This is a genomic window from Salinispora pacifica CNR114 (assembly GCF_000514775.1).
In the GTDB taxonomy this organism is placed as follows: domain Bacteria; phylum Actinomycetota; class Actinomycetes; order Mycobacteriales; family Micromonosporaceae; genus Micromonospora; species Micromonospora pacifica.
In genome coordinates this window covers 1-57,671 of record NZ_AZWO01000032.1, presented here as the reverse complement: position 1 = coordinate 57,671, position 57,671 = coordinate 1, and the positions used below count along the sequence as shown (strand labels likewise).

Genomic DNA, 57,671 nt, shown 5'->3' with positions numbered 1-57,671 from the left:
GCCGCAATACCTCTGGCATCCTCGGCGGTGGTATTTCCAGCTCCGGCGTGCTCGAAGTAACCGATTCCGGCGTACGCGCAAATGTCACCGCCGCTGGCGGTGGGGTGGCAACTTTGGGGAGTGCCCTGGTTCAGCGAAGCGCCATCTCCGACAATTCGGCCCAGGATGTTGTCGGTGGAATCATCGTGAACGGTGGTTCGGCGGTTGTCGAGGACAGTAGCGTTTCGGGCAACACGGCTACCGGGTCGGTCGGTGGAATCCTTGCCAACGTAGGCACGCAGGTGTACCTCTCCTCGGTTACCCTCGCCGATAACGTCTCGGGCGAGCTGGCTGGCGCTCTGGCCACTGAGACAGGTTCCAGCGTGTCCGTTGTGGACAGCTTCATCGAGGACAACCGGGCGAGCACCATTGGTGGTGGAATCTACAACGCCGACGAGTTGACCCTACTGAACACGAAGATCGTCGGAAATCAGGCTGACCTGGGTGGCGGCATCTACAACGCCGCCACGGGGACGGCCACGCTGTACAACACCAAGGTCATAAAGAACCTCGCGGTCACCGACGGCGGCGGCATCTTCAACGAGGCGGGTGGCACGGTCCTGCTGAACCCCGCCACCGGCACTGTGGTGATCAAGAACCGCCCGAACAACTGCTCCGGCATCGTGCCCAGCTGCGCCGGGTAGCGAATCGCGCACAATCCGATTCACGAGGGTCCCGTTTCGCCGTGTGCCGGCGACGCGGGACCCTCCGCCGTTTCCACCGTGGGTCCGTTCGCTCGGGGCGGCGGCTAGTCGAAGCTGTCCGGAAGCAGGCTCTGGCCCAGATGGATGTTGCGCACCGAATTGATAGCCACGTCGACTACCGACGGGCCGGGTTCGGCAAGCGCACGGGGGAGTACGTCGACCAGCTCCTCCTCGCTGGAGACCCGGTAGCCGTTCGCCCCGAACGACCGGGCATAGGCGGCGGAGTCGAGGAACCCCAGGTCAACACCGTAGTCGCGGCCATATTTGAGCCGCTCCTCGAAGCGGGTCATGTCGTAGGCGTCGTCCCGGAAGATGACATGCGTGAAGGTGAGGCCGAGGCGTACCGCGGTCTCGAGTTCCGCGCTGGAATACAGGAATCCGCCGTCGCCGGAGACCGACACCACCTGTCGTCCTGGCCGTACGAGGCAGGCGGCCATGGCCCAGGGCAGGCCGACGCCAAGGGTCTGTTGGCCATTGGAGAACAGCAGGTGTCTTGGCTCGTGCACGCGGAAGTGCTGCGCCATGTGCAGGTAGAACGAGCCAACGTCGCAGGCCACCGTGGCGTCGTCGGCCAGCAGCTCACGCAGTTTGAGGACGACCGCCGGCGGTTCGAGGCCGCGGGAGTCGTCCGAGGCGGAGCGCGCCTCCAGGTTGATCTCGGAGAGCGCACGCCGTTGGGCGTCCATCAGCTCCCTGAACTCGGGCTCCAGGCGGAGCCCGGCGAGCGGTCCGGCCAGCTGGCGGAGCGTGGCGGCCATGTCGCCCCGCAGTTCGAGCGTCGGTTGGTAGTGGTTGCCGAGTTCCGCGGGGATGGAGTCGATGTGCACGATGGTGCGCGTCGAATCGGTGTTCCATGCGGCGGAGGCGTACTCCACCTCGTCGTAGCCGACGGTCAGCAGCAGGTCCGCGTGCGCCATCACGACGTCGCCGGGCAGGTTGCGGAACACCCCGACTCGCCCGGCCCAGTGGTGGTCGAGTTCGCGGGGCAGCACCCCGGCGGCCTGAAAGGTCTCCACGACCGGAAGCTCTGTCTCGCCGATCAGGGCACGCAGGGCGTGGCTCGTCTCTGGTTCACCGGAGCGCATGCCCGCGAGCACAACCGGCCGCCGCGCCGAGCGGATGAGCCGTACCGCCTCGGCGACCGCCTCGGGCGGCGCCGCGTTCAGCCGGGGCATCGGCGCCGGCCGGTGCAGGGTCTGCGCGGTCGACGCGGCGAGTACGTCCTGGGGGAGCACCACCGCGGCGGCTCCTCGGGGCTCGGTGGTCGCCGTCCGGATGGCCTTGCTCAGCGCCTCGCACACGTTGTCCGGGTCGGAGACCTCGCCGGTGTATCTCGTCACCGTGGCGAGCAGGGCGGCGGAGTGGAATGACTGCTGCGCGCGTTTGAGCCGGTTGGCGCGGGACGCCGCGCCGCAGAGGGCGATGACCGGATCCTGCTCCGTCGACGCCGTCAGCAGGCCGGTGGCGAGGTTGGCGGTGCCGGGCCCGGACGTCACCAGCACGACACCGGGGGTGCCGGTGAGTCGGCCGACCGCCGCGGCCATGAACGCCGCGTTCTGCTCGTGTCGGCACACGATCAGCTGGGGCCCACCGTCCGCCAGCGCGTCGTACATCGCGTCGATCTTGGCTCCGGGGACTCCGAAGACGTACTGCACGCCGTACGCCTGCAACACCTCGACGACGCGCTGGGCAACGCGAGTCGGTTTCGATTCCGTCGTATCCACCGTCGCCCTGCTCCCCTCACCCGCCGTCTCAACGCCCACCCCAGACAAGTGCGTCGGAGACGTACCCGAAGTGAGTGCACCTACGCGGTCCGCGGAGTCAGAACTCCGGTGAACCCGGCAGTCGTACGGTGGCCGTTAGCCCCCGCCCGGGTGCCGAGTCCAGCGCCACGGTGCCGCCGTGCGCTTCGACGATGTCGCGGACGATGGCCAGGCCCAACCCGGTGCCGCCGGGTGCGGCCCGCCCGGGGTCGGCGCGCCAGAACCGGTCGAAGGCGTGCGCGAGCCCCGGGGCGTCGAGCCCGGGCCCCTCGTCGCGCACGACGAGAACGGCGTCCGCGTCGGCGCGGTGGACGCGAACCTCGACCGCCGTGCCGGGTGGGGTGTGCCGAACCGCGTTGCCGACCAGGTTCTGCACCACCTGGCGAAGTGCGGTCGCATCGCCGGTGACGGTGACCTCCTCGTCGGCGGTGAGGGTGAGTCGATGGTGGGCGGCGGTGACCCGGAGGCTGTCCAGCACGTCCGCGCAAACGCGGCCGAGGTCGACCGCGGCGCGCGCCAGCGGCTGGTGCGCGTCCAGCCGGGCCAGGGTGAGTAGCTGCTCGACGAGGGCCCCCATCCGGGTGCTCTCGGTGCGGATCCGGCGCATCGCCTCGTCCACGCCGTCCCAGTCGGTGATGCCGTCGTTGAGGTAGAGGTCAGCCCAGCCGTGTACCGCGCTCAATGGGGTACGCAGCTCGTGCGAGGCGTCGGCGACGAAGGTCCGGGTCAACGCCTCGCTGCGTTCACGTTGGTCGAACGCCTCGTTCAGCGCGGTGGCGACGGTGCCGATCTCGGTGCGCGGGTCGCCCACGGGTACGCGTCGGCGCAGGTCGCCGCGGCCGATCTCCCGGGCGGTGTCCGCCACGGCGCGCAGCGGTCGTAGCCCGGTGGTGAGCACCAGCCGGGCCAGCGCCACCCCCAGGACGACGATGAGTAGCCCAGCGATCCCCTGGACCAGGACCAGCCGGCGCAGCGTCGCCGCGTTGTCCGCCAGGGACACCCCGACGACCAGCCCGGTCACCGAACGGACCTGCCCGTTTATCTCCACTGGGAGGGCCTGCTCGGGAGGTAGCAGCTCGCGGCGCACCCGCAGCGCCGTCTCCGGATCGGCGCCGATGGTCACCGGGCCCGCCGGCAGTTCGTTGACCGGCGGCACCACGGGCGGCCGTGAGTCACCGTGCTGTAGTGGGAGCCGGGCCAGCACCAGGTCGCCCTCGGCGTCGTAGAGGGCCAGGTAGGCGTTGGCGGGTATGAGCTGTTCCATGCCGGCGGTGGGCATGGCCGGCCCGGCGAGGCGGGCGCGTGCCAAACCCCGGTCGAGGACCAGCTCGATGGTGTTGTCGACCCGTTCGTCGAGGAATCGCCGCAACGCCAGGTAGGCGGTGACATCGGCGGCGAGCAGCCCGACCACCAGCAGTGCGACCGTGCCCACCAGCAGCCGGCCGCGGAGGCTCCGCAGGGCCGGCCCCCTCATTCGGGCGGTTCCCGCAGGACGTAGCCGAAGCCGCGCACCGTGTGTAGCAACGGCGGGTCCGAGATGTTGATCTTGCGCCGGAGCTGGCTGACGAACTTCTCCACCACCCCCGGATCGCCGGGGAAGTCGTACTGCCAGACCTGGGCGAGGATCTGCTGCTTGGAAAGAACCCGGCCGGCGTTCTCCAGCAGGTGCCGCAGCAGCCGGAACTCGGTCGGCGACAGCTCGACCGGCGTGCCCGCCCGGGTGACCGTGTGCGCATCCTCATCGAGTTCCAGATCGGCGACGGCGAGCCGGTTGGCCGCACCGGGCCGCCCACCGAGGCGGCGCAGCACCGCGTTCACCCGGGCGACCACCTCCGCCACGCTGAACGGCTTGGTGATGTAGTCGTCGCCGCCGAGGTTCAGCCCGGTGAGTCGGTCCTCCAGCGAGTCCTTCGCGGTCAGGAAGACCACCGCGAGCTCCGGGAGCCCCCGGCGCAGGTCGTGGACCAGGTCGAAGCCGGAGCCGTCGGGCAGCATCACGTCCACGATCGCCAACTCCGGAGCCAGCTCACCGGCGACGGCCAGCGCCTCGGACCGGGAGCCGGCGGACCGGGCGTCGAACCCGGCGACCCGTAACGTGCGTAGCAGCAGCTCGGCCAGCGCCGGCTCGTCGTCCACCACCAGCACGCGGGCCCGCCAGACCGAGCTCAGCTCGGCGGTTGAGCCCGGCCGCGGTTGCCGGGCGGAGCGCCCTGTCGATCCAGCCATGGCGTCAGTATCTCCGGCGCGGGGACCGGGGAACCTGCCAATCGGCTGCCGAACGGCTGACGGTTTGCTGAAGGCCCGACGGACCACCCCGGGTGGAGGCCAGGTCCGGTTCGCCCGATTCGGATCGTCAGCAAACCGGAAGGTACGCCGGAGGGGATCGGCAGGTCGGTGCGGTTGCCTTGGGGCATGAGCCGGACTGATCTGCCGACCAAGGCCCGCCGACCGAGCCGGACCAGGCCCCGCCGTACCGACCGCTCGCTGGCCCGCCGGTTGCGGTTGCCGCTGGTGCTGGTCGTCGTCGCGCTGGTGCTCTCCTACGGCGCCGATCGGTTCCTCGCCGCCGCGGTCGAACGGCGGGTCTCCGCGGCGGTCGGTTGTCGCCTCGACGGCGCCGAGCTGACCACCTCGCTGCCCGGCCCGCTCATCACTCCGCGACTACTCACCGGGGACCTGGGCGACGTGACCGTGCAGGGCTTCATCGACACCGAGGCCGGGTCGACCCACCTCCAGCTCTCCCTGCACGACGTGCACGCCCGGCCGTTCACGGACGAACCAGTTGACGTCGCCGGCGCCGAGGCGACGGTGACCCTGCCGTACGACCAACTGCCCGGCACCGAAGCGGGCCAGCAGCGGTTCGAGAACGCCGGTGACCAACTCGCCGTGGTCCGGCCGGGCGTGGTCCTGGGCGGCGACATCCGCGTACTCATGGATCTCGCGTTGGCCGGCGAGGAACTGGTGCTCACCCCGGCCACGGTGGAGGTGGCCGGGCAGCAGCTGCCAGTGGACCTGGTCGCCCCGCTGCTCGGCGTACGCGACCCGGCGCTCGCGGGGCAGCTGGAGCCGCGCCGCGTCGCCCTGCCGGGCCTCCCGAACGGTCTGACGCCCGACCACGTCGCCGTCGGCCCCGACGGCCTGACCCTGCAGGCCAGCCTCGACACCAACGAGCTCACCGCCGCGGGCGACTGCCGCGCGTGACGCCCCTCGATCCAGTGACCCAGGCCCACCCCACTCCTTTCGGAGGTTTCCTTGCGTACCGCTCTGTACTCGTACGGCCGGCTGGCTGCCCGCCGGCCCTGGCAGCTGCTCACCGCCTGGCTCCTGGTGGCCGCGGCCGTCGTCGGCACCTGGGTGATGGTGGGCACGAGCATCGACGACGGCATCACCATCCCGGGTAGTGACAGCAGCCGCGCGCAGGAGATCCAGAATGCGGTGTTCCCCGCCTCCGCGCTCGGCAACGGCACCCTGGTGTTCCACGACCCGGAGTCCTCGGTCACCGCGCCCGAGGGGCGGGCGGCCATCGAGGCTTCGCTGCTGGCGGTGCGGGATGTGGAAGGGGTGACGCAGGTGGTGCCCCCATTTCCGCAGGAGTCCGGCCAGCCCGCGCCGCGGATCAGCGCCGACGGGCACACCGCGTACGCGCAGGTCTACTTCGACGTGCCACCCGCCGCCCTCAGCGAGCAGGATGCCGACCGCGTGTTGGCCGCCGCCACCCCGGCCGTGGACGCCGGGCTGGAGGTGCTCCCCGGGGGGCAGCTCGCCCAGGCTGCGGCCGGGGATCCGGGGCACCGCAGCGAGTTGATCGGTCTGGCCGTGGCCGCCGTCGTCCTGCTGGTGGCCCTCGGCGCGGCCGCGGCGATGGCCCTACCCCTGCTCTCCGCGCTGGTCGGGCTGGTGCTCGGGCTCGCCGCCATCGGGCTGCTCAGCCAGGTAGGAGCGATCCCGGACATCGCGACGACGGTGGCGAGCATGATCTCGCTCGGCGTCGGTATCGACTACGCGCTCTTCATCGTCGTGCGGTACCGCACGGCCCGGCAGGAGGGGCAATCACACGAGCGGGCGTTGGGGGTCGCGGTGGCCACCGCGGGCGCGGCGGTGCTCTTCGCCGGCGCCACCGTCGCCGTCGGCCTGGGTGGCCTGCTGCTGGCCGGGCTGCCGCTGCTGACCTCGCTGGGCTGGACCGCCGCCGTGGCGGTCGGGCTGTCGGTGGTGGCCGCGGTCGGCGTGCTGCCGGCCGTCCTCGGGGTCGTCGGCTCGCGGCTCGACGTCGGGGCGCTGCCCCGGCGTCGCGCGGAGAAGGCATCGAAGGCGGGCTGGTGGCACCGGATCGGCGAGCGGACGGCCCGGCGGCCGTGGCTGGCGGTGGTCGGCTCGCTAATGGTGCTGGCGGTCTTCATCGCGCCGGTGGCGGCCTTGGAGCTCGGCCAGCAGGACGGCGGCCACGACCCGGTCGGTACGCCCACCCGGCAGAGTTACGACCTGCTGGAGTCGGCGTTCGGCCCGGGCGTGAACGGGCCGTTGCTGGTCGTCGCCGACCTGGGTGACACCGCCCAGACCGACCTGGCCACGGTCCAGCGGCAGGCTCTCGCCCTCAGCGCCGCCCTGGCGGACGTGCCCGGTGTGCAGTCCGTCCAGGGGCCGCGGGTCTCCACCGACGGTAGTGGCGCGCTCTGGCAGGTGGTGCCGACGACCGCGCCCAGCGACCCGGCCACCGGTGACCTCGTCACCCAGCTGCGCGAGGAGATCCTGCCGCCGCTGGCCACCGACGGTACGCAGCTGCACGTCGGCGGCCAGACCGCCGCGAAGATCGACTTCACCGACCAGGTGGCGGAGCGGCTGCCGCTGGTGTTGGCGGTGGTGATCGCGCTGAGCTTCCTGCTGCTGGTCGTCCTGTTCCGCTCCTTCGTGATCCCGCTGACCGCCGCGCTGATGAACCTGCTCTCCGTCGGCGCCGCGTACGGCATCCTCACCTTCGCCTTCGCCGAGGGGCACCTCACGGGGCTGCTCGGGCTGGACGGGCCGGTGCCGATCGAGAGTTACATCCCGCTGATCCTCTTCGCCATCCTGTTCGGGCTGTCGATGGACTACGAGGTCTTCCTGGTCTCGTCGATCGCCGAGCGGTGGCACGCGGTCCGGGACAACCGGCGTGCGGTGGTGACCGGGCTCGGCTCGGCGGGACGGGTCGTCACCGCGGCGGCGTTGATCATGTTCAGCGTCTTCATCAGCTTCGCCGGCCAGGACAATCCGCTGATCAAGATGTTCGGGGTGGGGCTCGGCGTGGCGGTGCTGCTCGACGCGGTGGTCGTCCGTGGGTTCCTGGTGCCGGGGATCATGGTGCTGCTCGGCCGCGCCAACTGGTGGTTCCCCCGCTGGCTGGACCGGCTCGTGCCCCGGGTCGACCTGGAGGCGTCCCCCGTGACTGACGAGACGCCCGACGAGACGCCCGACCGGCTCCCGCCGGCCGACGCCCAGGCCGCCCTCGAGGCAGCCGACCCGGGCGGCGTGCGGTAGGCGAGGTGGAGGGGTGCCGGCGACGCCGCGGCCGGCGGAGCGGCGGGCTCACTGATTGACCCGTACGACTTGTGCGAGTTGTGCGCTAGGGGGTCATGAGTGAGCCCGCCCCGATCCCGCTTCACCTGGGCCATCGCAGCGATGTCTACGACGCGCTCTGAAGTGGCTACCGGGTTGGGCTGCCGGCGGGTCCGGCGGTGTCCATTGGGCGGGATGCGCAAGGATAAGTGTGCCGCTCACCCCTTACCCACGGGAGTCATCTGTGACTACCGACCTGACCGCTCCGGCCCGGATCCGGTCGGATGTGGCGCCGATCCAACGGCGCACCCTGGGCCTGCTGTTCGGCACCCAGATCATCGGTGGCATCGGCGTCACCATCGGGGTCGCGGTCGGGGCGCTGCTCGCCGCCCGGATCGCTGGCACCGCGGTCGCCGGTCTGACCCAGAGCGCCGCCGTGGTGGGCGCCGCGCTGCTCGCCATCCCGATCACCCGGATCACGAACGGGCACGGGCGTCGTCCGGGACTGGTCGTCGCCTACCTGGTCGGCGCGGTCGGCGCGGTGCTGGTGGTGCTCGCCGCGGTCACCCGGATCGTGCCGCTGCTCTTCCTCGGCAATCTGCTGTTCGGCGGCGGCACCGCCGCGAACCTCCAAGCCCGCTACGCCGCGGTGGACCTCGCCGAGCCGGCGCGTCGGGGCCGGCAGCTCGCCCTGATCGTCTGGGCCACCACCATCGGGGCGGTGGCCGCGCCGAACTTCGCGGCGCTCGCCAACGCGGTCACCGGCGGGTGGGGGCTGCCGCCACTGGCCGGCCCGTTCGCCTTCAGCGCCGTCGCCTTCGTGCTGGCCGCCGGCGTACTCTTCGCACTGCTGCGGCCCGACCCGCTGCGCACCGCGCGGCGACTTTCGGCGGCCGAGCCCACGCCGCCCCCGAGCCCGGTGGCCGAGTCCACGCCGCCCCCGAGCCCGGTGGCCGAGCCCACGCCGCCCCCGAGCCCGGTGGCCGAGCCGATGACGCCCCCGCGCCCGGCGGCCCGGCGTGGCGCGGGGATGCGCGCGGCCTGGCGGGTGGTCCGCGACCGCCCGGCGGCCCGGCTCGGCGTCGCGGCGGTGGCGGTGGGGCACGCGGTGATGGTGGCGGTGATGTCGATGACCCCGGTACGGCTCGGCGAGTCGCACGGCGACGCGGACGTCCTACGGGTGGTCGGGATCGTGCTGAGCCTGCACATCGCCGGCATGTACGCGCTGGCCCCGCTGGTGGGCTGGCTCGCCGACCGGCTCGGCCGGCCGGCGGTCATCCTCGGCGGGGTGGGGCTGCTGCTCGCCGCCTGCGCCGTCGCCGGCACCGCCGGCCACCACACGCCGCAGCTCTCGGTGGGTCTGGTCCTGCTCGGGCTGGGCTGGTCCGGCACCATGGTGGGCGGCTCCACCCTGCTGTCGGAGTCGGTGCCGGCGGCGGTACGGCCGAGTGTGCAGGGCTTCTCTGACCTGACCATGGGGCTCGCCGGCGCCAGCGCGGCCGCGGTCAGCGGGTTCGTCATGCGGGCGGCCGGCTATCCGGTGCTCACCCTGCTGGCGGCGATCGTGGTGGTGCCGTTGGTGGCGTTAGCGTTACGTCGGGGGCCCGCCGGGGTGCCCGACCGGGAGGGTGACACGTGCGGCTGACCGACTTTTGGGCGCGGCTGGAGGAGGCGTTCGGGCCGGGCTACGCGGCCAGCATCGCCAGCGACCAGGTCCTGGCACCCCTTGGCGAGCGGACGATCGAGCAGGCGCTCGCGGCGGGGGAGGAGACCCACGTCGTGTGGCGTGCGGTGGTCGCCGCGTACCCGGACCGGGTGCCCGCGCGGCTCCGTTGAGTAGTCATTTCGTTACGTTCGCGGGTCGCGCCGCTGCTCGTACACCTGTTCGGCTATTGTCCACAGCGAGGCGCTCGTCCACAGCTCACGGCATGGTCGCTGGTGTTCTGTCGGACCATGCGCCTAGCGTGTCCGCGTGACGCGAAGCTCAGCGAAGTCGGCGAAGGCAGGGGTAGCGACGATGGCGGCAGTGCCTGATCGGGAGAGGGCACTCGACCTTGCTCTCGCTCAGATCGACAAACAGTTCGGCAAGGGTTCGGTGATGCGACTGGGGGAGCGCCCGGTCGTGCAGACCGCGGTGGTTCCGACCGGGTCCATCGCGTTGGATGTGGCCCTCGGCGTGGGCGGCTTGCCCCGGGGGCGGGTCATCGAGGTCTACGGCCCGGAGAGCAGCGGTAAGACGACGGTGGCGCTGCACGCGGTGGCCAACGCCCAGCGCTCCGGCGGCATCGCCGCCTTCGTTGACGCCGAGCACGCCCTCGACCCGGAGTACGCCCGGGCCCTCGGCGTCGACACCGACGCCCTGCTGGTCTCCCAGCCGGACACCGGCGAGCAGGCCCTGGAGATCGCGGACATGCTGGTCCGCTCCGGTGCGCTCGACATCATCGTCATCGACTCGGTGGCCGCGCTGGTGCCGCGCGCCGAGATCGAGGGTGAGATGGGCGACAGCCACGTGGGTCTCCAGGCCCGGCTGATGAGCCAGGCCCTGCGCAAGATGACCGGTGTGCTCAGTCACACCGGCACGACGGCGGTCTTCATCAACCAGCTCCGCGAAAAGATCGGCGTCATGTTCGGCAGCCCCGAGACCACCACCGGTGGGCGGGCGTTGAAGTTCTACGCCTCGGTCCGGCTCGACGTGCGCCGCATCGAGAGCCTCAAGGACGGCACCGACGTGGTCGGTAACCGCACCCGGGTCAAGGTCGTGAAGAACAAGGTGGCCGCGCCGTTCAAGCAGGCCGAGTTCGACATCATGTACGGCAAGGGGATCTCCCGCGAGGGGTCGCTGATCGACGTCGGCGTCGAGCAGGCGATCATCCGGAAGTCCGGCGCGTGGTACACCTACGAGGGCGACCAGCTCGGCCAGGGCAAGGAGAAGGCCCGCGAGTTCCTTCGGGAGAACCCGGACGTGGCCGCCGAGATCGAGAAGAAGATCCTGGAGAAGCTCGGCGTCGGTGCCGGCGCGGGTGACGCCGCTGGCGGTCCGGAGTTGCCGCCGGTCGACTTCTGAGTAAGGGCCGGTGACGTCACGACGAGCCCGTGCCGGACGGGGGTGGGACGCCAGCCCACCGCGCACGGGTGACGCCGCCCCGGCGGCCCCCCGCCGCGGCCGACGTAACGCCGATGCCGCGACCAGCTCGGCCTCGCCCACAGACGAGGCCGAGCTGGCGCGGGAGTTCTGCCTGCGGCAGCTCGCCGTGCGTCCGCGTACCCGGGCCGAGCTGGCCCGGGCGCTGACCCGGCGAGGCATCTCGGCGGAGGTCGCCACCGCGGTCCTCGACCGCTACGACGATGTCGGCATGATCGATGACGCGGCCTTCGCGCGGGCCTGGGTCTCCAGCCGGCACGCCGGCCGTGGCCTCGCCCGCCGTGCTCTCGCCACCGAGCTGCGTCAACGTGGCGTCGATGGTGACGTGGCGAAGGCCGCGCTCGGCGAGCTGGACGACGAGACCGAGGCGGAGACGGCCCGTGCCCTGGCGGAGCGGAAGCTGCGTGCCACCCGGGGCGAGCCGGACGCGGTGTTTCGGCGACTGGTCGGCATGCTGGCCCGGAAGGGCTACTCGCCGGGGGTGGCGATTCGGGCGGTGAAGGAGGCGCTCGCGGCGCAGAGCGCTGAGGCGGCCGAGTTCGCGGAGCAGATCGACGCTGAGGTGTTCAGCGACGTCGAGGTCGATCCCTGACAAGGGCTTACGTGAACGATTGGTCGCCGTCCCGCCAATCAAAGGTAATTACATCCCTTTTAGATGCTTTTATCCGATCATTGATCAGCGCTGCGTAATGCTGTAAATTCTCTCCGTTCGGATGTATTGATCATGGTTTCCTTGACCGGACCGGCTCCGGGGACCTAGCCTCGCCATAAGGCTCACATTGCCCGACCAGCGCAGGCAAAGCGCACAACATAGATCGTGTAACAGAACCGCATCACTTTGGCCGATTCGTTTGGCCCTGTGTCCGCTCCGGACCCGGCCGGTCCGGAGCTGACGCAACAACTGCAGCTGCCGTCGGCAGTGCCGTCGCGGCACCGCCGACGGGAGGGCTTCCCTTTCGGTCAGCCGCTCCGGTCGGGCGTCCAGAGTCGCGGGAGCGCGCCCACCGCACGTTGCCGGCGGCGCGACGGTCAAGGGGAGGCGCGCGATGGCGAGGCGGCAGGGGTCGACAGGAAGTTCACCATGAACGGGTTCGACGCGATCCTCCTCGTGGCCGTCCTGTTGCTCACCGTCGTCGTGGTCGGTGCGGTGCTGGTGGGCGTCCGGGCCGTCCGCGGCATCGCCGGCACCTCGCGCCCCGAGGACCCGGCCTTTGTCGCGGAGAAAGACCGCCAGGAGCAGTCCCTCGCCGCGCTGCGGTCGGCCGCCGACGAGGCGAACAGCACCATCGATGCGGCGAAGTCCGCCGCCGCCGCGGCCCGCACCGAAGCCGCCGCCGCCCGCGCCGAGGCCAAGGCCGCCCGCGCCGAAGCCCGGCGGGTGCTCGACGGTGCCCGCGCCGAAGCCGACGCCATCCTGGAACGGGTGCACAAGCAGGCCGAGGCCGAAGCCGAACAGCTACGGACCGCCGCCCGGCGCGGCGGAGAACGGGAAGCCGCCGTCCTCGCCGCGACCACCCGGGAACAGGCGGCCGAGGTGGAGCGGCGGGCCGCCCGGATGGACGACCGGGAGCGGCTGCACACCGAGGAGGTCGAGCGGCTCGCCGAGCGGGATCGGCAACTCGGCGCTGCCAACGCCGCTCTGGAGGCCCGGGAGTCGGCGCTCGCCGAGCGGGACCGGGAGCTGGAGCAGGCCGAGCAGCAGCGACGCCGCGAGCTGGAGCGGGTCGCGGGGCTCACCGCGGAGGCGGCCCGCGGCGAACTGGTCGAGGCGATCGAGGCGCAGGCCAAGCGGGAAGCCGCGCTGCTCGTACGGGACATCGAGGCCGAGGCGCGCAGCACGGGCGAGGAGCGCGCGCGGCACATCGTGGTCGACGCGATCCAGCGGGTGGCCAGCGAGCAGACCGCGGAGAGCGTGGTCAGCGTCCTGCACCTGCCCGGTGACGAGATGAAGGGTCGGATCATCGGTCGGGAGGGGCGCAACATCCGCACCTTCGAATCGGTCACCGGAGTCAACCTGATCATCGACGACACGCCGGAGGCGGTGCTGCTCTCCTGCTTCGACCCGGTGCGTCGGGAGGTCGGCCGGCTCACCCTGGAGAAGCTCGTCCTGGACGGGCGGATCCACCCGCACCGGATCGAGGAGGTGTACGACCTGGCCCGGCAGGAGGTGGCGCAGCTCTGCCAGCGCGCCGCCGAGGATGCCCTGGTCGAGGTCGGCATCACCGAGATCCACCCCGAGCTGGTCAGCCTGCTGGGCCGGCTGCGCTACCGCACCTCGTACGGGCAGAACGTGCTCAAGCACCTCGTCGAGAGCGCCCACATCGCCGGGATCATGGCCGCTGAGCTGCGGCTGGACGTGCCGACAATCAAACGGTGCGCGTTCCTGCACGACATCGGCAAGGCGCTCACCCACGAGGTCGAGGGCAGTCACGCCATCGTCGGTGCTGATGTCGCCCGCAAGTACGGCGAGAGCGAGGACGTCGTGCACGCCATCGAGGCGCACCACAATGAGGTGCCGCCGCAGACCGTCGAGGCGGTGCTCACCCAGGCCTCGGATGCCTGCTCCGGGGGGCGGCCGGGGGCCCGCCGGGAGAGCCTGGAGGCGTACGTGCGGCGGCTGGAGCGGATCGAGGAGATCGCGGGGGACAAGCTCGGTGTGGAGCGGGTCTTCGCGATGCAGGCGGGCCGGGAGGTCCGGGTGATGGTTCGGCCGGACGACGTTGACGACATCAGCGCCTCCGTGCTGGCCCGGGACGTGGCCAAGCAGATCGAGGAGGAGCTGACCTATCCGGGGCAGATCCGGGTCACGGTGGTCCGCGAGTCCCGGGTCACCGAGATCGCCCGCTGACTGCGGCGCGCGGGCAGCGCCAGTGTTGTTCGGGTGCGCCACGGTGTGGGGCGGCGGAAGCCGTTCGGGGGCCGAAGCTGGTCTGCGTCGGGTGGAACCGGCAGTGCCCCCTCGGCGATGCGCCGAGGGGGCAAGATCGGGGCTGGTTCACCCGGGTCAAGCCGGGAGCCGTGCCCGATCTGTCGTCCCGGGCCGGTTCGATGAGCTTGTTCAGCCCTGCGGGTTGGTGGCCGTCGTGCCGCCCTCCGGGGCGGAGTCGACGGTGGCGAACAGCCGTGGTCGTTTGGCGGGCCGGGTACCACGGGTACTGGTGCGCCGATCGAGCCAGCCGGCGAGGGCGGTGAGCAGCGAGTTGATCACGATGTAGATGACGGCCACGACCATCGCTGCCGCCAGGATGTTGCCGTAGTTGGCCGCGAGGTCGTTGACGCCGCGCTGCAGCAGCTCCGGGTAGGCCACGATGTAGCCGAGGGCGGTGTCCTTGAGCAGCACCACGAGCTGGCTGACGATGATCGGGAGCATCGCGCGGGCGGCCTGTGGCATCAGGATGAGCCGCATAACCTGGCTCTTGCGCATGCCGATCGCGTACGCGGCCTCGGACTGGCCCCCTGGCAGCGAGCGGATACCGGCCCGGAACGCCTCGGCCAGCACCGACCCGTTGTAGAGGGTCAGGCCGACCACCACGGCCCAGAAGGCCGGCACCGGACCCTGGATGAGGAACGGCACACCGTAGAAGATGAAGAAGATCATCAGCAGGAGGGGGACCGCGCGGAAGAACTCCACGATCGCGCCTGCCGGAACGCTGATCCACCAGTGCTCAGAGAGCCGGCCGACCGCGAAGATGAGGCCGAAGGCGAGCGAGAGAACCATGCCGACCGCCGCCGCCTCCAGCGTGGCCCGGAGGCCGGGGAGGATGAACTGGGTCCAGGTCTTCGCTTCGGTGAACGGTGTCCAGAGCCGGGCTTCCCACTGGCCGGCGGCGTCGAACTTCGAGTAGATCCACCAGAGCAGCGCCACCAGCCCGACGGCGAAGACGACGCCGAGTACGTGGCTGCGGAGCCGGGCCCGGGGGCCCGGGTGGTCGTAGAGGACGGAGCTGGAGCTCATCAGCGCTTCACCGCCAGGCGATTGGCCAGCCAGCCGAAGAGGTAGCCGGTGGGGATGAGGAGCGCGGCAAAGGTGCCGGCGAAGACCAGGAAGATCGGGATCACCGCGTCGCCGTTCTCGTTCAGCAGGTCCTTCATGACGCTTGAGGCCTCAATCACCCCGATGGTGCCGACGATCGTGGCGTTCTTGCACAACGCGATGAGGATGCTGCCGAACGGCGCGACCACCGAGCGGGTCGCCTGCGGCAGGATCACGATCCGGAGCGTCTGGGTGAAGGTGAGCCCGATGGCGCGGGCCGCCTCGGCCTGGCCGGCCGGGACGGTGTTGACCCCGGACCGCACGGCCTCACAGACGAACGCGGCGGTGTAGGCGGAGAGCCCGACCACGCCCAGCCAGTAGTTGTTCAGGTCGAGGCTGTCGGCGAGATTCAGGCCCAGCGTCGAGTAGAGGCCGAAGTAGCAGAAGAGCACGATCAGGGTGAGCGGGGTGTTTCGGAAGATGTTGACCCAGGCGGCGCCGACGCCGCGCAGCACGGGAACGGGGGAGACCCGCATCGCCGCCAGCAGCACTCCGAGTAGCAGGGCGAGGCCCGCCGACGCACCGGTCAGTTTCAGGATCCAGAGAAAACCCGACAGGTACGCGTCGAAATTCTTCGGGTCGGTGAATACGTGCATGCTTGTGCTCCCGTGGCACGTCGGGGCGGGGACGACCGGCCGGGGCCGGCATCCCGGTACGGATGCCGGCCCCGGAACGGATCAGACGCTGCCGCAGTGGGTCAGCTTGGTGGTGTCCAGCTCAGGCGCGGCCGTGCCGCTCTTGCCCAGGGTCTTGTCCCACGCTGCCTGGTAGCTGCCGTCGGACGCGGCCTCGGTGAGGATCTCGTTGACCTTCTCGCAGCCGGTGGTGTCGTCCTTCTTGAGGCCGATACCGTACGGCTCGTCGGAGAAGGTGGAGCCGACCAGCTTGAACTTGCCGGCCCACTGGTCCTGAGCGGCGTAACCGGCGAGGATGATGTCGTCGGTGGTTACCGCGTCGACCTGGCCCTTCTCCAGCTCCGGCAGGCACTTCGAGTACGAGTCGAACTGCTGCAGCTCGGCGTTCGGATAGTCGGTCTGGATCCGCTTGGCTGGCGTGGAGCCGGTCACCGAGCAGACCTTCTTGCCGTCGAGCTGGTTCGGGCCGGTGATCTCCGAGTCGGCCTGGACCAACAGGTCCTGCCCGGCGACGAAGTACGGGCCGGCGAAGTTGACCTTCTCCTTCCGCTCGTCGTTGATGGTGTAGGTCGCCACCACCAGGTCGACGGTGCCCTGCTGGATGAAGGGCTCACGGTTGGACGACACGGTGGTCTTCCACTCGATGTTGCTCTCGTCGACCCCGAGACCCTTGGCGATGATCTTGCCGATCTCGATGTCGAAGCCCTCGTACTCGGTGCCGGTCTGCAGGCCGAGGCCCGGCTGGTCGGCCTTGACCCCGATCACGAGCTTCTCCTGGCTCTCGGCCTTGCCGACGATGCCGTCGGCGGAGTCGTCATCGCCGCCGCAGGCGGCCATGGCGAATGAGAGGGCGGCGACGGCGGCGACCGTCACCGCGCGCTTGGTACGCATATCTGTCTCCTTCTTCGACGGGGCGGGCCGGGGGCGGCACGCCCACAACGGACGCCTAGTGCGTGAGGATCTTGGATAGGAAGTCCCTGGCCCGCTCGCTGCGCGGGTTCGCGAAGAACTCCGTCGGGGGTGCGTCCTCGACAAGTTGCCCGTCGGCCATGAAGACCACCCGGTTGGCCGCGTGGCGGGCGAAACCCATCTCATGGGTGACCACGACCATCGTCATGCCCTCGCGGGCCAGGGAGGTCATCACGTCCAGCACCTCGCCGACCATCTCCGGGTCGAGGGCGCTGGTCGGCTCGTCGAAGAGCATCGCCTTGGGCTGCATCGCCAACGCCCGGGCGATCGCCACCCGCTGCTGCTGACCGCCGGAGAGCTGGGCCGGGAACTTGTCGGCCTGGTTGGCGATGCCAACCCGGTCCAGCAGGGCCAGGCCGCGTTCGCGGGCCGCCGCCGGCTTCTCCCGGCGGACCTTGACCGGCCCGAGGGTCACGTTCTCCAGGATGGTCTTGTGCGCGAAGAGGTTGAACGACTGGAACACCATCCCGACCTCGCTGCGCAGCTTGGCCAGGGCGCGGCCCTCGGCCGGCAGCGGCTGACCGTCGAAGGTGATGCTGCCGGAGGTGATCGGCTCCAGTCGGTTGATGGTGCGGCAGAGCGTCGACTTGCCGGAGCCGGACGGCCCGATCACCACGACCACCTCGCCGCGCCCGACCGACAGCGAGACGTTGTCCAGTACGTGCAGCGGCCCGAACCACTTGTTGACCGATTCCAGCACGATGAGCGGTTCGCTCGTCGTCACGTCGTCCACCGTCCCTGTCGTCACGGGTGGGAGGCCGAATGACCTCCGGTTGGCAAACTCTAGGCGGGGAGATGTGGCGTGTGGCGGCCCAGATGGTCACGGAGCCGTAACACCCTGCCGTGATGAGCCGGGGAGCCCTCTCTTCCGGACCGCGTGGGGGCTTCGTGGGGCTGAATTGACTCCGTGTCGTGCGGTATGGCGCTGCCTTATACCCGATAAAGTGTCATCTTCCGGCTGGTCACCGCACCATCACTCGAGGGAATTTTGCCCGGAATGGTCACAGACCGGTAACTTGCCCCCGGCTAGGCCCAAATGCCCCCCACCATCGTCAGTAAGGCCCGATCCGGGGCTGGTGGGACGATCGCAGCGAGGAGGCGGCATGACCGAGCTGTGGAACTGGAGAATCGACCAGGTGCGGCCGACGGACGTCTGGCCGGCGCTGGCGGAGGCGCTCGGCCGGGTGGTGATGCCGCTGGCCGTCGCCGACCCGGCGCGCCTGCCGAGATACGCCGTGGTCTGCGATGTCTGGCAGGCGCCGGGAGAGTTCGCCACGATCGTCGACTGTTACGGCGTGCCGGACACCCTCGCCGAGCTGCCCAGCATCGCGACCCTGGCCCGGCTGCTGGGCCGCAACTGCGTGCTGCGCGACGACACCCTCGACGAGACCCGGCACCTGCTGGTGGCGCCGGACGGAACGATCCGCCCGGTGCACTTCGACGTCCGGGAGACCGACGACGGCGAGGTGCTCAGCCGCCAACGGCTCTGTACCGAGGCCAACCCGGGCTGCCGCGGCTGGTCCCGGTGTCACCGCTCCCGCTGGGCCCCCGACTCGGTGCTCCCCGCCCTCGCTGCCGCCTGACCTGGGCGAGTCGCGACGTGTTCCGGTGCCATCAGAATCGCCGACGCCCGCCAGCCAGAACCGTACGATCAGCGCCCATGATCGAAGTGTCGGCGCGCCGGGTTGGTCAGGTCCTGGTGGTCGGTGTCGAGGCGGAGGTCGCTCGGGCCGCCGCACACGTCACCCAACCTCCCGCTGATCCCGGCCGGACCACCGTGCAGGTTGTCGGCGACGACACCTGACTGGAACCGCTCGCCCCGACCCTCGCCGCGCACACGTCGGATTTGGGCACCTCGGTGCGCCTGGTATCGCGGCCGGCGATGAACCCGCGGTCGACAGCGTCCGCGTGTGGGACGTCAGGCCGCGTCCGATCCTGGCTGGGCGGCCAGCGGTGAGCTGCTGGGTTGTGACGAGACAGGGCGACCGTATCGGTCGGAGTAGTCGTTTGACCGACAGGTCTGTGCGGTGTCTCTGGCCAGGCGCCCGGCTAGCGGATCACCGCCGTAGCCTCCGCTGCCGTCGGCAGATAGCAGAACAGCCCTGTGCCGTCCTCGGTCGTCACCACCCATGGATGACCGAGGAAGGTCCCTTGACGGTGGGACTTCCCGGGGATGATGTCCCCATAGTGCTGGCGCTCCCCGCTCTGGTCGACCCAGTACAGCCGGACCGTCGCCTTGCGTTCGTTGCGAAATATCAGGACCGTCGTGGCGCCGCCGCTCACCGACTTCTGGCACGCCTCGCTGGAGGTGGGAAGTGCCGGCAGCCCACGTGGCGTCGGCGATGCCGGCGCCGGGGAGGTCCGCGGCGGAGTTTTGGACGGCGCCGGTGGGGTGGCCGTCGCTGTCGTGGTGGGAGTCGGCGTCGGTGTCGGTGTCGGTGTCGGTGTTGGTGTTGGTGTTGGGGACAGGGATGGGGGCGGCGACGGCGCGGGTGACACCGTGTTCAGCGTAGGTTCGGCGCTGGGGGTCGCGTCGGCGGCGACGGGAGGCGACGATTCCACCGGTGAGCGCTGGACTGCGCTAACGGCGAGTGCGGCCAGGATGACCACCACAGAGCCCGCGGCAACGACGTGTCGACGCCGCAGCCGCGTCGGGGCCGAGCGGCGATGGCGTGGGGTGCTGAGATCGGCGTCTTTCGGCTGCGGTGGGCCACCGCCGTGGGGTGGGTCGCCCAGGTGGTCCAGTTGGTTGTCGACTTCCGCGCCTGAGTACGTCGTGCCCGCCTTCGTGGTGTCGTGTGGTGGTGCTTCGGCGGGTTCCTCGGGCCAGCTAGTGTCCGGCGGTGACCACTCCAGTGGGCCGGCAGCGGGCTTGTCCGCAGGGGTGTCGCCGGAAGTGGATGACTCGGTCATGGGCTCCGATCCCGGGTATTGGGGTGATCATAGGTGACGACGCGAGACCGATTGTGGGCTGAACATGAGATTTGGTCAATTGAATCCGGTTTGCTGGGTGAGCGCGCTACGGTGATCGACATCATCTGATGACCCGCCCAGAATGGGGTGAAATGGTTAGGCTGACGTGGTGCAGCAGCTGCAACCCACGAGCCGTACCCGCCGATCCCACCCGACCTGGTGGGATCGCCTGAAGCCACCGACCCTGGCGCCGGAGACCTCAGGGTCTGGTTGTTGACCATGCGGATCGGAGTGCTCATCCTGCCCTCCTCGCCCTGGGACCAGGCCCAGCAGATGTGGCGGAAGGCCGACGAGATGGGCTTCGCCCACGCCTGGACGAGCGATCACATCGGCTGGCAGGACATGGTCGGCAAGGAGTGGTACGCGGCGGTGCCGACCCTGGCCGCTGCGGCGGTCCGCACCCGACGGATCAAGCTCGGCACCCTCGTCTCGTCGCCGAACTTTCGGCACCCGGTGCCGTACGCCAAGGAGGTCGTCACCCTCAATGACCTCAGCGGCGGGCGCTTCATCCTGGGTCTTGGTGCCGGCGGGAGTGGTATCGACGCCACCGCCCGCGGTCAGGACCCGGAATGGACGCCCGTCGAACGTGCCGAGCGGTTCGCCGAGTTCGTGGAGCTGACGGCGGAGCTGCTGGCCAACCCCGTCACCGATGCCGATGGCAAGTACTACCAGGCACGCCAGGCGCCCATCTGGCCGGTGGACACCTCGCCCGCCCACATCCCGTTGGCGATCGCCGCCAACGGTCCCCGTGGCATGGCCCTGGCCGCGCGCCACGGCGACATCTGGGTGACCAACGGCCGGTCGCCGCGTAACGGGGTCGTCCCCCCGGTGGCCCGGCCCGACGACGTCGCGGGACAGGTTCGCCAGCTGGCCGACAGCTGCGAGACCGCCGGCCGCGACCCGGCAACTCTGCGCCGGCTGTTGATGTACGTGAACCGGGAGCCGACGGCGCTCGCCTCCCTCGACGTGTTCCGGGAGACCGTTGACACGTACCGCCAGGTCGGAATCACGGACCTGGTGGTGCCGTTTCCCGGGCAGGAGCCCTTCGACACCAGCATGGCGGTGCTCGAACAGGTGGCCGGGATTCTGTCCGACCTGTGAGGCGGTAGCTCGACTCCGGTCCATCCGGGCGGCCCGGATAGGCTGTCGAGGTCATGACTACCGCAGCGGCGAGCAGCCCCCGCACCTACCAGGTGCGCACCTACGGCTGCCAGATGAACGTGCACGACTCCGAGCGCATCTCCGGCCTCCTTGAGCAGGCCGGCTACCTGCGGGCCGGGGCCGCCGACGACACCCCGGACGTGGTCGTCTTCAACACCTGCGCCGTGCGGGAGAACGCCGACAACCGGCTCTACGGCAACCTCGGTCAGCTGCGTCCCCGCAAGAACCAGCACCCGGAGATGCAGATCGCGGTGGGTGGCTGCCTGGCGCAGAAGGACCGCAGCGAGATCGTCCGTCGGGCGCCCTGGGTGGACGTGGTCTTCGGCACGCACAACATCGGGTCGTTGCCGGTGCTGCTGGAGCGGGCCCGGCACAACGCCGCCGCCGAGGTGGAGATCCTCGAGTCCCTCGAGGTCTTTCCGAGCACCCTGCCGACCCGGCGGGAGTCAACCTACGCCGGTTGGGTATCGATCTCGGTTGGCTGTAACAACACCTGCACGTTCTGCATCGTGCCGGCGCTGCGCGGCAAGGAGCGGGACCGCCGCCCCGGCGACATCCTCTCCGAGGTGCGCGCCCTGGTCGACGAGGGTGTGTTGGAGGTGACCCTGCTCGGGCAGAACGTCAACTCCTACGGCATCGAGTTCGGCGACCGGTACGCGTTCGGCAAGTTGCTGCGCGCCTGCGGCGACATCGACGGTCTGGAACGGGTGCGGTTCACCAGCCCCCATCCGAAGGACTTCACCGACGACGTGATCGCCGCGATGGCCGAGACACCGAACGTCTGCCCCTCGCTACACATGCCGCTGCAGTCCGGCTCCGACGACGTGCTGCGGGCCATGCGACGTTCGTACCGGTCGGAGCGGTTCCTGGGCATCATCGAGAAGGTGCGGGCGGCGATGCCGGACGCGGCGATCACCACGGACATCATCGTCGGCTTCCCCGGCGAGACCGAGGCCGACTTCGCACGCACCCTCGACGTGGTCCGCGCGGCCCGGTTCTCCTCGGCCTTCACCTTCCAGTACTCCAAGCGCCCCGGCACGCCCGCCGCGACGATGGCCGACCAACTGCCGAAGGCGGTGGTGCAGGAGCGCTACGAGCGACTGATCGACTGCGTCGAGGAGATCACCTGGGCGGAGAACCGGCGGCTGCTGGGGAAGACCGTCGAGGTGCTGGTGGCCGTCGGTGAGGGACGCAAGGACGAGCGCACCGGCCGGCTGTCGGGGCGGGCCCGCGACGGCCGACTGGTGCACTTCGACGCCGGCAGCCGCACCGGGCAGATCCGCCCCGGCGACATCGTGCAGACCGTGGTCACCTACGCCGCCCCACACCACCTCAACGCCGACGGTGAGCCGCTCGCGCACCGGCGTACCCGGGCCGGCGACGCGGCCGAGGCAGGGCACCGACCCCGTACGGCCGGGGTGTCGCTCGGGCTGCCCACGGTCGGCGCCCCGCCGCCGATGCCGCCCGCGGCCTCGTCGGCCTGCTCCTGCTGACACCGGGGCTGATGCTGCGGGGTTGACCCCTGCGCCTCCCGCCACCCGGGGCTGAACATGCTCGGGGCCCCGGTTCACGAGGAACCGGGGCCCCGAGTGGCCTAACGGATCAGCTCGACTGCTCGGCCAGGCTGAGGAACTGACGCTTGGAACTGAGGGCCTGCTCGGCGTCCCGGACCCGCCGGGCATCTCCAGCGGCCTTCGCCCGGGCCAGCCGCTCCTCGGCCTCGGCGACCTGCGCCCGCATCTGCGCGAGCAGGGGGTTGTCCTGCGGAGCGGTGCGCCGCCACGCGGAGTCCATCACCTCGCGAACCTTGTCGTCGACCGTGCGCAGTCGACGCTCCAGACCCCCCGCTGCCTCCCGGGGCACCCGTCCGGCCTCGTGCCACTGCGCTTGGATCTCCCGGAGTTTCGCCTGCGCGCCCTTCGGGTCGCCGTCGACATCCAGCGCCTCGGCCTCGGCCAAGAGGGCCTGCTTACGATCCAGGTTGGCGCGCTGCTCGTTGTCCCGGGCGGAGAAGACCTCGCTGCGCCGGGTGAAGAACGCGTCCTGCGCGGCCCGGAACTTCTCCCAGAGCCGCTGCTCGGCCTCCTTCGACGCCCGGGGCGCGACGCGCCACTGGCTCATCAGCTCCTTGAGCTGGCTGGCGGTGTGGGCCCACTCGGTCGAATCCGAGAGCTTCTCGGCCTCGACGACCAACTCTTCCTTGATCGCCTGCGCCTGCTTTCGCTGCGCGTCCAGCGAGGCGAAGTGGGCGCCCCGGCGGCGGGTGAAGCCATCCCGGGCCGCCGCGAACCGCTTCCACAGCTCACCGTCGGTCTTCCGGTCCACCCCGCGGATTGACTTCCACTCCGCCAGGATCTCCTTGAGCCGGTCGCCGGCTGTCTTCCAGCCGGTCGACTCGGCGGCCAGCTTCTCGGCCTCCTCGACCAGCGTGGTCTTGCGGGCGAGGGCCTCGCTCCGGGCGGCGTCGCGGGCGGCCCGAGCCTCGGTAGCCTTCTCCTCCGCGAGGGTGGCGAGCCGATCCAGCCGGTTCGCGAGGCCGTCGATGTCGCCGACGACGTGCGCCTCGGCCAGCGAGGCGCGCAGCCGGCGGATCGTGCTGAGCGAGTGGTTCGCATCTGCCGCGCCCGAGTTGAGTCTCGCCTCGGCCAGCCCCACCTCGGTGATCAGGTCGGCGAACCGGCGGGCGAAGTGCGCCAGCCCCTCCTCCGGTGCACCCGCCTGCCAGGAACCGACCACCCGCTCGCCCTCAGCGGTTTTCACGTAGACGGTGCCGTCCGCGTCCACCCGTCCGAAGGCAGTCCAGTCGCTCATGTGCCCATCCTCGTTCTCCCGGCGTCACGGGTGAGTCCCGCGAGCGCCGCCACGGCGCAGCCAACGTTCTCCACGGCATTGTCACAGGTGTGCCCCCGCCTCCGTCGAGCGCCTATCGCCGACCGTGACCATACGGTGTCCTAGCGCCTCGGAGGGCCGGGATGGGGCGAGTGTCGGAAACCTCCCTTCGGGCGTACTCGTCAGTATCCGGAACTCCCGGGGTCCCGGCCGCGGGAAGGCGCGCTGCGGTGCGTTCGGACCAGCCGCTACCGTGACCCTCGTGCCCCTGGTCGCCGCCGCCGTCTGTCCGCATCCGCCGCTGCTCGTCCCCGAGGTGGCGGGTGCCGCATCCGCCGAGTTGGACGAGCTGCGGGCCGCCTGTGACAGGGCTGTGGCCCGGCTCCTCGCCGCCGAGCCGGACCGGATTGTGCTGCTCGGGTGTGGGCCAGCGACCGCGACCTTCGGCGCCGCAGCGCACGGCTCGTTCCATCGGTACGGGATCCGCCGGCGGGTGCCGTTGTCGCCAGCAGACCCCCGGGAGCGTACTGATGCGGCCGCTGTCGGGCCGGCGCGGCTGCCGCTGAGCCTGACCGTCGGGGCATGGCTACTCGGTCGCGCTGGCACGGCGCTGCCCCGTTCCGCGGTGGCGGTCGCGGCCGACGAGCCCGCCGCCCGCTGCGCCGCCCTCGGCGCTGGCCTGCTCAACCCAGGCCGGTCCGCTGCGGACCCGCTCAACCCGGGCCGGCTCGGTTCGGTGAGTGGGAACGCGTCGGGTGGTGATCCGTCCGGCCGGCTCGGGCTGCTCGTCCTGGGCGACGGGTCGGCCTGCCGGGTGGAGTGGTCACCCGGCTACGACGATCCGCGCGCCGAGCCCTATGACCAGGCGGTGGCGCGGGCACTGGCCGGCGCGGACACGGCCGCCCTCGGTGCGTTGGACGCGGAGCTGTCGGCGGGGCTCAAGGCCACCGGCCGCGCGCCCTGGCAGGTGCTGGCCGGCGCGGTTCGGGCAGCCGGGGGCTCGTGGCGTGGGGAGCTGGCCTACGCCGCGGCACCCTACGGGGTGACCTACCTCGTCGCCTCGTGGACGCCGACGGGAGCGGCCCGGTGAGCGCCGACGGGAGCGGCCCGGTGGACGCCGACGGGAGCGGCCCGGTGGACGCCGACGGGAGCGGCCCGGTGGGCGCCGCCGACGCGGTTGACGGCGCTCGCCTGGCGGCGGACGCAGCCGCTGACGCGGCTGGCCTGGCAGCGGGCACGGCGCCGGCTGGCGATGTCCCGCCAGCCGCGGGCACGGTGGTGGGCGTGGTCGGCCCGACCGCAGCCGGGAAGTCGGCCTTGAGTATCGCCCTCGCCCACGCGCTCGACGGTGAGGTGGTCAATGCCGACTCGATGCAGCTCTACCGGGGCATGGATATCGGCACCGCCAAGCTGACCATCGGCGAACGTGCGGGGGTGCCGCACCACCTGCTGGACATCTGGCCGGTGACCGAGCCGGCGAGCGTCGCCGAGTACCAGCGGCTCGCCCGCGCGGCGATTGACGACATCTTGGCCCGGGGGCGAGTGCCGCTGCTGGTCGGCGGTTCGGGCCTCTACCTCCGCGCCGTGCTGGAACGCTTCGAGTTCCCCGGCACGGATCCGGTGCTCCGGCAACGGCTGGAGGCGGAGCTGGCGGAGGCCGGCCCGGCTGCCCTGCACGAGCGACTGCGCGCGGTTGACCCCGACGCGGCGGCGAACATCCTGCCCGGCAACGGCCGGCGGATCGTCCGTGCGTTGGAGGTGGTCGAGCTGACCGGTGCGCCCTTCGCCGCCGCGCTGCCCGACCCCAGTCCGTACTACCGGTCGGTGCAGGTCGGTGTCGACCTGGACACCACTCAGCTCGACGAGCGGATCGCACTGCGGGTGGACCGGATGTGGGCCGACGGCCTGGTGGCCGAGACCCGGGTGCTGGCTGACCAGGGGCTGGCCGCGGGCCGTACGGCCAGCCGCGCCCTCGGTTACCAGCAGGTCCTGCGGTTCCTGGCCGGAGAGCTGACCGAGTCCGAGGCGTACCAGGAGACGATCCGCGCCACTCGCCGGTTTGTCCGTCGCCAGCGGTCCTGGTTCCGCCGGGACCCGCGGATCACCTGGCTCGACTCGACCGGAGCCGGGCTGGTGGCAGAGGCGCTGCGAGTGGTCCGGCCCACTGCGCGATGATGGGGTCGTGGAGTTCACCAAGGGGCATGGCACCGGCAACGACTTCGTGATCCTGCCCGATCCCGACGGCACCCTGGAGCTGACCCCGGACCTGGTCGCGGCCCTGTGCGATCGGCGGCAGGGGATCGGAGGGGACGGCGTACTGCGGGTGGTCCGCGCCGCACGGCACCCCGACGGGGCGGCCCTCGCCGGTGCGGCCGAGTGGTTCATGGACTACTGGAACTCCGACGGCTCCGTGGCCGAGATGTGTGGCAACGGCGCCCGGGTCTTCCTTCGCTACCTGCTGGAAACCGGGTTGGCGGTGCCGTCGGACGCGGCACTGCCGGTAGCCACCCGCGCCGGTATCGTGCGGGCGCGGGTGGAGGGGGAGGACCTGGCGGTCGAGATGCGGCGGCCCCGGTTGGCCGACTCCTCGTTCGCGGTGCTCGGCGGGCTGGCCCTGCCCGGCACGGCGGTTGATGTCGGCAACCCGCACCTGGTCTGCCCGGTGCCGGCCGGGCTGGAGCTGGCGGCTCTCGACCTGACCCGGGCCCCGGAGTTCGACCCGGTGATCTTCCCGGCCGGGGTCAATGTCGAGTTCATCAGCCCCGGGAGCCCGACGGACGGCCTCGATGGCCACGTTCGGATGCGGGTCTACGAGCGGGGTAGCGCGGAGACGCGCTCCTGCGGCACCGGTGCGTGTGCGGTGGCCGCGGTCGTCCTGCGGGACGCAGGCCGGGACACCGGCGTGGTCGCCGTGGACGTGCCCGGTGGTCGTCTGGTGGTGACCCAGACCGCCCAGGGCTGCTGGTTGGCGGGGCCCGCCGTACTGGTGGCGAGCGGCGAGGTGACGCTCGCGGCGCTGGCCTGACCCGCGACCCGATCGACGGTGGGTCTTGCCGCTGGCGCTTCTCGCGTTGAACGACATCGGTGTCACGTCGTGCGCCGCAGCTCCCCGAGCAATCGCGCCACCCGGTTCCGGATTTCGTCGCGGATCGGGCGGATCGCCTCGACCCCGAGGCCGGTGGGATCGTCAAGATCCCAGTTCTCGTGGCGTCCGGTTGGGAAGTCGGGAAGGTCACTGCGGCGCCCGATGGTGATGATGACGTCAGCGGACGCGGCGGTCGCGGGCCGCAGCAGCGTCGGCACCTGACCGGTGATGTCGATGCCGACCTCCCACATGGCCACCGCGGCGGCGGGGTCGACCTGGCGGGCGGGGGCGGAGCCGGCGGAGCGGACCTCGACGGCGTCGCCAGCGAGCTGGCGTAGCCAACCGGCGGCCAGCTGCGAGCCGCCGGCGTCGTGGACGCAGACGAACAGCACCGAGGGTTTGTCGACCCCGAGGTGCTCCGCATCGATCTGGTGCGCGTTGGGCGGTGGCTTGGCCGGGGAACGGCGGCGGTCCGCTCGACGGGTCGGCGGCCCCTGGTCTCCCGACGTTGCCGGCTCCGCGGGGACGACGACCTGGTCGGCGGCGGCACCGGCGTCGGGGTAGAGGGCGGTGAGCAGGCCGACGCCGACGGCGAGTCCAGCCACCTGGGCCAGGACGAAACCGGGCACCGAGGTGGGGGCGATGCCGGCGAAGGTGTCGGAGAACGCGCGGCCGATGGTGACCGCTGGATTGGCGAAGGAGGTGGACGAGGTAAACCAGGACGCGGCCCCGATATAGGCGCCGACGGCGGCCGGGGCGACCGACGCACGTCCGGACCGGGCGAGGGCGAAGATCAGTAGGACCAACCCGGAGGTGGCGACAACCTCACCGACCCAGAGGTGCCAGGCGGCCCGCTCCTTGCCGGCGAAGTCGATCGCGGCGAGGTCGAACATCAGGTGCGCCAGCACCGCACCGGCGACCCCGCCGAGGACCTGGGCCGCTCCGTAGGCACCCAGGTCGCCGGCGGTCAGACCGGTGCCGGCGCGCCGCCCGAGGAACCAGTCGGCGGCGGAGACGACCGGGTTGAGGTGGGCCCCGGAGACCGGTCCGAAGATCAAAATCAGCGTGCCGAGGGCGAAGGCGGTGGTGATCGAGTTTGCCAGCAGCTGAAGGCCGACCTGGTCGGGGGCGAGGGTGGTGGCCATGATTCCGGAGCTGACCACGGCGGTGACCAGCAGGGCGGTGCCGGTGAACTCAGCCAGCAGGCGTCGCCACAGGGCGCTGGTCATCGCTTGGTATCCCACCATCTGCGGTTGCCGAGGACGGGCGAGCTTCGATTACCAGCTGTGGTGCGGCCCAAACCACCCGGATCACCTGCTCGTCGAGGTAATCCGGTGCGGTGGAAGGCGGCGGCCTAGGGGGTGGCGCTGGCGTTGGCGGCGATCTCGGGCAGGTCGACCGGGCCGGGGTCGGCGGCGGGCGGTGGGGTGGCCGCCGGGTTCTGTGCGGCCGCGCGAACGGCCGCGGCGACGGCTGGGGCCACCCGGGAGTCGAAGACGCTGGGGATGATGACCGTCGGATTGATTTTCTCCTCGCCGACGACGTCGGCGATGGCCCGGGCCGCGGCGATCGCCATCTCCTCCGTGAAGCCCTCCGCGTGCGCGTCCAGCATCCCCCGGAACACGCCGGGGAAGGCCAGCACGTTGTTGATCTGGTTGGGCTGGTCGGAGCGGCCGGTGGCGACCACGGCGGCGTGCCGGCGCGCCTCCCGCGGGTCAACCTCCGGGTCCGGGTTCGCCAGCGCGAACACGATCGCGTCCTTGGCCATGGCGGCGATGTCGTCCCCGGTGAGCAGATTGGGGGCGCTCACGCCGATGAAGACGTCCGCGTCCCGTACCGCCCCGGCCAGGTCGCCGGAGTAGTTTTCCCGGTTCGTGTGCTCGGCCAGCCACTGCCAGGCCGGGTTAAGCCCGGTCATCCCACGGTGCAGCGCACCCTGCCGGTCGTACGCGATGATGTCGCCCACGCCCTGGCGCAGCAGCAGCTTCATGATCGCGGTGCCGGCGGCGCCCGCGCCCGAGACCACCACCCGTACCTGCGCCAGTTCCTTACCGACGACGCGGAGCGCGTTGGTCAGCGCGGCCAGCACACAGATCGCCGTGCCGTGCTGGTCGTCGTGGAAGACCGGAATGTCCAGTGCCGCACGCAGCTGTGCCTCGATCTCGAAGCAGCGCGGCGCGGCGATGTCCTCCAGGTTGATCCCGCCGTACGCGGGTGCGATCGCCTTGACGATCGACACGATCTCGTCGGTGTCCTGGGTGTCGAGCACCACCGGCCAGGCGTCCACCCCGCCGAACCGCTTGAACAGCGCCGCCTTGCCCTCCATCACCGGCAGCGACGCCGCCGGCCCCAGGTTGCCCAGGCCGAGCACGGCGGAGCCGTCGCTGACCACCGCCACCGTGTTGCGTTTGATGGTCAGGCGCCGCGCGTCCGCCGGGTTCTCCGCGATGGCCTGGCAGACCCGGGCCACCCCCGGGGTGTACGCCCGGGACAACTCGTCCCGGGTGCGCAGCGCGACCTTCGGGCTGACCTCGATCTTGCCGCCGAGGTGCAGCAGGAACGTGCGGTCGGAGACCTTACGCACGTCAACCCCGTCGAGCGCGGTGAGCGCATCAACCACCTGGTCGGCGTGGTTGGCGTCGGCGGTGTCGCAGGTCAGGTCGACGGTGACGTGGGTGTGGTCGGAGTCGACCACGTCGAGCGCGGTGACGATTGCTCCGGCCTCGCCGACCGTGGTGGTCAACCGCCCAATGGAGGAGGCATCCGCGGTTACTGCGATCCGGACGGTGATCGAGAATCCGGCACTCGGCAGTCGGGTGGTGGCCACACAGTTCCTTCCGATGACGCTGAACGACTCGCCCCGCATTTCTACTCGCCCCCGGTGTCGGCACCGCATCCGACCCCGTTACCAGCGGGTAGGCCGGGCATATTGCCGATGCGGGTGGCGTTGTCACATGTCAGGATTGCTGGGAGCCGGTCGCAATTTTCCCGGCAGCACGGTGGGCAAACAGCCAACCGACGGTAACCAGACAGGGGGCGCGGTTTGCGAGAGCAGGAGACCTTCCTTCCCGACGAGGGCGACGAGTTCGACGCCACCACCGGTGAGTTCGAGCTGTCGGAGCGGCAGGCGCTGCGGCGGGTCCCCGGCCTCTCCACCGAGCTGACCGACATCACCGAGGTCGAGTACCGCCAACTCCGACTGGAGCGGGTCGTCCTGGTCGGGGTGTGGACCGAGGGTTCGCAGCAGGACGCCGAGAATTCCCTCGCCGAGCTGGCGGCGCTGGCCGAGACGGCCGGTTCGCAGGTGCTTGAGGGGCTGATCCAACGCCGGCAACGGCCCGACCCGGCCACCTACGTTGGCCGGGGCAAGGTGGCTGACCTGGGGGCGGCCGTGCTCGCCAGCGGTGCCGACACGGTGATCTGCGACGGTGAGCTCAGCCCGTCCCAGCTGCGCAACCTGGAGCAGCGCACCAAGGTGAAGGTCGTCGATCGCACCGCCCTCATTCTGGATATCTTCGCCCAGCACGCGAAGAGCCGGGAGGGTAAGGCGCAGGTCGAGTTGGCCCAGCTGGAGTACCTGCTGCCCCGACTGCGGGGTTGGGGTGACACCCTCTCCCGGCAGAGCGGTGGATCAGGCCGCGGCGGTGGCGCTGGCGGCGGCGTGGGCTTGCGTGGCCCGGGTGAGACCAAGTTGGAGACCGACCGCCGGCGGATCCGGCAGCGCATCGCCCGGCTGCGCCGGGAGATCAAGGGCATGCGCACGGTACGCCAGACCAAGCGTGCCCGTCGCTATCGCAACGCGGTGCCCGCGGTGGCCATCGCGGGGTACACGAACGCCGGCAAGTCCAGCCTGCTGAACCAGCTGACCGGGGCCGGGGTGCTGGTGGAGAATGCCCTCTTCGCCACGCTGGACCCGACGATCCGGAAGGCGACCACCGCCGACGGGCGTCACTTCACCTTCTCCGACACGGTGGGCTTCGTCCGGCATCTGCCGCACCAGATCGTCGAGGCGTTTCGCTCCACCCTTGAGGAGGTGGCGGAGGCCGACCTGGTGGTGCATGTCGTTGACGGCACCCATCCGGACCCGGAGGAGCAGGTTCGTGCCGTCCGGGCGGTCCTCGCCGAGGTGGGCGCCGACCGGCTGCCGGAGCTGCTGGTGGTCAACAAGACCGACGCTGCCGGCGAGGAGACCCTGCTCCGGCTCAAGCGGCGCTGGCCGGAGGCGATCTTCGTCTCCGCGCACTCCGGGTCCGGCATCGCCGACCTGCGTGGTGCGGTCGAGGCCCGGCTGCCCCGTCCGGCCGTGGAGGTCCGCGCGGTCCTGCCGTACGAGCGGGGTGACCTGGTGGCCCGGGCGCACCAGCGGGGTGAGGTGCTCAACACGGTGCACCTGCCCGAGGGCACTCTGCTCCAGGCCCGGGTCGACGCGGCGCTGGCCGCCGAGTTGGCGCCCTTCCAGTCGCCGGAGGCGGCTGGTTCCGAGCCGGCGGCGGCGGGTGTCGGGGCGCGTTCGTAGCTGTTGCGGGTGGGCGGCGGTGGACCACCGCCATGCGACACTGTGCTGATGCGTCGCTTCCTCACCCTGACCACGGGTGCTCTCAGCCTGCTGGGGGCAGCCGCGGTTGCTGTCGGTGTAATCCTGGTCATGGTGCCGTCGCCGGCCGCGGCCGAGGGGCAGAAGCGTTGCACCGTCACCGACGATCGGCTGCGGGAACTGTCCGGGCTGGTGGCCACCGAGACCGGCTACATCGTGATCAACGACAGCACGGACGTGGAGAGCCACAAGCGGGTCTTCTTCCTGGACGCCGACTGCGAGGTCGCCGGGGACCCGGTCAGCTACTCCGTCAGCGGCCCCCTGGACACCGAGGACCTGGCGTTGTCGCCGGACGGAAAGACCGTCTGGGTCGCCGACACCGGCGACAACGTGACCAGCAGCAACCGCCGGGAGCGGGTCGCGGTGTGGAGCATGCCGGTGAGCGGTGACGAAAGGCTGACGCTGCACCGCCTCGCCTACCCGGACAACGAGCCACGGGACGCCGAGGCCCTGGTCATCGACGATGACGGCGTCCCGATGATCATTACCAAGGTCGCCTCGGGCAAGGCCGAGATCTTCACCGTTGATGGGGAGCTACCCAGCGGTGACACCGAACCGGGGAAGATGAAAAAGCTCGGCGAGGTGGAGTTGCCGACGACCGAGACCGAGAACGCGTTCGGGGCGCTCGGGCGCACGGCGATCACCGGGGCCGCCCGTTCCCCGGATGGCGCTCGGGTGGTGCTGCGCACCTATGCGGACGCCTTCGAGTACGACGTCGTCGACGGCGATCTCGTGACGGCGCTGACGACGACGGAACCGCGGGTGACTCCGCTCGCGGATCCGTTCGGTGAGGCGATCACCTATACCCCGGATGGCAAGACCTTTCTGACCGTCTCCGACGGCGGCCAGCTCGACGACGGCGAGCCGATCGACGTCTTGTCGTACCCGCCGACGGCGAAGCCGGAGTCCGGTCCGGAGACGAACGCCGACGGAGCGGAGGAGTCGACGGCCTCCTGGTTCGGCAGTCTCTCCCTGCAAGAGAAGGTGTATCTGTTCGTCGCCGCCGTGGGCCTGATCGGTGTGGGGCTGGTCGGGGCGGGCATGGCGGGCGTCGTACGGGCCCGGCGGCGACCAGCGGAGACCACGGGCGCCGGTGGGCCGGCCGCTGACCGTGGTTCACGCGACGCCACCGACCGCCGCGGTGCTGTCTACGGCGGTGCGCCGCCCGCCGGGGGCCATGGGGCGCGTCGGGAGCCGGGCCGGGCGGCGGCTCCGGCCGACAAGCGTGAGCATGGCGGTGGCCGTCCGGCGGAGGGGGGCCGTCCCGCCGCTGGTGTCTACGGCCGACGGCCCGCCGGAGGTGCCGGTGGGTCCCGTCCCGCCGCGGGCGGCGGTCAGGGCGCCGATGGCGGTCGTTCGGCCGGCGGGGGGCGTGGCGGCGGGGTGTACGGCGGGCGAGCCGGTGGTGGAGCGAACGGCGGGGGAGCCAATGGTGGCGTGCACGGCGGTGGTCGTGCCCGGCCACCGCGCCGTGACGGCGGCGGCGGGCACGGCCGCTACTGAGCCGGCGGTACGGCGGCTACCACGGGTCAGATGCGGCGGAGCACGGTGACGACCCGGCCCATGATGGTGGCGTCGTCGCCCGGGATTGGGTCGAAGGCCGGGTTCTGCGGCATCAGCCAGACGTGTCCGTCCCGCCGCCGGTAGGTCTTCACCGTCGCCTCGCCGTCCAGCATGGCAGCCACGATGTCGCCGGATTCGGCGGTGGGTTGCTGTCGGACAACGACCCAGTCGCCGTCGCAGATCGCCGCGTCCAGCATCGAGTCGCCCTTGACCTGAAGCATGAAGACGTCCCCCTCGCCGACCAACTCGCGGGGGAGGGGGAAGATGTCCTCGATGGCCTGTTCGGCGAGGATTGGACCGCCGGCGGCGATCCGGCCCAGCATCGGCACATAGGCCGGGGCTGGCCGCTGCGCGATCGCCGCCTCGTCGTCGAGGGCGTCGCTGGGCGGCCGGACGTCAACTGCGCGTGGGCGGTTTGGGTCGCGGCGCAGAAAGCCCTTCTTCTCCAGCTCTTTGAGCTGGTAGGCGACGCTGGACGGGGATACCAGCCCGACCGCCTCACCGATCTCGCGCACGCTTGGTGGGTAGCCGTGCCGCTCGACCCAGGTGCGAATGAACTCCAGGATCCGCCGTTGCCGGGTGGTGAGGTCGACGGTCGCCGGTTCGGGGTAGGCGCTGACGATCGGGGTGACCGGACGCACAGCGGGCGCACCGGTGCGGCCCCGCGCGGCACGTCGACGACGGGTGCTCGCCGGCCCTTCGGTGATCTGCTGTGGGCCCTTCGGCCGGTTGGTCCGGTCCTCGGTCACGTCCGTCCTCCCTGGTCGGCGCTTGGATGCCCCGTCGCTCGTGGTGTTGACTCACGGTGGAAGCCGTCGTGAGCCGGTCGTCCCTGACCGTATAGGCGAGATCAGCCTTCTTCAAACATCTGTACGACCTTGGTCGGCGTGTCGGGGTGGCTCTCGCCTGGGTCGTACCCATGTTCTGGTAAATAGTACGACGGGTCGTACTTGTGTGCTAATTGTGGGCCGCAGGGGGCGGTTGTGCTCGGTGCCCGTAGCGATTCGGGGTCGACGGGGGTTGAAATTCTCGGTGGCACTGGCCCGGTCGGGTGGTCCGCGTGGGTGGGGGGTGATCCAGGTCGCTTGGTGACGCGCCGGACAGGCTCGCCAACTTGACCTCAGTTCTCCGGCGGCATACGGTCAACCCCTAGATGTAGTAGTCATTGGGCCTTAGTTGCCTATAGGTTGGGTTCGACTACGGACCGCACTTCATCCGCCAGCACGGCGAAGACCGTCGAAATGACGGCTCCGCCGTGGTGCGGCGTGTCCGGGTGCGGGCCCGTTCGGCCCCACGGCCGACGAAGGAGGTCGGGCTCCATGCGGTGTCCGTACTGCCGGCACCCCGACTCCCGGGTCGTTGACTCGCGGGAGGCCGACGACGGCCAGCTGATCCGGCGCCGGCGCTCCTGCCCGGAGTGCGGCAAGCGGTTCACCACGGTGGAGGAGGCCGTCCTCGCGGTCGTCAAACGCAGCGGGGTTACCGAACCCTTCAGCCGTACGAAGATCATCGGCGGGGTGCGCAAGGCGTGCCAGGGTCGTCCGGTTGACGACGACTCCATTGCCCTGCTGGCGCAGAAGGTCGAGGAGACCGTACGGGCCAAGGGCGCCGCCGAGCTTCCCAGCCACGAGGTCGGGCTGGCCATCCTGGGGCCGCTGCAGGACCTGGACGAGGTCGCCTACCTCCGGTTTGCCAGTGTCTACCGGTCGTTCGAGTCGCTCGCCGACTTCGAGCGGGAGATCGAGACGCTGCGGACCGCGGCGCAGGTCCGCGAGGGAGGCTGAGGCGGTCGGGGCAGCTGGCCGCACCAGAGTGTGCCGCGGGTGAGACGTGGCCGGGTTTGACGGTCGGGCCGCGCGTGGGACCGCGGACCGGTTTGACGGTAGGGCCGCGGGTGAGACGCGGCCGGGTTTGACGGTAGGGCCGCGGGTGAGACGCGGCCGGTTTGACGGTAGGGCCGCGCGTGGGGCGCGGACGAGGGGCGATGAGATGCCGGGGGACGGTGTGACAACGAGCAAGTCACGGAGCAAGGCGGCAGCGGGTCTGAAGGTCGAGCGGGTGTGGACCACCGAGGGGATCCACCCGTACGACGAGGTGACCTGGGAGCGTCGGGACGTCATCATGACGAACTGGCGGGACGGGTCGATCAACTTCGAACAGCGCGGCGTGGAGTTCCCACAGGAGTGGAGCGTCAACGCGGCCAACATCGTGACCACCAAGTACTTCCGGGGCGCGGTGGGAACCCCGGAGCGGGAGTGGTCGCTTCGACAGCTGATCGACCGGGTGGTGGCCACCTACCGCACCGCCGGTGAGGAGTACGGCTACTTCGCCACCCCGGCCGACGCCGAGATCTTCGCCCACGAGCTGACCTGGATGCTGCTGCACCAGGTGTTCAGCTTCAACTCGCCGGTCTGGTTCAACGTCGGCACGTCCTCGCCGCAGCAGGTCAGCGCGTGCTTCATCCTCGCCGTTGACGACTCGATGGACTCCATCCTGGACTGGTACAAGGAGGAGGGGCTGATCTTCAAGGGCGGCTCCGGCTCCGGAGTCAACCTCTCCCGGATCCGCTCCTCGAAGGAGTTGCTCTCCTCCGGCGGCACCGCCTCCGGACCGGTCAGCTTCATGCGCGGCGCCGACGCGTCAGCGGGCACCATCAAGTCCGGCGGCGCGACCCGGCGGGCGGCCAAGATGGTCATCCTCGACGTCGACCACCCGGACATCGAAGAATTCGTGGTCACCAAGGCGCGCGAGGAGGACAAAGTCCGTGCCCTGCGCGACGCCGGCTTCGACATGGACCTGGGCGGCACGGACATCGTCAGCGTGCAGTACCAGAACGCCAACAACTCGGTCCGGGTCAGCGACGAGTTCATGACGGCGGTGCAGGACGGCGGCACCTTCGACCTGCGTGCCCGCCTCGACGGTACGGTGATCGACACGATCGACGCGAAGCCGCTGTTCCGGACCATCTCGCAGGCGGCCTGGGAGTGCGCCGACCCCGGTCTCCAGTACGACGACACCATCAACGACTGGCACACCTGCCCGGAGACCGGTCGGATCACCGCGTCGAACCCCTGCTCGGAGTACCTGCACCTGGACAACTCCTCGTGCAACCTGGCCTCGCTCAACCTGATGCGGTTCCTCCGTGCCGACGGCGGCTTCGAGGTGGAGAAGTTCGTCCGCTCGGTCGAGCTGGTCATCACCGCGATGGACATCTCGATCTGCTTCGCCGACTTCCCCACCGAGAAGATCGGCGAGACCACCCGGGCGTACCGGCAACTCGGGATCGGGTACGCCAACCTCGGTGCCCTGCTGATGGCCTCCGGCCTGCCGTACGGCTCGGACCAGGGTCGTACGCTGGCCGCGGCGATCACCTCGCTGATGACCGGCACCGCGTACCGGCGCTCCGCCGAGCTGGCCGGCATCGTCGGCGCGTACGACGGCTACGCCCGGAACGCCGAACCGCACAAGCGGGTCATGCGCAAGCACGCTGCCGCGAACGACGAGATCAAGCCCACCGGCGCCGTGGCCACGGCGGTGCAGCGGGAGGCGACCCGGCAGTGGACCCTCGGCAACAAGGTCGGCGACCGGAACGGCTGGCGTAACTCGCAGGCCAGCGTTCTCGCGCCCACCGGCACCATCGGCCTGATGATGGACTGCGACACCACCGGCGTCGAGCCGGACCTGGCGTTGGTCAAGTTCAAGAAGCTGGTCGGTGGCGGCTCGATGCAGATCGTCAACCAGACCGTGCCGCGTGCCCTGCGCAGCCTCGGGTACCCGGAGGAGCAGGTCGAGGCGATCGTCGAGCACATCGCCGAGCACGGTCACGTGGTGGACGCCCCGGGGCTCAAGCCGGAGCACTACCCGGTCTTCGACTGCGCGATGGGCGAGCGTTCCATCGCCCCGATGGGCCATGTGCGGATGATGGCGGCCGTCCAGCCGTTCATCTCCGGCGCCATCTCCAAGACGGTCAACATGCCGGAGCAGGCCACCGTCGAGGACGTCGAGAAGATCTACTTCGAGGGCTGGCGACTCGGCCTCAAGGCGCTGGCGATCTACCGCGACAACTGCAAGGTCGGCCAGCCGCTGTCGGTGGCGAAGAAGGAGAAGGCCACCGCCCCGGTGGAGGTGGTGCCCGCCGCGGTCGAGAAGGTCGTGGAGAAGGTCATCGAGTACCGGCCGGTGCGGAAGCGGCTGCCGAAGAAGCGCCCCTCGGAGACGATCTCCTTCTCGGTCGGCGGCGCGGAGGGCTACCTCACCTCGTCCTCCTACCCGGACGACGGCCTCGGCGAGGTCTTCCTCAAGATGTCGAAGCAGGGCTCGACCCTGGCCGGCGTGATGGACGCCTTCTCGGTGGCCATCTCCATCGGTCTGCAGCACGGTGTCCCGCTGGAGACGTACGTCAGCAAGTTCACCAACATGCGCTTCGAGCCCGCCGGCATGACCGACGACCCGGACGTGCGGATGGCGGCCTCGGTGATGGACTACATCTTCCGTCGCCTGGCCCTGGACTTCCTGCCGTACGAGCGCCGTGCGGAGCTGGGCATCTTCACCGCCAAGGAGCGGGCCGCCCAGCTCGCGGCGGAGGCGGAGGCGGAGGCGAACACGGCGGACCTCACCGCGATGGCCTCCTCCGCCCCGGTCGAGACGCGGCCGGAGGAGCCGAAGGTCGGCCCGGTCGCCCAGCCGGCGCAGGAGCTGGCCGACGTCGCGGCGGCGCAGCCGGCGCCGTCGGTGGGGTCGAGCACCGAGCTGCTGGAAGCGGTGATCGGTAAGGCCGCCGACGCGCCGCTCTGCTTCACCTGCGGTACGAAGATGCGCCCGGCCGGTAGCTGCTACGTCTGCGAGGGCTGTGGTTCCACCAGCGGTTGTAGCTGACGTACGTGCACGTGTGACCTCGGGCGAGGGTGCCCGAGGTCACACGGGGCGGTGACCGGAGCGGGGCCCTGCCTCTCCCCTGTGGTGCGATCCTGTGGGCGTGACGGCAGCCGATACCTATCGCACCTTCGCCACCCGGGAAGCGGGTGGCGTGTCACCGGTGTACGAGCGCTTGGCCTTGGCGGTGTCCGGTGACGCCGAACTGCTCGCGTTGATCGAGCGGCTTCCGCCGGCCAAGCGGCAACCGAATCTGCTCTTCGGCGTGGTACGGCTGCTCGGTGGCCCGGTCGAGGACCCGGCGGCCTTCCACGCCTACGTCCTGGCGAACTGGCCGGCTATCGAGGTGGAGATCCAGCGTAGGGCGACCCAGACGAACGAGGCGGGGCGGTGCGCCGTCCTGCTGCCGCTGCTCGCCGCGCTACCCCAACCGCTCGCACTGTTGGAGGTCGGTGCGTCGGCGGGGCTCTGCCTCTACCCCGACCGGTACGCGTACCGCTACGACCGCCAGCTCCTGGGCGACGGCCGCCCGGTCCTCGACTGCACGCTCACCGGCGCCCTGCCGCCGAGCCGGCTCCCCACCGTGGTGTGGCGGGCCGGGCTGGACCTCAATCCGCTGGACGTGACCGACGTGGATGATCTCGCCTGGTTGGACGCTCTCATCTGGCCGGAGCATGCGCACCGGCGGGCGCGGCTGCGGGCGGCGGCGCAGCTGGTCGCGGCCGATCCACCGCTGCTTGTCCGCGGCGACCTGGTGGACGACCTGCCGGCGGTGGCCGCACTGGCCCCACCCGAGGCTACCCTGGTGGTGTTCCACACGACGGTGCTGTACCAGGTGCCGCAGCGCCGACGCACCGCCTTCGTCGAGTTGGTTCGTGGGCTGCCCGGCACCTGGATCGCCGTGGAGTCGCCGCGAGCGCTGCCCTACGAGGGACTGCCCGAGCCGCCCGGCGCCGGCCTCAACACTGTGCTCGCGCTCGACGGTAAGCCACTGGCGTGGGCCCAGGCGCACGGGCAGGCAGCGGCCTGGTTCGGTTAGCCACCAGGCCCCTACACTGCCCGGCGTGGGTGGGGAGCGAAAACCGTTGGCGAATCGGCCGTTGACCGAGCCACACCCGTCCCGGTTGCCGCCCGAGGACCCGCAACGCGAGCGGATCTGCGCCGCTCACGCTGCTGCCCTCGCCGCCGGTGAGGCCGGCTACCCCGACCCGACCACCGGTCTGTTCGTGCTTACCGCCGGCTTTCTCGCTCGCCGTGGCACCTGCTGCGGTCGGGGCTGCCGCCACTGCCCGTACCTCGACTGAACCCTCAGCCGGGTCGGTGCGGTGCGTGGCTGCCGAAGTCGCGTCAGCCGGCGGCGACGAAGACCCGGGAGGCCACCTCGCGGGGAAGGCGGACGCTGTCGCCGTAGCGGTCGATCGACACGCCGTCCCGCTCCTGGGCGACCGTCACCGTGGCGCCTGGGTCAACCCCGGCGGCGTGCAGCTGGCGCAACACGTCCGAGTTGCTCTGTAGGCTCTCGCAGATCCGCCGGACCACGACCGTGCCGGAGAGGCCGGGAAACGCCAGGTTGCGCTCCCCCTCGGCGGGCTCCGCGGCGGAGGGGCCCGCCGATCCCAGCGCCTCCAGCCCGGGGATCGGGTTGCCGTACGGCGAGCGGGTCGGCCGGTTGAGCAGGTCGTAGACCCGCTGCTCGACAGCGTCGCTCATGACGTGCTCCCACCGGCAGGCCTCCTCGTGGGCCTCCTCGTAGGGCATGCCGATCACGTTGACCAGCAGCAGCTCCGCCAGTCGGTGTTTGCGCATCACGGAGACCGCCGCGTCGCGGCCGGTTTCGGTGAGCGTGAGGTGGCGGTCGCCCTCAACGGTGAGCAGGCCGTCCCGCTCCATCCGGGCGACGGTCTGGCTGACCGTGGGACCGCTCTGGCGCAGCCGCTCGGCGATGCGGGCACGCAGCGGCGGCACCCCCTCCTCCTCGAGCTCGAGGATGGTCCGTAGGTACATCTCGGTCGTGTCGACCAGTGAGTGCGCGATGATCTCAATCACCCGTTAACGAGAAACAAATCGGACGGCAAGTGTCTCACGCACGACCCCTGATCATCCACGTGACCCGCTACCGCAGGTTGTGGTTGACCATGGCAGTCGCGGCCCCGATCTGGGGTTTCACGGTCACCCGGCCTTCGGGTTCGGCGTGAGACACGTCGATGTTACCCGCGCCGGTGGTGCCGGTCGCCGAGGCTGGCCCCTCGGGCATGAGTTGCACGGCAGGAAAGCACGTATGCCAGATCAGCATGAAGTTCACTCCTTCCGTCTTCGACGGCATCCCCAACCCCTGTCAAGGTCGAGTCCGGCCTGATCGGCACTCTCCGTGGTCGGGTCAACGACAAGTAGGGAGTCACGATGACGATTTCGACACGGCGGGTGATCGCCGCAGTCGCCGGCGCGACGGCACTCATCCCGCTGTCCGCCTGCGCCACCGCGGACGCGACCGGGGAGCGGCTGTCCGGCAGCGCGGTGACCGTCGGTACCTCAGCCGCTGCCGACCTGCACCACGAGCTCCGGCAGCTGGAGGAGAGGTTCGACGCGCGGCTGGGAATCTACGCGGTCGACACCGGCACCGGTCGGACGGTCCGCTACCAGGCCAACGAGCGGTTCGCCTACGGCTCGACCTTCAAGGCGCTGGCCGCCGCCGAGGTCCTCGACGCGACCACCGACGCCGAACTGGAACAGGTGGTGCGGTACTCGGCGGACGATCTGGTGGACTACTCGCCGATCACGGAGCAACACGTCGCCGAGGGCATGACGCTGCGGGCCATCGCCGACGCCGCCGTTCGCTACAGCGACAACACCGCCGGCAACCTGCTGCTGCGCCACCTTGGCGGGCCGGAACTGTTCGAGCAGGAGCTGAAGGAAATCGGCGACAACGTCACCGACGCGGCTCGCTACGAGACCGAACTCAACGAGGCGACCCCCGGCGACCCACGAGACACCAGCACCGCCCGAGCCCTGACCGAAGACCTGCGGGAGTACGCCGTCGACGACGCCCTCGAACCCACCGACCGCGACATCCTCAACGCCTGGTTGCGGGGCAACACCACCGGCGGGGAGCTGATCCGCGCCGGCGTCCCCGACGGCTGGGTCGTTGGGGACAAGACCGGAGCGGCCGGGTACGGCACCCGCAACGACATCGCGGTGATCTGGCCGCCGGACCGCGCGCCGATCGTCCTCGCCGTGCTGTCCAGCCGGGACGAGCCGGACGCCAGCTACGACAACGCCCTCATCGCCGAGGCCACCGAGGTGGTCATCGCCCGGCTGGGAAGCTAACCCCACCATGGCGGGGCGCCCGTGCGCAGATAGCCGTGCAGCACCCGCGCGACATGCGCCATGGTCGCCTCGCTGCCCGGCTGCGCGACGGCGGGTACGCGGGAGGCGGTCAACGCGGCGACCGCGTACGACTGCCCGTCGGCGTGGTCCACCACCCCCACCTCATGTCGCAGATGCAGCAGGGTGCCGGTCTTCGAGGACCAGCGCGCGGCGTCGGAGGTGAAGTCGGGTGCGAGTCGATGCCGGAGCACGTTGTCGGCCATCAGATCGCGTACCCGGGCGGCGGTGGTCTCGCTGATCGCCGTGGGCCGCCAGAGGGCGTGCAGCAGGTCAACGAAGGCCCGGGCCGAACCGGCGTTGGCGCGGGTGACGTCGAGTTGGGCGACCGGGTGGCCGCTCCCGGCGGTAGCGGCGCCGATGGCGAGAGCCTGAGCCAGGTGCGCCTCGTCGGGTCGGAGCCGTTCGCTCGGTGTGTCGGTGAGGTCACTGATCCGGTGTCGTACGGCGATGCCCTCGATCTGGAGTCGCCGCAGCTCGGCGGCGACCACAGCCGGTGGGGTGCGGTCGAACAAAGCGTCCGCGGCGACCCCGTCGCTGATGGCGATGCTCAGGTAGAGCAGGTCGTCCAGGGCGACCCGGGCCGGGTGGCGGAACCGGCTCAGCCCGGTGGTGCCCGGTGTGGTGACCAGGCCGGGTGCGATGTCGACCGGCGTCGCCGGGTCGAGCTCGCCGCGCGCCACCCGTTCCAGGACAGCTACTGCCAGCGGCACCTTCACCAGCGACGCCGCCGGAAAGGGGACATCCGCGTCGAGGCCGATCTCAGCGCCGGTGTCGAGGTTGCGGACGAGGAAGGCTCCGTGCAGCCCCGCCTCCCCGAGGAGTTCGCGCGCGTTGCGCAGCACGGTGGAGACAGTCACCTCGGCTCCCGCGTCGGTGGCTTGTCCGGCAGCCGACCCCCGACTCCCCCGGGGTCGGCGGGGGCGCCCAGGCAGCGGGCAATGTCCGCGTGCAGGGCAGTCCGCAGCTGTTCGAGGTCCTGGTGCGCGCCGGCGGCGATGTCGTAGCCGCGTTGGAGCCGGGGATCAGCCAGGGTGCACCAGTGCAGCCCGAAGTCCTCGGCCTGCTGCGGCGAACAGAGCAGCAGGTCCGGCGAGCTTAGGGCGTGGGCGGCGGCATCGACCAGGGATGGCGTGACCGCCACCTGGGTCGGTGCCAGACCGACGGACTGGCCGGTACGGGTCAGCGGGTCCCGCAGGTGCGCGACGTCGTCCTCGGGTTGGATGAGGATCCGCCGTCGCGCCGCCGCGCCGGTTCGGCCGGTGCGCAGGGTCTCCAGGAACACCGTCCGGGCGGGGAAGGCGGTCCGGGAGGCCAGCCCGAGCGGAACCCGCCAGACTGCCGCCTCGGCCGGAACCGCGACGATCCCGGCACTGACCTCCAGGGTCCGACAGAGCTGTTCGCGCCCTGCCGGGTCGGCCGGCCGTACCTCCAGCTGGGTCCGTTGCCGCCGCCCGGCGGCCACCAGGGTGGCCAGGCGGTGGGGTGGGCAACTGTCGGGTACGGCGATTCGCAGTGGGCGTAGCCGAGCCCGCTCGGCGTCCTCGGTCATCGCGTCGGCGAGGTCGACCAGGCGGCGTGCCGTGCGCAGCATGTCCTGCCCGAACGGCGTCAACCGGACCGCCCGGGACGACCGGTCGAAGAGCCGGGCGCCGAAGTGTTCCTCCAGAGCGGCGACGCGCCGGCTGGCCACCGACTGCGGGATTCCCGCCGCGGCGGCGCCGGAGGTGAAGCTGCCGTGGCCGCTGACGGCCACGAAGGCCCGGCAGGCCGCCACCACATCCACCCGCCGATTTTACGCCCGAGTGAATTCGCGCCTTCCGTGACCACGGGTGGAGGACAGCCGTCGCAGGGTGGGTTCACCCGCTGGGGAACTCCACCGTCGACGCCTGCCAGCTATCAGACGTCGTCTCAGGTCCTGTGTGTTGGTCGGCGTCGGTAGGTGGCGAGGGTCAAAGCTGTGCCGGTGAGGGTGAGGAGGAAGCCGGCGGTGAGGATGGTGGGCAGGTTGGCGCCGGTGACGGGGATGGTGGGCTTTGGGCTGGTGGGCTTTGGGCTGGTGGGCTTGGGGATGGTGACTGTGGTGGGGTTGGAGGTGGAGGCTGGGCAGTTGTTGTCGCCGTTGTAGCGCGCCTGGATGTGGTGTGTGCCGGGTGTCAGGTGGGTGGCGGTGAGGGTTGCGGTGGCGGTGGGGTTGCCGGTCAGGGGTTTCGCGTCCAGGGTTGTCGTGTCGTCGTGGAAGGTCACGGTTCCGGTGGGGGTGCTGCCGGTGCAGGTCACGGTGGCGGTGAGGGTGAGGGGTTGATCCGGTTTCGGGTTCGGTGGGGAGACCTGCAGGGTCGTGGTTGAGGTCGACGGGACGACAGCCAGACTGTGGCGGTTGCCGGCGGCGGCGGCGGTGATCGTGGTGTCGGCTGGCAGGTCCACCGCGACGGGGGTCCTTCTGCGGGTGGCGGTGGTCCCGTCGCCTACCTGGCCGAGGGCGTTGTAGCCCCAGCCCAGCATGGTGCCGGTGGAGGTCACCGCCAGGCTGTGGAAGGCGCCGGCGGAGGCGGTGGTGATCGTGGTGCCGGTTGGCAGGTTCACCGCGATGGGGGTGCTTCTGTCCGTGGTGGTGCCATCGCCTAACTGGCCGAAGTTGTTGTGTCCCCAGGCCAGCATGGTGTCGGCGGAGGTCACCGCCAGAGTGTGGCGGTCGCCGCCGGAGACGGTGGTGATCGTGGTGCCGGTTGGCAGGTCCACCGCGATGGGGGTGCTTCTGTCCGTGGTGGTGCCATCGCCCAACTGGCCGAAGATGTTGTAGCCCCAGGCCAGCATGGTGTCGGCGGAGGTCAACGCCAGACTGTGGTAGGCGCCGGTGGCCACGGTGGTGATCGTGGTACCGGTTGGCAGGTCCACCGCGATGGGGGTGCTGCTGTCCGTGGTGGTGCCATCGCCCAACTGGCCGGCACTGTTGTCGCCCCAGGCCAGGACGGTGCCGGTGGAGGTCAGCGCCAGATTGTGGCGGTGGCCGGCGGCCATGGCGGTGATCGTGGTGCCGGTTGGCAGGTTGACCGCGACGGGGGTGCTTCTGCGGGTGGTGGTCCCATCGCCCAGCTGGCCGATGAAATTCTCGCCCCAGGCCAGCATGGTGCCGGTGGAGGTCAACGCCAGACTGTGGCGGTCGCCGGCGGCCACGGCGGTGATCGTGGTATCGGCTGGCAGGTTCACCGCGACGGGGGTGCTGCTGTCCGTGGTGGTCCCATCGCCCAACTGGCCGGCACTGTTGTCGCCCCAGGCCAGGACAGTGCCGGTGGAGGTCAACGCCAGACCGTAGGCGGTCCCGGCGGCGATAGCGGTGATCGTGGTATCGGCTGGCAGGTCCACCGCAACAGGGGTGCTGCTGCCCGTGGTGGTCCCATCGCCCAACTCGCCGTCACTGTTGTTTCCCCAGGCCAGGCCGGTACCAGGAGGGCCCGCTGCCGCCGACGGCACGCTCTGCGCGAGCACGCGCGCCGCACCGACCGAGGTTATGCCCAACACGAGCGCCACCATCAGCGGCACCGCGAACAGCCCCCGCAGACTCGCGGGCCGTACCCAGCTTCTTCTCACGTCCGCAGCCTCGCCGGTCCAGCTCTCCACTACCCCCACCCCTCTGTCGTCTCCCCGCCACCGGCCCGTGTCCGACCACGGCCTGTACAACGACTCCGGACGGCCGCGGCATCGGGGCTGTCTCGCTTAGATCAACACTCCCCCGCTGGTCAGGTCTGGTCTGGTTGCCAGCCCTGCTTGACTGACTGTTGGCACTGGTTGGGTCGTCTCCGGTGGCGGTGAAGAGCGCGGTCAGTAGGAGGGGGCCGTGGGCGAGGGTCGGCCGGGGTAGGGGGCCGGTGGCGACGAGGGAGACCAGCCCGTGGGCGACGGCCCAGCTCTGGGTGGCCAGTTCGAGGGGGTTGGTGTCGGCGCGGTAGCGGCCGGCCCCGGAATGCATAACATTGCTGTGTTATGTTTAGGTGGTTGAACCGACAGCTCCATGAAAGGGAGTCAGCATGACCATCACCCTGGTGAACCCCGAAGGGCTTCCGAAGGTCGACCTCTATTCCCAGATGGCGGTCGCCACCGGGTCTCGGCTGGTCTTCCTCGCCGGCCAGGTATCCGTGGACCCTGACGGGAACACGGTCGGCGTGGGTGACCTCGCCACCCAGGTCGAGCAGTGCTACCTGAACGTCGCCACCGCCCTGGCCGAGGTCGGCGGCTCCTTCGATGACGTGGCGAAGGTGACCGTGTACGTCGTCGACTGGACGCCCGACAAGATGGCGCTGCTGGGGGAAGGAATCGCGCGGGCGGCGGCGAAGCTGGGCGTCACCCTGGCCGCCCCGTTGACGGGCCTGGGTATCAGCGCCCTCGCCGGCCCCGACCTGCTGGTCGAGGTGGAGGCCACCGCAGTCCTGGACGGACCGGGCCGAGGAAAGGGTCCCAAGCGGGACTGAGAGTGAGACGACGCGGCCGAACCGTCACGGGTAACCGTCGATGTTCGGCCGCGTCGGTAGCAACTCACCCGGACCGCCTGAGCCCGACCATCCCGCTGACCCTGGCCGGCCTGCCGCACCGGGACGCACGGCCACAGATCGGGGAGTGGGTAACGGATCCTCCCGGTGGGACTGGCGTAACTGCGCACCAGCTACGGCAGTGCGTTGTACCCACCTTTGCGACGTTAACGCCGTTCTGGCCGCCGTGGCCTCGAATTCCACGATCCGCACAGGTGCAGACACCGGCGCTGACGACCAAAAGCGATGTGTCAACGAGGCACACGACAACCGTAGACGGTGTCGTGGCCGGGCGGCCGACTACCGTACGGCGAACTTCCCAGCGTTGGGGCGCCACCGGTGGAGCGCCGAGGACTTCGCCACCATCGCCAGTGCCCCTGATCTGCTATAGGCCCCTCCCAATGGGATGTGTGCCAGCATTTGACCATCAATCGAGGAGATGGCCATGAACCACACCCACCGCTCCCCAAGCGTCCTAGACAGCCTCGTCGCCGGGAAGTCCTGGGTTGGCCCGATAATGGACCCCACTACTGTCGACTGGCCTGTCCGTCCGGCCCATGCGGCGCTTCCGTTCCGCGCAATCGGCGGTCGTCCGGTCACGCCGGCCCCGTCAACGGGTCTCCGTTACGAGCGGAACGAACTCGGATATTGGGGCGAGCGGCTTCGCACGAACGCCCTGGCTGCCGCCGAGGTTGTTGGCTCTACCGGCGTCAAGCGCCGATGGATTGTCATGATCGAGCGGTTAGACGGGTGTGGTTGGGCGCTGCCGGGTGGCTACATTGGTCCAGAGGAAGACCCGTGTGATGCCGCGAGGCGGAAGCTGTGGGAAGTAGCGCAACTGGTTGTGGAACCGTCTCCGGAGCGCCATCTCATGCTGGCCCGCTACATACCCGACCCCCGGGCGCCCGACGAGGTGTGGATGGCCACTGTTACATCCTGCGTGAGTCTGGGCACCTACGACAACCACCGGCAATTGCCTAAGGTGGTCGGCGCGCTCGATGCCAGGCGCGCGCGGTGGGTGCCGGCACACACCTATACGGCGGTCTTCAAATACCTGGCCAGTAACTACGACGGCGACGTATTCCCGGCTGACCGGGCCTTGCTGGCTGAGGTTCTGGGATGAAGTGCTCGCCAGTCAGGAAGCATGGTGGCACTTCGCCCCGGCGGTTGAGCCCAGCGAGCTGGCGGTGTGGGACTGAACGCCAGCCGAAAGCATCCACCCAAGCTGGTTAAGGCAACGGCCTCCGCCGGCAGCGGATGGTGTTGACTGAACCTCATGTCCGGTACCGAAAACCTGCTCGTCGAGGTAGACCAGCTCGCCGCCGAGATGCACGGTGACGACCCGCCGACCCTGCTCGACGTCCGCTGGCGCCTGACCGGCCCACCCGGGCGCGACGACTACGCCACCGGGCACCTGCCCGGGGCGGTCTTCGTCGACCTGGACACCGAACTGTGTGGCCCGCCCGGCGTCGCCGGCCGGCACCCGCTACCCGAACCCGCCGCCCTCCAGGCCGCGCTACGGGCCGCCGGCGTCCGAGCTGGGCACCCGGTCGTGGTCTACGACGGTGGGGACGGCATGTCCGCCGCCCGCGCCTGGTGGACGCTGCGCTGGGCCGGTCACCGGTCGGTACGCCTGCTGCACGGCGGCCACCCCGCCTGGGTGGCGGCGGGGCTGCCCACCTCCACGGAGGCAGCCACCCCACGTCCCGGCGACGTTGAGGTGCGCCCCGGCGCCCTGCCGGTGCTGGTCGCGGCCGAGGCCGCCCAACTGGCCGCGGCCGAGGCGGGGACGCTGGTTGACGTCCGCGCCGCACCGCGCTACCGGGGGGAGTCCGAGCCGGTCGATCCGGTTGCCGGGCACGTGCCGGGTGCGGTCAACCTGCCGGCACCGGAGTACGTGACCGAGGGTCGCTTCCCCGCGGTCGACGTGCTGCGGGAACGGTTCGTCGCCGCCGGAGTGGTCGCCGCCGAGCCGGTCGGCGTCTACTGTGGCTCTGGCGTGACCGCCGCGCAGGCGGTCTTCGCCCTGCACCTGGCCGGTCGCCCGGATGCCGCCCTCTATGTCGGGTCCTGGAGCAACTGGGTCGCCGACCCGTCCCGCCCCGTCGCGGTCGGGCAGGAACCCGGGACCAACCCAGCCTGACCCCGCGGTCCCCAAGGCGCCGGCGCGGCGGCCCAGGCCACGGCTGACCGCTCACTCTTCCGGGTACCGACCGCCCACGCCGTGCGACACCGGCGGCGTGGGCAGCGCGTGCGACGGGCCGGCCGAGTCCCCGTGCGACGATAGGCACCATGTCGGACGACACAGTGGTGGTGTGGGACGAGACGCTGCTCTCCTACAACCTCGGCGACCATCCCCTCGACCCGGTACGGGTCGAGCTGACCGTCGCCCTCGCCCGAGAGCTGGGGGTGCTCGGGCGTCCCGGGGTACGGCTGGTCGAGCCGAAGCCCGCCGACGACGAGCTGCTCACCCGGGTGCACGACCCGGCCTACCTGGAGGCCGTGCGAGCTGCCCCGCAGGATCCGCTCCGCACCGGGTTCGGGCTCGGTACCCCGGACAATCCGGTCTTCGCGCAGATGCACGAGGCCAGCGCGTTGGTCACCGGTGCCACCGTCGCGGCAGCCGAGGCGGTCTGGCGGGGCACGGCACGTCGGGCGGTCAACGTGGCAGGCGGGCTGCACCACGCGATGCCCGACCGGGCAGCCGGCTTCTGCGTCTACAACGATCCCGCCGTGGCCATCGCCCACCTGCTCGACCTGGGCGCGCGCCGGGTCGCCTACGTCGATGTGGACGTGCACCACGGCGACGGGGTGCAACAGGTCTTCTGGGACGACCCCCGGGTACTCACGGTGAGCCTGCACGAGACCCCGCTCGCGCTCTTTCCGGGCACCGGGTTTCCCGACGAGACCGGCGGTGCGCCGGCCGAGGGAACCGCGGTCAACGTGCCGCTGCCACCGGGAGTCGAGGACGCCGGTTGGCAGCGGGCGTTCCACGCGATCGTGCCGTCGGTGCTGCGTGCGTTCCAGCCGGAGATCCTGGTCACCCAGTGTGGCGCGGACGCGCACCGGCTCGACCCCCTGGCTGACCTGCGCCTGTCGGTGGACGGGCAGCGTGCTACCTACCTTGCTCTGCGGGCGCTCGCCGACGAGCTCTGCGCCGGCCGCTGGGTCGCCACCGGTGGCGGGGGATACGCGTTGGTCGAGGTCGTGCCCCGGGCCTGGACCCACCTGCTCGCGGTGGCCACCGGTGCACCGCTCGCGCCGGCCACGCTCTGTCCACCCGCCTGGCGCGAGCTCGCCCAGGCCCGCCGTCCGGGGGAGGAGGTGCCGTTGCGGATGACCGACGACGTCAATCCGTCGTACGAGTCGTGGCAGCCCTCCGGGGAGCCGAACTCGGTGGACCGGGCCATCGTGGCCGCCCGCAAGGCGGTGTTCCCGCTGCTCGGGCTCGACCCGTACGACCCGCGCGACTAGGGCCCGTGTCGAGTCACCCGCCGGTCGCGCTGACTTTCGACGACACGAGCCCGAACGCGGCCGGGAGGAAGGACGCTCGCGTGACCACAGGTAACCTGACCACAGCTGAACAGCCAGTGGACGTGCTGCTCAGCGACGGCACCACCGTCCAGTTGCGGCCGATCCGGCCGGCGGACGCACCGGGCATCGTCGCCATGCACTCGCGTTTCTCCGAGCGCACCCGCTACCTGCGCTACTTCTCGCCGTACCCCCGGATTCCCGAGCGCGACCTGCGGCGGTTCGTCAACGTTGACCACCACGACCGGGAGGCGTTCGTCGTGCTGGCCAGCGACCAGATCGTCGCGGTCGGCCGGTACGAGCGGCTGGGTCCAGCCGCTACCGAAGCCGAGGTCGCCTTCGTGGTTGAAGACGCATACCAGGGCCGGGGCATCGGATCGGTGCTGTTGGAGCACCTCGCCGACGCGGCCCGGCGGGTCGGCATCCCGACCTTCGTGGCGGAGGTGCTGCCGGCCAACAACGCGATGCTCCGGGTCTTCGCCGACTTCGGCTATCAGGTGCGGCGTCAGTTCGCCGATGGTGTCGTGCACCTGAGCTTCCCGATCGCGCCGACCGAGGCGACCCTTGAGGTGCAGCGGGGCCGCGAGCACCGCACCGAGGCCCGATCGGTCGCCCGGCTGCTCGCGCCCCGGGGAATTGCCTGCTACGGGGCCAGCGCCACCGGGCAGGGGGTCGGGGCGGCGGTCCTCGGGCACCTGCGCGACTACGGGTTCACCGGTGCGGTGGTGCCGGTGCATCCGAGCGCGCGAATGGTGGCCGGGCTGCCCGCGTACCCGTCGGCCGTCGAGGCGGGCCTGCCGATCGACCTGGCGGTGGTGGCGGTGCCGCCGGCGGCGGTGGAGACGGTCGTCGCCGATGCGGCCGCCGCTGGAGCGCACGGCCTGGTCGTGATCAGCGCGGGTTTCGCCGAGGCCGGTGCGGACGGTGCGGTCGCCCAGCGCCGGCTGGTTCGGGCGGCGCACGCGGTGGGCATGCGGATCATCGGCCCGAACTGCTTGGGGATGGCGAACACCAGCACCGAGGTACGCCTGAACGCCACGCTGGCCCCGCGGCTGCCGGTCCCCGGTCGGGTTGGTCTGTTCAGCCAGTCCGGTGCGTTCGGGGTGGCGCTGCTGGCCGAGGTGGAACGGCGGGGACTGGGGCTGTCCAGCTTCGTGTCGGCCGGGAACCGGGCCGACGTCTCCGGCAACGACCTGTTGCAGTACTGGCAGGACGACCCGAACACCGATGTGATCCTGCTGTACCTGGAAACCTTCGGTAATCCCCGTAAGTTCGCCCGACTGGCCCGGGGCATCGGGCGGGAGAAGCCGATCGTCGCGCTCGCGCCGTCGGCCCACGCCTCCGGCCCCGGCCCGTCAGCGGAGGTCGCCGCGGCTTCGCCGTCACCGTCCCGGGACCGGCGCGCCGCCGGTGTGGCGGCGGCGAGTCACGGCGCGGTGGGCCCCGACGCGGCAGGTCCGGACGAGGCCGCCGTCAGCGCTCTCTTCGCCCAGTCCGGGGTGATTCGGGTGGCCACCGTCGCCGAACTGCTCGATGTCGGTGTGCTGCTGGCCAACCAGCCGCTACCCGCCGGCGACCGGGTGGGGATCGTCGGTAACTCCTCGGCGTTGACCGGGCTAGCCGCCTCCGCCGCCACCGCGGTGGGGCTCGCCGTCGCCGACGGCTACCCCCGCGATGTCGGGCCAGACGCCGGGGCGGCCGACTTCGCCACCGCCCTCGGCGCCGCCGTGGCCGACGACGGGGTGGACGCGCTGGTGGCGGTCTTCGCCCCGCCGCTGCCGGGTCAGCTGCCCGACGCCGAGACCGACTTCACCGCGGCACTGCCCGCGGTGCTTGCCGGCGGCAAGCCCACCGTGGCGACGTTCCTGGCCGGACGCGCCCCCTCCGGGGTGCCCGCGTACCCGAGCGTGGAGGAGGCGGTGCGTGCCCTGGGGCAGGTGACCGCGTACGCCGGATGGCTGCGTCGCCCCACCGGCGCGCACCCGGAACTGTCAGACGTGGACCGGAACGCGGCCCAGGCGGCACTGCGGCCGGAGGCGTTCGATCCGGCCGGGCTGCTCGCCGCGTACGGGATCAACGTGGTCGAGTCGGTGCTGGTGGCCTCGGAGCAGGAGGCCGTCGCGGCGGCGCGAAAGCTGGGATACCCGGTGGCGATAAAGGCCGCCGCCCCTGGTCTGCGGCACCGGCTGGATCTTGGCGCGGTCCGCCTCGACCTGCCCGACAAGGCGCGGGTACGACGCGCGTACGCGAAGATGGCGGCGGAGTTCGGGGCAGACGTCCTGGTCCAGCCGATGGTTCCGCCCGGAGTGGCCTGTGTGGTGGAGCTGGTGGAGGACCCGGCGTTCGGGCCGGTGGTGGGCTTCGGCGTGGGGGGTGTCGCCACCGAGCTGCTCGGCGACCGGGCCTGGCGGGCGGTGCCGTTGACCGACCGCGACGCCGCGGAGTTGGTAGACGAGCCCCGCGCGGCCCCACTGCTGCGCGGTCATCGCGGGGCGGCGCCGGTGGACCGGAAGGCCCTGGCCGAGTTGCTACTGCGGGTCGGGCGGCTCGCTGACGAGCAGCCTCGGGCCCGCACCCTGACGCTGAACCCGGTGCTGGCCCGGCCGGACGGCTTGTCGGTGCTGCACGCCAGCGTACGGCTCGGTTCCGCTACCGTCCGCCCCGACACCGGGCCCCGCCGGCTGTGATTCGCCGTCGCGCGGCGTGGCCTCGGGAGTGCGGCCCCGGAGCCGGTCGCGTGGGTCAGCAGGCGTACGCCTCCAGGCGCTGTGCCCGCTCCGGGGCGCGTAGCTTGTGCAGTGTCCCCTTCTCGATCTGGCGGATTCGCTCTCGGGAGAGGCCGAATTCGCGACCGACCTCGTCCAGGGTGCGCTGCCGCCCGTCGTCCAGCCCGAACCGGAGCCGGATCACCGCCTGCTCCCGCTGGGAGAGAGTGGCGAGCACCCCCCGCATCTCCTGGCGCAACTCACCACAGCTGGCGGTGTCCTCGCTCCCGGCCGTCGAGTCCACCGCGGCGACGAAGTCGCCGAGCGGGCTCTCGCCGTCTTCGCCGACCGTCTGGTCCAGGCTCACCGGCTCCCGGTCGTAGGAGATCAGCTCGATCACCTGGATCTCCGGGACGTCCAACGCCCGCGCCACCTCCGCGACCGTGGGTTCGCGGCCCAGCGTGACCGACAGCTCGCGCCGGGTCCGCACCATCCGGTTGACCTGCTCGACCATGTGTACCGGGATGCGGATGGTGCGGGCCTGGTCGGCCATGGCGCGGGTGATGGCCTGGCGGATCCACCAGGTGGCGTAGGTGGAGAACTTGTAGCCCTTGGTGTAGTCGAACTTCTCGACGGCGCGGATCAGGCCGACGTTGCCCTCCTGGATCAGGTCGAGGAAGGCCATCCCACGGCCGGTGTAGCGCTTGGCGATGCTGACGACCAGGCGGAGGTTGGCCTCCAGCAGATGGTCCTTCGCCGCGCACCCCTCGGCGGCGACGAGCTCCAGGTCAGCACGGAGTGCGACGGAGACCGGTGTGCAGGTGGCCAGCTTGGTCGCGGCGAAGAGCCCGGCCTCGATCCGGCGGGACAGTTCGACCTCCTGGGCGGCGGTCAGCAGTTTCGTCCGGCCGATTCCCTGGAGGTAGGCCCGGACCAGATCGGTGGAGACACCGCGTTCGTCAGTGGCATCCAGATCGGTGAGGGTGTCGGCGCCGCTGGTGGGGCGTATCCCGTGATCCATCATCTGTAGAGCCATCTTTCGTCTCTCCCCGTATCCACGTTCTGTGCCGTGAGCCGGCGCGGTTCCGCCGGTTGACAGTCAGCTTGGTGCGTGGGGCGTGAAACGGGAGTGAGGCGCGATCCCGGGCGGGACCGGATCCGAGTGCTCGTGGTCACACCCAGCCTTCTCGGGCCGCGTACCAACCGAGCTGCATCCGGGACGCGGCCCCGGCGAGGTCCATCAGGTGGCGCAGCCGTCGCTGCAGGGTGCGCAGCGACAAGCCGAGTTGGCTGGCCACCACCGGGTCGGTGAGCCCGGCCAGGAGCAGGGTCAGGATCTGGCGGTCCAGGTCGGTTGGGCCGTCGGCGTCGGAGTCTTCGCTCAATGGGCCGTCCGCCGACAGGGTCAACGGGTGGGCACATCGCCACACGGCTTCGAACAGCGCGTCCATCGCGGCCAGCAGTCCGGTGCGATGTAGCAGCACCGCACCGGGCTCGCCCTCGGTTGTGGCCGTCAACGGGACCAGGGCCAGCGCGGCGTCAGCGATGATCAGCTTGATCGGTAGTGCCTCCGTCACCCGGATCTGTACACCGTCGCGGAGGGACTCCAGGGTCTCCGCGACCACGCCGGGCTCTGCCAGCGCCGGGCGGTCGATCACCACCCGGAACCGTACGCCCTGTCGCGCTGCCACCGACTCCACGGTGTTGGCGCCCGGTGGTACCGCGACGAAGGGAGGGGTGACGAAGCTGCGAACCTCCCGCCGGGCGGCGTGTTGCACCTGGGCGAACCGGTGACGGATGGCGTCCACCCCGGTGATCACCTCGATCAACTCGCCGAGGGAGCGTTCCGCGCTCGCCCCGCGGTACTCCTCGGCGAGCGTGACGAGGGCCAACTCCGCAGCGCGCAGCGCGGACTGCTGCTCGCCGATCAGCGCTCCGAGCGCGACCGCGGGCGGTGCCACCGAGAACGTCTCCTCCGATGCCTGCTTGGTCAGGCCGCGGTCGGTGAGGCGGGACAGCGCCGCCGTCACACCCGAGACGGGCATCCGCAGGGCGTTGGCCAGCTCAACCGGCCCGGCCTGACCCTGCCGGACCAGCAGGCGGTAGATCGCCTCGTCGTCGGGGCTGAATCCCAACACGCCCAGCATGAGTGGCTTCCTCCCTCGGCCCGCTGCGGCAGGGCGGGCATGAGCCATCCGGATCCACCTGGAACGGTCGTCCGCGCTGGCCGGAGGCCCCGGCGGGGTCCCCGGACGATACCGGTCCGGGGGCCCCGCCGGCCACTTCATCGCAGGCCGTAGGCGCGGATGAGCTCCTGTCGGATGGCGAAACCGGCGTCGGTTTCGGCGGCGGCGCGGAGGGAGATGAAGCCGTCGGGTTGCTTCGGCAGTTTNAGGGTTCCGGTGTGGCGGTTGTTGTCGCCGGGGGTGAGGGTGACGGGTTGCCAGGTGGTGCCGTCGTCGTAGGAGACCTCAAGCTCCACTGCGGTGATGGTGCCGGTGCCGGAGCCGCCGGGCTGTGGNNTGGCGGTGATGCTGATTTCTTGGTTGGTGCCGGCTTTGACGTCGCCTCGTAGGTCGGTCTCCAACTCGTAGTCGAGCTGCAGCAGTGTGATCGGGGCGGGGTCGAACGGGTCAGCGTTGTTGGTGCTGGAGATGAAGTCCCACTCGGTGTGGGTACGGGTCGACAGTCGCCACTCCTCGGCTGGGCGCGACGCATCCAACACCAGCCGGTACGGCAGCGTCCCGGCCGGCACCTCCTTGTTTGGCAGGTAGGCGCCGATGGTGTTCTCGTGCAGCAGGGTGTCACCCTGGTAGAGCTTCATGTTGGTCGGCACCGAGCCGTAGCTCAGGTTTCCGGCGTGTTCTAGCTGGGTGCCCGAGGGGCTCCAGGACTGTACGTTGAGGAGCATGGTGTCCTGGTACCGGCTGTTGCTGACGCTGTAGCCGCGACCGAAAGCGGGCCGGACGGCGGGCGCGAACCAGTCCAGGCGGGTGGTCGTGCCCTTGGCGTACGTGTCGGTGAACGCCCGGTCCTCCCAGTCGCCCTGGGTGTGGCTTTCATGCCATTCCGTGTCTGGGGTGACCCATTCGGTACGGGTGCCGGGGTACTGCTCGCGCTCGGGGAACCCGATCGCGGGGATGAAGGTCAGGTCGTAGCGGTAGCCCCCACCCGTGGTGTCCTTGGCAGCGTGGTAATGGGCGTCGATTCGGGCCAGGTCGTGGCGGCTGGGGTGGTAGGTGAGGGGCTGGTCCGGTACCTGCTCTGACCAGGCCTGGCTCAGGTCGTAGATGGTGTCGGCGTACTCCTTCTGGGTGACCTTCAGGGGCGGCATGCCGTGTCTGGCGAATTTGATCAAAAGGTTTCCGATGTCCCGGTGGACGCTGGCGACGGGGATGGGGGAGTCGCCGACGTACCTGGAGTGGATTCCGGGGCTGTCGTTGACGACCAGGAGGAGTGCGGCTCCGGCGGCTGCTGCGGCGGCGGCCCGATCAGGTGCGCTGATGTCGTCGCTGCGGGTGACGACGGCGATTGTGCCGTCGGCGTCGAGGTCGGCGTACTCCTCGGGGGTGCCGGTGCCGGCGTGGACGGGGCGTAGCCATTGGGAGCCGGTGGTGATGGTGCTGCCGGCTTGGGCCACGGCGTCGATGGGGAGCAGGCCGAAGGCGCGCAGGCTCAGGACCGGCTCACCCTTACGCCACCGAGCCCCCAGGGTGAACGAGCTCTCGGCGGGCTTCTCGGTCGGCAGGACGTACAGGTCGTCGTACCAGATCGGAACTCGGTAGGCGAACCGGAAGCTGTCGGCGTTGGGGTAGTCGACGGCATAGTTGAGAGTGCGCTGTCGGTTCTCGGTGCGTTGGGGGGTGGCGGTGTCGAGGAGCCGGGCCTTGCTGGCGTCCAGCGTTACCTCGGTTGGTTCGTCGAGCACAATCCCCGGGGCAACCAGCAGGACGAGGCCGAGGGAGTCAGCCCGTTCACCCGCAACCTCAAAGTCAGTGCTCAGGGTGTAGGTCCCGGGTGCAAGGCGCAAGGTCTGCTCACCGTCGACGGCGAGGTATCCGGCGAACCTTTCCCCGGCCTCGTTTAGCAGGACGGTCGCGTTGGTGGGTTCGCCGTTGCGGTCGCGGAGCTTGATGGTGAGGTCGTAGCGTTCGTCTTCTTTGATGAGGCCGAGGCTGGTGCGGGTGACGGTTTCGCCGGTGGTGGGGTCGGTGCCGATGAGGTAGCCGGTGTGTTGGCCGATGTCGGCTGTCGTTGGGTCGCCGGTTACCGGGACGTCTATCTGGCCCTCGGCGGGCACGGTGATGGTGGCGTCGTTGAGGGTGAACGCGTCGATGCCGTTGAGGTTGAGGTTGAGGGTGACGGGGGTGGTGCTGGTGTTGGTGAAGGTGACGGGTTTGGTGACGGGGGTGTCGGTGGGCTGGTGTGGCCAGTCGAAGTAGCCGAAGTAGGTGGAGCCGGTGGCTTGTACCGGGTCGTCTACCGCTGCTGCCACGTCGAGGCGGCCGGTGCCGACCTGGTATGCGGAGTAGCTGTCGCTCAGAGCTTTGGTGCTGCTCATGAGGGCGTTCTTGAGTTGGGCGTTGGTCCAGATGGGGTGTTGTTGGGCGAGGATGGCGGCGGCTCCGGCGACGTGTGGGGTGGCCATGGAAGTGCCGTCGAGGCTTTGGTACATGCCGTCGCCGGTGCTGTGTTGGGAGCGGGCGGCGTTGATGGCGACGCCGGGGGCGGTGAGGTCGGGTTTCAGTGCGCCGGTGCCGGCCAGTGGTCCGACGCTGGAGAAGTAGGCGAGTTGGTCCTGCTTGTCGACCGCGCCGACAGTTAAGGCGCTGGCTGCGGTGCCAGGGGTGCCGATGGTCGTTCCGTTGTTGCCGGCGGCGATGACGAAGAGCGTGTCGTGCTGCGCGGAGAGGTTCTCCACCGCCAGGGTCATCGGGTCGAGTCCGTCGGTGCGGGACGGGTCGCCGAGGCTCATGTTGATGATGTCGGCGCCGGATTCGGCGGCCCACTGCATGGCGGCGATGATCCAGGAGTCGTAGCCGATGCCGTGGTTGTTGAGGACTTTGCCGATGAGTAGGTCGGTTGCGGGGGCGACGCCGGTGTTGTCGCCGTCGGAGGCGGCGCCGGTGCCGGCGATGGTGGAGGCGACGTGGGTGCCGTGCCCGCTCAGGTCGGAGGTGTTTTCGTTGGGGACGAAGCTGACGCTGTCCTGGATTTGGTCGGTGAGGTCGGGGTGGGTGNGGTCGATGCCGGTGTCGAGGACGGCGACGGTGACGCCGTCGCCGTCGTAGCCGGCTTTCCAGGCTTCGGGGGCGCCGACCTGGGGGACGCTGTCGGCGAGGGTGGCGTGTACCTGGCCGTCGAGCCAGAGCTTNGCGCCGCCGCTGCTGCTTTCCGCGCGGGTCTGACTGGAGCCGGAATCGGCGGTGAGGGTGGTCCAGAGGGTGCGGGTGTCTTCTTTGTCGGTGGTGAGGGCGTGGCCGTTGATGGCGGGTAGGTCGTGGGTGAGGGTGGCGCCCTTGAGTGCGGTGGTGGTGGTGCGAGCTGTTGTTTCGGGGTAGGTGGCGATCAGTGGTATGTCGGTGGTGTGGGCGTCGTCGTAGCCCATCTCGATCAGGTCGGTGACGTTGAACA

Annotated in this window: 48 protein-coding genes (1 of these 48 running past the window's edge); 28 read left to right on the top strand and 20 right to left on the bottom strand. The window is 70.6% G+C overall.

Going from position 1 to position 57,671, the window contains the following annotated elements:
- Nucleotides 1–683: the end of an autotransporter outer membrane beta-barrel domain-containing protein gene (locus tag B118_RS0119055; protein ID WP_028193226.1), read on the top strand. 751 nt of this gene lie to the left of the window's left edge; the window shows 683 of its 1,434 coding nt (coding positions 752–1,434); the start codon falls outside the window, past its left edge; it ends in the stop codon at nt 681–683.
- A gap of 104 nt (nt 684–787) precedes the next feature.
- Here B118_RS0119055 and alsS read toward each other — a convergent pair whose 3' ends face one another.
- The 3 genes from alsS to B118_RS0119040 all read right to left on the bottom strand — a co-directional run bounded on the left by alsS (nt 788) and on the right by B118_RS0119040 (nt 4,732).
- Nucleotides 788–2,467 carry an acetolactate synthase AlsS gene (alsS, locus tag B118_RS0119050; protein WP_026185317.1) on the bottom strand — a complete coding sequence of 560 codons (1,680 nt, stop codon included), beginning with the start codon at nt 2,465–2,467 and terminating at the stop codon, nt 788–790.
- A 97-nt stretch (nt 2,468–2,564) separates the two neighbouring features.
- Nucleotides 2,565–3,980 carry a sensor histidine kinase gene (locus tag B118_RS0119045; protein WP_018812375.1) on the bottom strand — a complete coding sequence of 472 codons (1,416 nt, stop codon included), beginning with the start codon at nt 3,978–3,980 and terminating at the stop codon, nt 2,565–2,567.
- Nucleotides 3,977–4,732 carry a response regulator transcription factor gene (locus tag B118_RS0119040; RefSeq protein WP_018220603.1) on the bottom strand — a complete coding sequence of 252 codons (756 nt, stop codon included), beginning with the start codon at nt 4,730–4,732 and terminating at the stop codon, nt 3,977–3,979. The genes B118_RS0119045 and B118_RS0119040 overlap by 4 nt, the downstream gene beginning before the upstream one ends.
- Nucleotides 4,733–4,918: 186 nt before the next feature.
- On the opposite strand from B118_RS0119040, the gene B118_RS0119035 reads away from it, so the two are divergent.
- The 7 genes from B118_RS0119035 (at nt 4,919) to rny (ending at nt 14,028) form a co-directional block, all read left to right on the top strand.
- On the top strand, nt 4,919–5,707 hold the full coding sequence (locus tag B118_RS0119035) for an LmeA family phospholipid-binding protein (RefSeq protein WP_080678082.1): 789 nt from the start codon (nt 4,919–4,921) through the stop codon (nt 5,705–5,707).
- A 51-nt stretch (nt 5,708–5,758) separates the two neighbouring features.
- Entirely contained in the window at nt 5,759–8,020 is a 2,262-nt protein-coding gene (locus B118_RS0119030; protein ID WP_028193225.1) for an MMPL family transporter, read from the top strand.
- Between the two features lie 262 nt (nt 8,021–8,282).
- The gene (locus B118_RS0119025; protein ID WP_028193224.1) at nt 8,283–9,683 is read left to right on the top strand and encodes an MFS transporter; all 1,401 of its coding nucleotides are present in this window, start codon (nt 8,283–8,285) and stop codon (nt 9,681–9,683) included.
- On the top strand, nt 9,674–9,874 hold the full coding sequence (locus B118_RS0119020) for a DUF3046 domain-containing protein (RefSeq protein WP_018220599.1): 201 nt from the start codon (nt 9,674–9,676) through the stop codon (nt 9,872–9,874). The genes B118_RS0119025 and B118_RS0119020 overlap by 10 nt, the downstream gene beginning before the upstream one ends.
- Before the next feature lie 181 nt (nt 9,875–10,055).
- A complete protein-coding gene (recA, locus tag B118_RS0119015) occupies nt 10,056–11,102 on the top strand; it encodes a recombinase RecA (protein WP_018253569.1) in 1,047 nt (348 codons plus the stop codon).
- Nucleotides 11,103–11,112: 10 nt separating this feature from the next.
- Nucleotides 11,113–11,772 (top strand): regulatory protein RecX, encoded by a 660-nt coding sequence (locus B118_RS0119010; RefSeq protein ID WP_018220597.1) that lies wholly within the window; start codon nt 11,113–11,115, stop codon nt 11,770–11,772.
- 489 nt (nt 11,773–12,261) lie between these two features.
- On the top strand, nt 12,262–14,028 hold the full coding sequence (gene rny, locus B118_RS0119005; RefSeq protein ID WP_018220596.1) for a ribonuclease Y: 1,767 nt from the start codon (nt 12,262–12,264) through the stop codon (nt 14,026–14,028).
- Between the two features lie 210 nt (nt 14,029–14,238).
- Here rny and B118_RS0119000 read toward each other — a convergent pair whose 3' ends face one another.
- The 4 genes from B118_RS0119000 to B118_RS0118985 form a co-directional block, all read right to left on the bottom strand.
- Nucleotides 14,239–15,135: an amino acid ABC transporter permease gene (locus B118_RS0119000; RefSeq protein ID WP_018220595.1), complete on the bottom strand. Its 897-nt coding sequence runs from the start codon at nt 15,133–15,135 to the stop codon at nt 14,239–14,241.
- Complete coding sequence (locus B118_RS0118995) at nt 15,135–15,809, bottom strand: amino acid ABC transporter permease (RefSeq protein ID WP_018220594.1); 675 nt, start codon at nt 15,807–15,809, stop codon at nt 15,135–15,137. Before B118_RS0118995 ends, B118_RS0119000 begins: the two co-directional genes overlap by 1 nt.
- A gap of 81 nt (nt 15,810–15,890) precedes the next feature.
- Nucleotides 15,891–16,739, bottom strand: coding sequence for a glutamate ABC transporter substrate-binding protein (locus B118_RS0118990; protein ID WP_018220593.1), 849 nt, complete (start codon nt 16,737–16,739; stop codon nt 15,891–15,893).
- Between the two features lie 55 nt (nt 16,740–16,794).
- Nucleotides 16,795–17,550, bottom strand: coding sequence for an amino acid ABC transporter ATP-binding protein (locus B118_RS0118985; protein WP_018220592.1), 756 nt, complete (start codon nt 17,548–17,550; stop codon nt 16,795–16,797).
- Nucleotides 17,551–17,920: 370 nt separating this feature from the next.
- On the opposite strand from B118_RS0118985, the gene B118_RS0118980 reads away from it, so the two are divergent.
- Both B118_RS0118980 and B118_RS32465 read left to right on the top strand, forming a co-directional pair.
- Nucleotides 17,921–18,400, top strand: coding sequence for a hypothetical protein (locus B118_RS0118980; protein WP_018220591.1), 480 nt, complete (start codon nt 17,921–17,923; stop codon nt 18,398–18,400).
- Between the two features lie 77 nt (nt 18,401–18,477).
- Nucleotides 18,478–18,621, top strand: a complete 144-nt coding sequence (locus tag B118_RS32465; protein WP_202902345.1) for a hypothetical protein — start codon at nt 18,478–18,480, stop codon at nt 18,619–18,621.
- Nucleotides 18,622–18,866: 245 nt separating this feature from the next.
- On the opposite strand, the gene B118_RS0118970 is transcribed toward B118_RS32465, so the two are convergent.
- Complete coding sequence (locus tag B118_RS0118970; protein WP_018812370.1) at nt 18,867–19,100, bottom strand: VHL beta domain-containing protein; 234 nt, start codon at nt 19,098–19,100, stop codon at nt 18,867–18,869.
- A 32-nt stretch (nt 19,101–19,132) separates the two neighbouring features.
- Here B118_RS0118970 and B118_RS33695 point away from each other — a divergent pair, with 32 nt between their 5' ends.
- From B118_RS33695 to miaB, 3 genes are all read left to right on the top strand, one after another.
- Nucleotides 19,133–19,330 (top strand): hypothetical protein, encoded by a 198-nt coding sequence (locus tag B118_RS33695; RefSeq protein ID WP_026270898.1) that lies wholly within the window; start codon nt 19,133–19,135, stop codon nt 19,328–19,330.
- 679 nt (nt 19,331–20,009) lie between these two features.
- Nucleotides 20,010–20,891, top strand: coding sequence for an LLM class flavin-dependent oxidoreductase (locus B118_RS0118955; protein WP_018220586.1), 882 nt, complete (start codon nt 20,010–20,012; stop codon nt 20,889–20,891).
- Nucleotides 20,892–20,944: 53 nt separating this feature from the next.
- Entirely contained in the window at nt 20,945–22,444 is a 1,500-nt protein-coding gene (miaB, locus tag B118_RS0118950) for a tRNA (N6-isopentenyl adenosine(37)-C2)-methylthiotransferase MiaB (protein WP_018220585.1), read from the top strand.
- A gap of 109 nt (nt 22,445–22,553) precedes the next feature.
- Here the strand turns inward: miaB and B118_RS0118945 are convergent, their stop codons facing one another.
- Nucleotides 22,554–23,762 (bottom strand): DUF349 domain-containing protein, encoded by a 1,209-nt coding sequence (locus B118_RS0118945; protein ID WP_018220584.1) that lies wholly within the window; start codon nt 23,760–23,762, stop codon nt 22,554–22,556.
- A gap of 271 nt (nt 23,763–24,033) precedes the next feature.
- Between B118_RS0118945 and B118_RS0118940 the strand changes: the two genes are divergently transcribed.
- Genes B118_RS0118940 through dapF form a run of 3 tightly spaced genes read left to right on the top strand, consistent with a single transcriptional unit; the run spans nt 24,034 to nt 26,805 of the window.
- Nucleotides 24,034–24,870 carry a class III extradiol dioxygenase subunit B-like domain-containing protein gene (locus B118_RS0118940; protein ID WP_018220583.1) on the top strand — a complete coding sequence of 279 codons (837 nt, stop codon included), beginning with the start codon at nt 24,034–24,036 and terminating at the stop codon, nt 24,868–24,870.
- A gap of 20 nt (nt 24,871–24,890) precedes the next feature.
- On the top strand, nt 24,891–25,955 hold the full coding sequence (gene miaA / locus B118_RS0118935; protein ID WP_028193223.1) for a tRNA (adenosine(37)-N6)-dimethylallyltransferase MiaA: 1,065 nt from the start codon (nt 24,891–24,893) through the stop codon (nt 25,953–25,955).
- A 7-nt stretch (nt 25,956–25,962) separates the two neighbouring features.
- Entirely contained in the window at nt 25,963–26,805 is an 843-nt protein-coding gene (gene dapF, locus B118_RS0118930) for a diaminopimelate epimerase (protein WP_028188721.1), read from the top strand.
- 62 nt (nt 26,806–26,867) lie between these two features.
- Here the strand turns inward: dapF and B118_RS0118925 are convergent, their stop codons facing one another.
- A complete protein-coding gene (locus B118_RS0118925; protein ID WP_028193222.1) occupies nt 26,868–28,094 on the bottom strand; it encodes an aquaporin in 1,227 nt (408 codons plus the stop codon).
- A gap of 125 nt (nt 28,095–28,219) precedes the next feature.
- Nucleotides 28,220–29,731 carry an NAD-dependent malic enzyme gene (locus B118_RS0118920; protein WP_018828795.1) on the bottom strand — a complete coding sequence of 504 codons (1,512 nt, stop codon included), beginning with the start codon at nt 29,729–29,731 and terminating at the stop codon, nt 28,220–28,222.
- A 177-nt stretch (nt 29,732–29,908) separates the two neighbouring features.
- Here B118_RS0118920 and hflX point away from each other — a divergent pair, with 177 nt between their 5' ends.
- Nucleotides 29,909–31,381, top strand: coding sequence for a GTPase HflX (gene hflX, locus B118_RS0118915; RefSeq protein ID WP_028193221.1), 1,473 nt, complete (start codon nt 29,909–29,911; stop codon nt 31,379–31,381).
- 48 nt (nt 31,382–31,429) lie between these two features.
- Nucleotides 31,430–32,962 (top strand): SMP-30/gluconolactonase/LRE family protein, encoded by a 1,533-nt coding sequence (locus B118_RS28570; RefSeq protein ID WP_043541582.1) that lies wholly within the window; start codon nt 31,430–31,432, stop codon nt 32,960–32,962.
- A 26-nt stretch (nt 32,963–32,988) separates the two neighbouring features.
- Here B118_RS28570 and lexA read toward each other — a convergent pair whose 3' ends face one another.
- On the bottom strand, nt 32,989–33,771 hold the full coding sequence (gene lexA, locus B118_RS0118905) for a transcriptional repressor LexA (RefSeq protein WP_018220576.1): 783 nt from the start codon (nt 33,769–33,771) through the stop codon (nt 32,989–32,991).
- Between the two features lie 570 nt (nt 33,772–34,341).
- On the opposite strand from lexA, the gene nrdR reads away from it, so the two are divergent.
- From nrdR to B118_RS0118885, 4 genes are all read left to right on the top strand, one after another.
- Nucleotides 34,342–34,806, top strand: a complete 465-nt coding sequence (gene nrdR / locus B118_RS0118900; protein WP_018220575.1) for a transcriptional regulator NrdR — start codon at nt 34,342–34,344, stop codon at nt 34,804–34,806.
- A gap of 205 nt (nt 34,807–35,011) precedes the next feature.
- A complete protein-coding gene (locus tag B118_RS0118895) occupies nt 35,012–37,897 on the top strand; it encodes a vitamin B12-dependent ribonucleotide reductase (RefSeq protein ID WP_018220574.1) in 2,886 nt (961 codons plus the stop codon).
- 94 nt (nt 37,898–37,991) lie between these two features.
- A complete protein-coding gene (locus B118_RS0118890; protein ID WP_196234324.1) occupies nt 37,992–38,933 on the top strand; it encodes a DUF2332 domain-containing protein in 942 nt (313 codons plus the stop codon).
- Between the two features lie 25 nt (nt 38,934–38,958).
- A complete protein-coding gene (locus B118_RS0118885) occupies nt 38,959–39,198 on the top strand; it encodes a DUF5522 domain-containing protein (RefSeq protein WP_018220572.1) in 240 nt (79 codons plus the stop codon).
- A gap of 43 nt (nt 39,199–39,241) precedes the next feature.
- Here the strand turns inward: B118_RS0118885 and B118_RS0118880 are convergent, their stop codons facing one another.
- Nucleotides 39,242–39,940: an iron-dependent transcriptional repressor DtxR gene (locus B118_RS0118880; protein ID WP_018220571.1), complete on the bottom strand. Its 699-nt coding sequence runs from the start codon at nt 39,938–39,940 to the stop codon at nt 39,242–39,244.
- Nucleotides 39,941–40,007: 67 nt separating this feature from the next.
- Nucleotides 40,008–40,217, bottom strand: a complete 210-nt coding sequence (locus tag B118_RS0118875; protein WP_238324012.1) for a hypothetical protein — start codon at nt 40,215–40,217, stop codon at nt 40,008–40,010.
- A gap of 77 nt (nt 40,218–40,294) precedes the next feature.
- Here B118_RS0118875 and bla point away from each other — a divergent pair, with 77 nt between their 5' ends.
- Complete coding sequence (bla, locus tag B118_RS0118870; RefSeq protein ID WP_027647946.1) at nt 40,295–41,218, top strand: class A beta-lactamase; 924 nt, start codon at nt 40,295–40,297, stop codon at nt 41,216–41,218.
- Here the strand turns inward: bla and B118_RS0118865 are convergent.
- The 3 genes from B118_RS0118865 to B118_RS0118855 all read right to left on the bottom strand — a co-directional run bounded on the left by B118_RS0118865 (nt 41,215) and on the right by B118_RS0118855 (nt 44,896).
- Complete coding sequence (locus tag B118_RS0118865) at nt 41,215–42,135, bottom strand: serine hydrolase (protein ID WP_018220568.1); 921 nt, start codon at nt 42,133–42,135, stop codon at nt 41,215–41,217. The two genes, bla and B118_RS0118865, sit on opposite strands and share 4 nt — an antisense overlap.
- Nucleotides 42,132–43,061: a LysR family transcriptional regulator gene (locus B118_RS0118860; protein WP_018220567.1), complete on the bottom strand. Its 930-nt coding sequence runs from the start codon at nt 43,059–43,061 to the stop codon at nt 42,132–42,134. Before B118_RS0118860 ends, B118_RS0118865 begins: the two co-directional genes overlap by 4 nt.
- 125 nt (nt 43,062–43,186) lie before the next feature.
- A complete protein-coding gene (locus tag B118_RS0118855) occupies nt 43,187–44,896 on the bottom strand; it encodes an RCC1 domain-containing protein (protein WP_475246711.1) in 1,710 nt (569 codons plus the stop codon).
- A gap of 407 nt (nt 44,897–45,303) precedes the next feature.
- Here B118_RS0118855 and B118_RS0118850 point away from each other — a divergent pair, with 407 nt between their 5' ends.
- From B118_RS0118850 to B118_RS0118830, 5 genes are all read left to right on the top strand, one after another.
- On the top strand, nt 45,304–45,744 hold the full coding sequence (locus tag B118_RS0118850; protein WP_018220564.1) for a RidA family protein: 441 nt from the start codon (nt 45,304–45,306) through the stop codon (nt 45,742–45,744).
- A gap of 502 nt (nt 45,745–46,246) precedes the next feature.
- Nucleotides 46,247–46,924 carry an NUDIX domain-containing protein gene (locus B118_RS30700; RefSeq protein WP_238324010.1) on the top strand — a complete coding sequence of 226 codons (678 nt, stop codon included), beginning with the start codon at nt 46,247–46,249 and terminating at the stop codon, nt 46,922–46,924.
- 153 nt (nt 46,925–47,077) lie between these two features.
- Nucleotides 47,078–47,944 carry a sulfurtransferase gene (locus tag B118_RS0118840; RefSeq protein ID WP_027657525.1) on the top strand — a complete coding sequence of 289 codons (867 nt, stop codon included), beginning with the start codon at nt 47,078–47,080 and terminating at the stop codon, nt 47,942–47,944.
- Nucleotides 47,945–48,093: 149 nt separating this feature from the next.
- Nucleotides 48,094–49,275, top strand: a complete 1,182-nt coding sequence (locus tag B118_RS0118835) for an acetoin utilization protein AcuC (protein ID WP_018828445.1) — start codon at nt 48,094–48,096, stop codon at nt 49,273–49,275.
- Between the two features lie 5 nt (nt 49,276–49,280).
- Nucleotides 49,281–52,019: a bifunctional acetate--CoA ligase family protein/GNAT family N-acetyltransferase gene (locus tag B118_RS0118830; RefSeq protein ID WP_080635133.1), complete on the top strand. Its 2,739-nt coding sequence runs from the start codon at nt 49,281–49,283 to the stop codon at nt 52,017–52,019.
- 55 nt (nt 52,020–52,074) lie between these two features.
- Here the strand turns inward: B118_RS0118830 and sigB are convergent, their stop codons facing one another.
- The 3 genes from sigB to B118_RS28560 all read right to left on the bottom strand — a co-directional run.
- The gene (sigB, locus tag B118_RS0118825; RefSeq protein ID WP_018828447.1) at nt 52,075–53,073 is read right to left on the bottom strand and encodes an RNA polymerase sigma factor SigB; all 999 of its coding nucleotides are present in this window, start codon (nt 53,071–53,073) and stop codon (nt 52,075–52,077) included.
- 136 nt (nt 53,074–53,209) lie between these two features.
- Complete coding sequence (locus tag B118_RS0118820) at nt 53,210–54,184, bottom strand: hypothetical protein (protein ID WP_018220558.1); 975 nt, start codon at nt 54,182–54,184, stop codon at nt 53,210–53,212.
- A gap of 137 nt (nt 54,185–54,321) precedes the next feature.
- The coding region (locus tag B118_RS28560) for a S8 family peptidase (RefSeq protein WP_043541578.1) at nt 54,322–57,671 on the bottom strand (3,350 nt) is incomplete at its 5' end.

What these genes read in the sequence shown, in the direction of transcription:
- B118_RS30700 (WP_238324010.1), top strand. Translation starts at nt 46,247, where the DNA reads ATGAACCACACCCACCGCTCCCCAAGCGTCCTAGACAGCCTCGTCGCC.
- B118_RS0119045 (WP_018812375.1), bottom strand. Translation starts at nt 3,980, where the DNA reads ATGAGGGGGCCGGCCCTGCGGAGCCTCCGCGGCCGGCTGCTGGTGGGC.
- sigB (WP_018828447.1), bottom strand. Translation starts at nt 53,073, where the DNA reads ATGGCTCTACAGATGATGGATCACGGGATACGCCCCACCAGCGGCGCC.
- rny (WP_018220596.1), top strand. Translation starts at nt 12,262, where the DNA reads ATGAACGGGTTCGACGCGATCCTCCTCGTGGCCGTCCTGTTGCTCACC.
- B118_RS0118850 (WP_018220564.1), top strand. Translation starts at nt 45,304, where the DNA reads ATGACCATCACCCTGGTGAACCCCGAAGGGCTTCCGAAGGTCGACCTC.
- miaB (WP_018220585.1), top strand. Translation starts at nt 20,945, where the DNA reads ATGACTACCGCAGCGGCGAGCAGCCCCCGCACCTACCAGGTGCGCACC.
- B118_RS0118945 (WP_018220584.1), bottom strand. Translation starts at nt 23,762, where the DNA reads ATGAGCGACTGGACTGCCTTCGGACGGGTGGACGCGGACGGCACCGTC.
- nrdR (WP_018220575.1), top strand. Translation starts at nt 34,342, where the DNA reads ATGCGGTGTCCGTACTGCCGGCACCCCGACTCCCGGGTCGTTGACTCG.
- B118_RS0119000 (WP_018220595.1), bottom strand. Translation starts at nt 15,135, where the DNA reads ATGAGCTCCAGCTCCGTCCTCTACGACCACCCGGGCCCCCGGGCCCGG.
- B118_RS0118955 (WP_018220586.1), top strand. Translation starts at nt 20,010, where the DNA reads ATGCGGATCGGAGTGCTCATCCTGCCCTCCTCGCCCTGGGACCAGGCC.
- B118_RS0119035 (WP_080678082.1), top strand. Translation starts at nt 4,919, where the DNA reads ATGAGCCGGACTGATCTGCCGACCAAGGCCCGCCGACCGAGCCGGACC.
- B118_RS0118995 (WP_018220594.1), bottom strand. Translation starts at nt 15,809, where the DNA reads ATGCACGTATTCACCGACCCGAAGAATTTCGACGCGTACCTGTCGGGT.
- B118_RS0118990 (WP_018220593.1), bottom strand. Translation starts at nt 16,739, where the DNA reads ATGCGTACCAAGCGCGCGGTGACGGTCGCCGCCGTCGCCGCCCTCTCA.
- B118_RS32465 (WP_202902345.1), top strand. Translation starts at nt 18,478, where the DNA reads ATGATCGAAGTGTCGGCGCGCCGGGTTGGTCAGGTCCTGGTGGTCGGT.
- B118_RS0118920 (WP_018828795.1), bottom strand. Translation starts at nt 29,731, where the DNA reads ATGCGGGGCGAGTCGTTCAGCGTCATCGGAAGGAACTGTGTGGCCACC.
- bla (WP_027647946.1), top strand. Translation starts at nt 40,295, where the DNA reads ATGACGATTTCGACACGGCGGGTGATCGCCGCAGTCGCCGGCGCGACG.
- B118_RS0118875 (WP_238324012.1), bottom strand. Translation starts at nt 40,217, where the DNA reads ATGCCGTCGAAGACGGAAGGAGTGAACTTCATGCTGATCTGGCATACG.
- B118_RS28570 (WP_043541582.1), top strand. Translation starts at nt 31,430, where the DNA reads ATGCGTCGCTTCCTCACCCTGACCACGGGTGCTCTCAGCCTGCTGGGG.
- B118_RS0119040 (WP_018220603.1), bottom strand. Translation starts at nt 4,732, where the DNA reads ATGGCTGGATCGACAGGGCGCTCCGCCCGGCAACCGCGGCCGGGCTCA.
- B118_RS0118840 (WP_027657525.1), top strand. Translation starts at nt 47,078, where the DNA reads ATGTCCGGTACCGAAAACCTGCTCGTCGAGGTAGACCAGCTCGCCGCC.
- B118_RS0118925 (WP_028193222.1), bottom strand. Translation starts at nt 28,094, where the DNA reads ATGACCAGCGCCCTGTGGCGACGCCTGCTGGCTGAGTTCACCGGCACC.
- B118_RS0118895 (WP_018220574.1), top strand. Translation starts at nt 35,012, where the DNA reads ATGCCGGGGGACGGTGTGACAACGAGCAAGTCACGGAGCAAGGCGGCA.
- B118_RS0118980 (WP_018220591.1), top strand. Translation starts at nt 17,921, where the DNA reads ATGACCGAGCTGTGGAACTGGAGAATCGACCAGGTGCGGCCGACGGAC.
- recA (WP_018253569.1), top strand. Translation starts at nt 10,056, where the DNA reads ATGGCGGCAGTGCCTGATCGGGAGAGGGCACTCGACCTTGCTCTCGCT.
- B118_RS0118835 (WP_018828445.1), top strand. Translation starts at nt 48,094, where the DNA reads ATGTCGGACGACACAGTGGTGGTGTGGGACGAGACGCTGCTCTCCTAC.
- B118_RS0118820 (WP_018220558.1), bottom strand. Translation starts at nt 54,184, where the DNA reads ATGCTGGGCGTGTTGGGATTCAGCCCCGACGACGAGGCGATCTACCGC.